The sequence below is a fragment of the Dinoroseobacter sp. S375 genome (genome assembly GCF_049800775.1).
Taxonomy (GTDB): Bacteria; Pseudomonadota; Alphaproteobacteria; order Rhodobacterales; family Rhodobacteraceae; genus Dinoroseobacter.
In genome coordinates this window covers 112,471-168,303 of sequence record NZ_JBNAFR010000008.1, presented here as the reverse complement: position 1 = coordinate 168,303, position 55,833 = coordinate 112,471, and the positions used below count along the sequence as shown (strand labels likewise).

At 65.2% G+C, this 55,833-nt stretch carries 54 protein-coding genes (2 of these 54 cut by a window edge); 30 read left to right on the top strand and 24 right to left on the bottom strand.

Annotated elements, in window-relative coordinates; translation table 11 throughout:
• A protein-coding gene (purC, locus tag ACP150_RS17140) for a phosphoribosylaminoimidazolesuccinocarboxamide synthase (protein WP_424967898.1) crosses the window boundary here: on the bottom strand, positions 1-355 show its beginning. 407 nt of this gene lie to the left of the window's left edge; the window shows 355 of its 762 coding nt (coding positions 1-355); it begins with the start codon at positions 353-355; the stop codon falls past the left edge of the window.
• A 180-nt stretch (positions 356-535) separates the two neighbouring features.
• Between purC and ACP150_RS17135 the strand changes: the two genes are divergently transcribed.
• The 7 genes from ACP150_RS17135 to ACP150_RS17105 all read left to right on the top strand — a co-directional run bounded on the left by ACP150_RS17135 (position 536) and on the right by ACP150_RS17105 (position 6,112).
• Positions 536-850, top strand: a complete 315-nt coding sequence (locus ACP150_RS17135) for a DUF1476 domain-containing protein (protein ID WP_424967897.1) — start codon at positions 536-538, stop codon at positions 848-850.
• Between the two features lie 155 nt (positions 851-1,005).
• Positions 1,006-2,931, top strand: a complete 1,926-nt coding sequence (locus ACP150_RS17130; protein WP_424967896.1) for a phosphatidylglycerol lysyltransferase domain-containing protein — start codon at positions 1,006-1,008, stop codon at positions 2,929-2,931.
• A 115-nt stretch (positions 2,932-3,046) separates the two neighbouring features.
• Positions 3,047-4,069 carry a betaine--homocysteine S-methyltransferase gene (bmt, locus tag ACP150_RS17125; protein ID WP_424967895.1) on the top strand — a complete coding sequence of 341 codons (1,023 nt, stop codon included), beginning with the start codon at positions 3,047-3,049 and terminating at the stop codon, positions 4,067-4,069.
• Between the two features lie 112 nt (positions 4,070-4,181).
• Positions 4,182-4,886, top strand: coding sequence for a corrinoid protein (locus ACP150_RS17120; RefSeq protein ID WP_424967894.1), 705 nt, complete (start codon positions 4,182-4,184; stop codon positions 4,884-4,886).
• Between the two features lie 62 nt (positions 4,887-4,948).
• On the top strand, positions 4,949-5,167 hold the full coding sequence (locus tag ACP150_RS17115; RefSeq protein WP_424967893.1) for a hypothetical protein: 219 nt from the start codon (positions 4,949-4,951) through the stop codon (positions 5,165-5,167).
• On the top strand, positions 5,148-5,483 hold the full coding sequence (locus ACP150_RS17110; protein WP_424967892.1) for a YbjQ family protein: 336 nt from the start codon (positions 5,148-5,150) through the stop codon (positions 5,481-5,483). The genes ACP150_RS17115 and ACP150_RS17110 overlap by 20 nt, the downstream gene beginning before the upstream one ends.
• Entirely contained in the window at positions 5,480-6,112 is a 633-nt protein-coding gene (locus ACP150_RS17105) for a DUF1638 domain-containing protein (protein WP_424967891.1), read from the top strand. The genes ACP150_RS17110 and ACP150_RS17105 overlap by 4 nt, the downstream gene beginning before the upstream one ends.
• Positions 6,113-6,177: 65 nt before the next feature.
• Here the strand turns inward: ACP150_RS17105 and ACP150_RS17100 are convergent, their stop codons facing one another.
• A complete protein-coding gene (locus tag ACP150_RS17100) occupies positions 6,178-6,606 on the bottom strand; it encodes a SufE family protein (RefSeq protein ID WP_424967890.1) in 429 nt (142 codons plus the stop codon).
• Positions 6,607-6,758: 152 nt separating this feature from the next.
• Here ACP150_RS17100 and ACP150_RS17095 point away from each other — a divergent pair, with 152 nt between their 5' ends.
• Positions 6,759-7,193, top strand: coding sequence for a hypothetical protein (locus ACP150_RS17095; RefSeq protein WP_424967889.1), 435 nt, complete (start codon positions 6,759-6,761; stop codon positions 7,191-7,193).
• A 122-nt stretch (positions 7,194-7,315) separates the two neighbouring features.
• On the opposite strand, the gene ACP150_RS17090 is transcribed toward ACP150_RS17095, so the two are convergent.
• The 8 genes from ACP150_RS17090 to ACP150_RS17055 form a co-directional block, all read right to left on the bottom strand.
• Positions 7,316-7,915, bottom strand: a complete 600-nt coding sequence (locus ACP150_RS17090; protein ID WP_424967888.1) for a superoxide dismutase — start codon at positions 7,913-7,915, stop codon at positions 7,316-7,318.
• A 144-nt stretch (positions 7,916-8,059) separates the two neighbouring features.
• Positions 8,060-8,602, bottom strand: a complete 543-nt coding sequence (locus ACP150_RS17085) for a sarcosine oxidase subunit gamma (protein WP_424967887.1) — start codon at positions 8,600-8,602, stop codon at positions 8,060-8,062.
• A complete protein-coding gene (locus ACP150_RS17080) occupies positions 8,595-11,618 on the bottom strand; it encodes a sarcosine oxidase subunit alpha family protein (protein ID WP_424967885.1) in 3,024 nt (1,007 codons plus the stop codon). The genes ACP150_RS17085 and ACP150_RS17080 overlap by 8 nt, the downstream gene beginning before the upstream one ends.
• Positions 11,619-11,688: 70 nt before the next feature.
• A complete protein-coding gene (locus tag ACP150_RS17075) occupies positions 11,689-12,012 on the bottom strand; it encodes a sarcosine oxidase subunit delta (RefSeq protein ID WP_424967884.1) in 324 nt (107 codons plus the stop codon).
• 528 nt (positions 12,013-12,540) lie between these two features.
• Positions 12,541-12,969: a hypothetical protein gene (locus ACP150_RS17070; RefSeq protein WP_424967883.1), complete on the bottom strand. Its 429-nt coding sequence runs from the start codon at positions 12,967-12,969 to the stop codon at positions 12,541-12,543.
• A 90-nt stretch (positions 12,970-13,059) separates the two neighbouring features.
• Complete coding sequence (locus ACP150_RS17065; protein ID WP_424967882.1) at positions 13,060-13,305, bottom strand: hypothetical protein; 246 nt, start codon at positions 13,303-13,305, stop codon at positions 13,060-13,062.
• Positions 13,306-13,597: 292 nt separating this feature from the next.
• Positions 13,598-14,029 carry an HD domain-containing protein gene (locus ACP150_RS17060; RefSeq protein ID WP_424967881.1) on the bottom strand — a complete coding sequence of 144 codons (432 nt, stop codon included), beginning with the start codon at positions 14,027-14,029 and terminating at the stop codon, positions 13,598-13,600.
• Positions 14,029-15,276 (bottom strand): sarcosine oxidase subunit beta family protein, encoded by a 1,248-nt coding sequence (locus tag ACP150_RS17055; protein ID WP_424967880.1) that lies wholly within the window; start codon positions 15,274-15,276, stop codon positions 14,029-14,031. The genes ACP150_RS17060 and ACP150_RS17055 overlap by 1 nt, the downstream gene beginning before the upstream one ends.
• A gap of 521 nt (positions 15,277-15,797) precedes the next feature.
• Here ACP150_RS17055 and ruvX point away from each other — a divergent pair.
• From ruvX to ACP150_RS17030, 5 genes are all read left to right on the top strand, one after another.
• Complete coding sequence (gene ruvX / locus ACP150_RS17050) at positions 15,798-16,283, top strand: Holliday junction resolvase RuvX (protein ID WP_424967917.1); 486 nt, start codon at positions 15,798-15,800, stop codon at positions 16,281-16,283.
• Positions 16,276-16,512 (top strand): DUF1289 domain-containing protein, encoded by a 237-nt coding sequence (locus ACP150_RS17045; RefSeq protein ID WP_424967879.1) that lies wholly within the window; start codon positions 16,276-16,278, stop codon positions 16,510-16,512. The genes ruvX and ACP150_RS17045 overlap by 8 nt, the downstream gene beginning before the upstream one ends.
• Positions 16,513-16,948: 436 nt before the next feature.
• On the top strand, positions 16,949-17,614 hold the full coding sequence (locus ACP150_RS17040) for a hypothetical protein (RefSeq protein WP_424967878.1): 666 nt from the start codon (positions 16,949-16,951) through the stop codon (positions 17,612-17,614).
• 287 nt (positions 17,615-17,901) lie between these two features.
• Complete coding sequence (locus ACP150_RS17035; RefSeq protein WP_424967877.1) at positions 17,902-18,744, top strand: transferrin-binding protein-like solute binding protein; 843 nt, start codon at positions 17,902-17,904, stop codon at positions 18,742-18,744.
• A gap of 739 nt (positions 18,745-19,483) precedes the next feature.
• A complete protein-coding gene (locus ACP150_RS17030) occupies positions 19,484-20,683 on the top strand; it encodes a tetratricopeptide repeat protein (RefSeq protein ID WP_424967876.1) in 1,200 nt (399 codons plus the stop codon).
• 12 nt (positions 20,684-20,695) lie between these two features.
• On the opposite strand, the gene ACP150_RS17025 is transcribed toward ACP150_RS17030, so the two are convergent.
• A complete protein-coding gene (locus ACP150_RS17025) occupies positions 20,696-21,502 on the bottom strand; it encodes a hypothetical protein (RefSeq protein WP_424967875.1) in 807 nt (268 codons plus the stop codon).
• A gap of 55 nt (positions 21,503-21,557) precedes the next feature.
• On the opposite strand from ACP150_RS17025, the gene ACP150_RS17020 reads away from it, so the two are divergent.
• Entirely contained in the window at positions 21,558-22,394 is an 837-nt protein-coding gene (locus ACP150_RS17020) for a glycosyltransferase (protein ID WP_424967874.1), read from the top strand.
• On the opposite strand, the gene dusA is transcribed toward ACP150_RS17020, so the two are convergent.
• Positions 22,391-23,404, bottom strand: a complete 1,014-nt coding sequence (gene dusA, locus ACP150_RS17015; RefSeq protein ID WP_424967873.1) for a tRNA dihydrouridine(20/20a) synthase DusA — start codon at positions 23,402-23,404, stop codon at positions 22,391-22,393. The two genes, ACP150_RS17020 and dusA, sit on opposite strands and share 4 nt — an antisense overlap.
• A 368-nt stretch (positions 23,405-23,772) precedes the next feature.
• Between dusA and ACP150_RS17010 the strand changes: the two genes are divergently transcribed.
• The 4 genes from ACP150_RS17010 (at position 23,773) to ACP150_RS16995 (ending at position 30,472) form a co-directional block, all read left to right on the top strand.
• Positions 23,773-27,960, top strand: coding sequence for a caspase family protein (locus tag ACP150_RS17010; RefSeq protein WP_424967872.1), 4,188 nt, complete (start codon positions 23,773-23,775; stop codon positions 27,958-27,960).
• Between the two features lie 79 nt (positions 27,961-28,039).
• The gene (locus ACP150_RS17005; protein ID WP_424967871.1) at positions 28,040-28,348 is read left to right on the top strand and encodes a hypothetical protein; all 309 of its coding nucleotides are present in this window, start codon (positions 28,040-28,042) and stop codon (positions 28,346-28,348) included.
• Positions 28,341-28,886, top strand: coding sequence for a hypothetical protein (locus tag ACP150_RS17000; protein ID WP_424967870.1), 546 nt, complete (start codon positions 28,341-28,343; stop codon positions 28,884-28,886). Before ACP150_RS17005 ends, ACP150_RS17000 begins: the two co-directional genes overlap by 8 nt.
• Before the next feature lie 1,031 nt (positions 28,887-29,917).
• Positions 29,918-30,472, top strand: coding sequence for a VPLPA-CTERM sorting domain-containing protein (locus ACP150_RS16995; protein WP_424967869.1), 555 nt, complete (start codon positions 29,918-29,920; stop codon positions 30,470-30,472).
• A 479-nt stretch (positions 30,473-30,951) separates the two neighbouring features.
• Here ACP150_RS16995 and ACP150_RS16990 read toward each other — a convergent pair whose 3' ends face one another.
• The 6 genes from ACP150_RS16990 to ACP150_RS16965 are packed head-to-tail and all read right to left on the bottom strand — an operon-like array spanning position 30,952 to position 37,555.
• Positions 30,952-32,445, bottom strand: a complete 1,494-nt coding sequence (locus ACP150_RS16990) for an FGGY-family carbohydrate kinase (protein ID WP_424967867.1) — start codon at positions 32,443-32,445, stop codon at positions 30,952-30,954.
• A gap of 33 nt (positions 32,446-32,478) precedes the next feature.
• A complete protein-coding gene (locus ACP150_RS16985) occupies positions 32,479-33,711 on the bottom strand; it encodes an acetoin dehydrogenase dihydrolipoyllysine-residue acetyltransferase subunit (protein ID WP_424967866.1) in 1,233 nt (410 codons plus the stop codon).
• Positions 33,708-34,691: an alpha-ketoacid dehydrogenase subunit beta gene (locus ACP150_RS16980; protein ID WP_424967865.1), complete on the bottom strand. Its 984-nt coding sequence runs from the start codon at positions 34,689-34,691 to the stop codon at positions 33,708-33,710. The genes ACP150_RS16985 and ACP150_RS16980 overlap by 4 nt, the downstream gene beginning before the upstream one ends.
• A 4-nt stretch (positions 34,692-34,695) precedes the next feature.
• A complete protein-coding gene (locus ACP150_RS16975; protein WP_424967864.1) occupies positions 34,696-35,709 on the bottom strand; it encodes a thiamine pyrophosphate-dependent dehydrogenase E1 component subunit alpha in 1,014 nt (337 codons plus the stop codon).
• Between the two features lie 23 nt (positions 35,710-35,732).
• Entirely contained in the window at positions 35,733-36,581 is an 849-nt protein-coding gene (locus ACP150_RS16970) for a sugar phosphate isomerase/epimerase family protein (protein ID WP_424967863.1), read from the bottom strand.
• Positions 36,581-37,555, bottom strand: a complete 975-nt coding sequence (locus ACP150_RS16965) for a sugar-binding transcriptional regulator (protein WP_424967862.1) — start codon at positions 37,553-37,555, stop codon at positions 36,581-36,583. Before ACP150_RS16965 ends, ACP150_RS16970 begins: the two co-directional genes overlap by 1 nt.
• 224 nt (positions 37,556-37,779) lie before the next feature.
• Between ACP150_RS16965 and ACP150_RS16960 the strand changes: the two genes are divergently transcribed.
• The 8 genes from ACP150_RS16960 (at position 37,780) to ACP150_RS16925 (ending at position 46,023) form a co-directional block, all read left to right on the top strand.
• A complete protein-coding gene (locus ACP150_RS16960; RefSeq protein ID WP_424967861.1) occupies positions 37,780-38,769 on the top strand; it encodes an autoinducer 2 ABC transporter substrate-binding protein in 990 nt (329 codons plus the stop codon).
• 72 nt (positions 38,770-38,841) lie between these two features.
• The gene (locus ACP150_RS16955) at positions 38,842-40,338 is read left to right on the top strand and encodes a sugar ABC transporter ATP-binding protein (protein WP_424967860.1); all 1,497 of its coding nucleotides are present in this window, start codon (positions 38,842-38,844) and stop codon (positions 40,336-40,338) included.
• A complete protein-coding gene (locus ACP150_RS16950; protein WP_424967859.1) occupies positions 40,335-41,336 on the top strand; it encodes an ABC transporter permease in 1,002 nt (333 codons plus the stop codon). Before ACP150_RS16955 ends, ACP150_RS16950 begins: the two co-directional genes overlap by 4 nt.
• A 7-nt stretch (positions 41,337-41,343) precedes the next feature.
• Entirely contained in the window at positions 41,344-42,357 is a 1,014-nt protein-coding gene (locus tag ACP150_RS16945; protein ID WP_424967858.1) for an ABC transporter permease, read from the top strand.
• Between the two features lie 30 nt (positions 42,358-42,387).
• Positions 42,388-43,386 (top strand): dihydroxyacetone kinase subunit DhaK, encoded by a 999-nt coding sequence (locus ACP150_RS16940; RefSeq protein ID WP_424967857.1) that lies wholly within the window; start codon positions 42,388-42,390, stop codon positions 43,384-43,386.
• Positions 43,386-43,994 (top strand): dihydroxyacetone kinase subunit L, encoded by a 609-nt coding sequence (locus ACP150_RS16935; protein ID WP_424967856.1) that lies wholly within the window; start codon positions 43,386-43,388, stop codon positions 43,992-43,994. The genes ACP150_RS16940 and ACP150_RS16935 overlap by 1 nt, the downstream gene beginning before the upstream one ends.
• Positions 43,995-44,182: 188 nt before the next feature.
• Positions 44,183-45,448, top strand: a complete 1,266-nt coding sequence (locus ACP150_RS16930; protein ID WP_424967855.1) for a PQQ-dependent sugar dehydrogenase — start codon at positions 44,183-44,185, stop codon at positions 45,446-45,448.
• Positions 45,445-46,023: a c-type cytochrome gene (locus ACP150_RS16925; RefSeq protein ID WP_424967854.1), complete on the top strand. Its 579-nt coding sequence runs from the start codon at positions 45,445-45,447 to the stop codon at positions 46,021-46,023. Before ACP150_RS16930 ends, ACP150_RS16925 begins: the two co-directional genes overlap by 4 nt.
• Before the next feature lie 40 nt (positions 46,024-46,063).
• On the opposite strand, the gene ACP150_RS16920 is transcribed toward ACP150_RS16925, so the two are convergent.
• The 5 genes from ACP150_RS16920 to mtnK are packed head-to-tail and all read right to left on the bottom strand — an operon-like array spanning position 46,064 to position 51,212.
• Complete coding sequence (locus tag ACP150_RS16920) at positions 46,064-47,143, bottom strand: aldo/keto reductase (protein ID WP_424967853.1); 1,080 nt, start codon at positions 47,141-47,143, stop codon at positions 46,064-46,066.
• Positions 47,144-47,155: 12 nt separating this feature from the next.
• Positions 47,156-47,854, bottom strand: a complete 699-nt coding sequence (locus ACP150_RS16915) for a class II aldolase/adducin family protein (RefSeq protein ID WP_424967852.1) — start codon at positions 47,852-47,854, stop codon at positions 47,156-47,158.
• On the bottom strand, positions 47,851-48,849 hold the full coding sequence (locus tag ACP150_RS16910) for a sugar-binding transcriptional regulator (RefSeq protein WP_424967851.1): 999 nt from the start codon (positions 48,847-48,849) through the stop codon (positions 47,851-47,853). Before ACP150_RS16910 ends, ACP150_RS16915 begins: the two co-directional genes overlap by 4 nt.
• Positions 48,850-48,852: 3 nt before the next feature.
• Positions 48,853-49,956, bottom strand: coding sequence for an S-methyl-5-thioribose-1-phosphate isomerase (gene mtnA / locus ACP150_RS16905; protein ID WP_424967850.1), 1,104 nt, complete (start codon positions 49,954-49,956; stop codon positions 48,853-48,855).
• Positions 49,953-51,212 (bottom strand): S-methyl-5-thioribose kinase, encoded by a 1,260-nt coding sequence (gene mtnK, locus ACP150_RS16900; protein WP_424967849.1) that lies wholly within the window; start codon positions 51,210-51,212, stop codon positions 49,953-49,955. Before mtnK ends, mtnA begins: the two co-directional genes overlap by 4 nt.
• 186 nt (positions 51,213-51,398) lie before the next feature.
• On the opposite strand from mtnK, the gene ACP150_RS16895 reads away from it, so the two are divergent.
• From ACP150_RS16895 to ACP150_RS16880, 4 genes are all read left to right on the top strand, one after another.
• Positions 51,399-52,859: a sugar ABC transporter ATP-binding protein gene (locus ACP150_RS16895; protein ID WP_424967848.1), complete on the top strand. Its 1,461-nt coding sequence runs from the start codon at positions 51,399-51,401 to the stop codon at positions 52,857-52,859.
• The gene (locus ACP150_RS16890) at positions 52,856-53,866 is read left to right on the top strand and encodes an ABC transporter permease (protein WP_424967847.1); all 1,011 of its coding nucleotides are present in this window, start codon (positions 52,856-52,858) and stop codon (positions 53,864-53,866) included. Before ACP150_RS16895 ends, ACP150_RS16890 begins: the two co-directional genes overlap by 4 nt.
• A 26-nt stretch (positions 53,867-53,892) precedes the next feature.
• Positions 53,893-54,933: a substrate-binding domain-containing protein gene (locus ACP150_RS16885; protein WP_424967846.1), complete on the top strand. Its 1,041-nt coding sequence runs from the start codon at positions 53,893-53,895 to the stop codon at positions 54,931-54,933.
• A 74-nt stretch (positions 54,934-55,007) separates the two neighbouring features.
• Complete coding sequence (locus tag ACP150_RS16880; RefSeq protein WP_424967845.1) at positions 55,008-55,451, top strand: RbsD/FucU family protein; 444 nt, start codon at positions 55,008-55,010, stop codon at positions 55,449-55,451.
• A gap of 21 nt (positions 55,452-55,472) precedes the next feature.
• On the opposite strand, the gene ACP150_RS16875 is transcribed toward ACP150_RS16880, so the two are convergent.
• Positions 55,473-55,833: the final stretch of a serine hydrolase domain-containing protein gene (locus ACP150_RS16875; protein ID WP_424967916.1), read on the bottom strand. The gene runs 854 nt beyond the window's last position; the window shows 361 of its 1,215 coding nt (coding positions 855-1,215); its start codon lies beyond the right edge, outside the window; the stop codon is at positions 55,473-55,475.

The following is a 55,833-nucleotide window of genomic DNA, read 5'->3' as shown; positions in this document are numbered from 1 at the left end:
CCACGATGGGACGCGGCAGCGGCGTGCCTTCGGCGATCCCCAGACGCTTGGAGATCGAACCTGCGGCGACATTGCGCACCACCACTTCGAGCGGAATAATTTCCACGGATCGCACGAGTTGTTCGCGCATGTTCAGCCGCTTTAGGAAGTGAGTCGGCACCCCGATCCCGTTCAGACCGGTCATGAAAAACTCGCTCAGACGGTTGTTCAGCACACCTTTGCCGTCGATGGTCGCCTTCTTTTCCGCATTGAAGGCGGTCGCATCGTCTTTGAAGTATTGAACAATCGTGCCCGGCTCCGGACCTTCATAGAGAATCTTGGCCTTGCCTTCGTAGATCTTCTTGCGGCGTGCCATGAACTGTCTCCGGGATAGAAATCGGGGCCCGGTCGTCCAAGCGCTGCGACAGGGTGCGCCCGCTATAGGGCAAGCCTCCCCATGCTGCAAGGCACTGCAATCTCGCGCAAGGGTCTTGCAGCCGCATCAGCAGACCGCCATATCTTTTAAGGCAATGTTTTCAGCGCCAGAGGACCTGAGATGACCACATTCGACGACCGCGAGAACGCATTCGAGGCAAAATACGCCCATGATGCGGAGATGCAGTTCAAAGCCGATGCCCGGCGCAACAAGCTGCTCGGCCTCTGGGCGGCGGAGCTTCTGGGCAAGACCGGCGAGGACGCCACCGCCTATGCCCGCGAGGTGATCAAGTCGGATTTCGAGGAAGCCGGCCATGAGGATGTGTTCCGCAAGGTATCCGGCGATCTCGGCAGCAAGGCCGATGAGGCGACCATCCGCGCCAAGATGGCGGAATTGCTGGTCGAAGCACAGAACCAGGTGATGAACGAAGCCTGATGCGGTCCCGGGGCGACATCGCCCCTGACCCTTGATCCGGGATCTGACGAACGGCCCGCCGCCGCGCGGGCCGGGCCGGTGCAGATCGCGCAGAGCTTAACCGGATCCTAAACCCTCTCCTGCTAGCCCTTCGGGTCTGGAGGCGAGGGAAAAACATGTCCAGACAACCTGTATCGGGGGTGCGGCGGTGGGTGCCGGGCCCAACGCTCAGACACGGCCTGCCTGTCCTTCTGGGCGGGATATGCCTCTATCTGGTGTGGCTGCGCTGTGCGGCCGTGTCGCTTGCCGATCTGCGCATCGCGATTGCGGATTTGCCGGGCATGGCCTGGGTCACGGCCCTGCTTGCCACGCTGGGCAGTTTCTGGGCCGTGGGGCGCTATGACGTGGTGTTACATCGGCATCTGCGCACCGGTCAGGACCCGCAGGAAGCCGCCCATGCCGGGCGCGCGGCCATCGCCATCGGACAAACCATCGGATTCGGCCTGATCACCGGGGCGCTCGTGCGGTGGAAATGGTTTGAGCCGCGCATGTCACTGCTGCGCGCGGGGCAGTTGACGCTGACCGTGACGGTGCTGTTTCTGGCCTGTTGGGGGATCGTCACCCTCTGCGCGCTGGCCATCTCTCCCGTCTTGCCCGGTGCGCCCGGGCTGTGGGGCGCGGCAGCCGCATTGGCGCTGATCGCGTTGCTGGGGGTCAGCCTGTTTCAGCCGGGGATCCGCCGGCTTCCCCTGCGCTGGCCATCGATCCGGGCCATGCTGCGGCTGCTGAGCCTGACGGCGGTGGATACGCTCCTCGCGGCGATCGCACTCTGGGTACTTCTGCCCGAGGGGGCGGGGATCGGCTTTGTGGCCCTCCTGCCGGTCTATCTGCTGGCGCTCGGCGCGGCGCTTCTGTCCGGCACACCCGGCGGGGTCGGACCCTTCGAGGTCACACTGCTCGCCCTGCTGCCCGCCTCGGCGGAGGTCGATCTGCTCGCCGCCTGCATCACCTTTCGCCTCGTGTACTACGCCCTGCCCGCCAGTCTCGCCGGGGTCGCGCTGATCTGGCGCCATGCCACGCCGCTGGCCCCCGAACGGTTCCAGTTCGGCCCCTGCCCCGGACAGCATGCCGCCGCGCAGATCCCCCATGCGGAGGTCCAGCTGCATTCGCAGATCGACAAGACCCTGCTCTGGGTCCCCGAGACGCAAACGGGCTGGATGGTGGCACCGACGCCGCAAGCGCTCGTCGCGCTGTTCGATCCGCTCTGCGCCCGGGCCCGTCCCGAGGCCGCCCTTGACGCGCTCGAGGCTGAGGCCCACCGCGATGGCACGGTGCCGGTCCTCTATAAATGCGACGGTCGGCTGGCCAGCGCGGCCCGGGCCCGGGGATATACCGTGCGTGCCTTGGCGGAGGACGCGGTGATCGACCCGGCGCGGTTCGACCTGAACGCGCGCGGATGTCGGCAATTGCGGCGCAAACTGCGCAAGGTCGCGCAGTCGGATCTCGTCTTTGCCGAAGTGCAGGGCGCGCCCCCCTATGGGGAAATGGCTGCGCTTTCAGCGGATTGGGCCGCGCGCAATGGCGGTGAGCGGGGCTTTTCCATGAGCCGCTTCGAGGACGCGCCGCTCTCGGCGCAGCGGATCTTCACCGCACGCCGGGCGGGCACCCTTCTTGCCTTTGTCACCTTCAACACGACGCGCAAGGGCTGGGCGCTCGATCTGGTGCGCTCGGCCGCCGAGGTGCCGGACGGAACCACCCATCGCCTCGTGCTGGCCGCCATCGAGACGGCGCGCGCGGAAGGCTGCGAGCGGTTCTCGCTCGCCGCGGTCCCGCTCAATGCGCCCCCCAAGGCCCCGACGGAGCTGCTGGCACGGTGGGCGAGCGGCCTTCTCAAACGCGCCAATGCGCCCGGTCTGCGCCAGTTCAAATCCGCCTTCGCCCCCCGCTGGGAGACCCGCTATGTCGCCGCCCCCAGTGTCGCGGGACTGACACTGGCGATGTTCGATGTGGTCCGGCGGATCCGACCCGGTGCGGCGGTCCGCTGCGCCCGGGATGCCGCCGCTCCCGATGTCCCGGCCCCGGTGGGACTTGCGCGGAATTGAACACCATTATGAGAATTATGAAATTGCTTCATAACAAGGGACATGCGAGACACCGGCGTCCCGGGGGCTCCCCCGGTTGCCATCCTCCTCGTTCTGCCTGAAAGGCCCTGTGCCCATGACCACCGATCCGCTGTCCCGATTGATTGCCGAGCGCGGGGTGCTCCTGACCGATGGCGCGACGGGCACGACCCTGTTCAACATGGGCCTGTCCTCTGGCGATGCGCCCGAGCTGTGGAATGTGGACGCGCCCGAGAAGATCACCGCGCTCTATCAGGGGGCCGTGGATGCAGGCAGCGATCTGTTTCTCACCAACAGCTTTGGCGGCAATGCCGCGCGGCTGAAACTCCATGACGCCCAAAGCCGGGTGGCCGAGCTGAACCGGCGGGCCGCCGAGATCGCGCGCGCCGTGGCCGACAAGGCGGATCGAGAGGTGCTGGTCGCAGGCTCCATGGGCCCCACCGGCGAGATCATGGCGCCCATGGGCCCGCTCACCCACGAGCTTGCGGTCGAGATGTTCCATGAGCAGGCCGAGGGGCTGAAGGCCGGTGGCGCGGATATCCTCTGGGTCGAGACGATCTCGGCCCCCGAGGAATACAAGGCCGCCTCCGAAGCCGCCCTTCTGGCGGGCATGCCCTGGTGTGGCACCATGAGCTTCGACACGGCGGGCCGGACCATGATGGGCACGACCTCGGCGGCGATGGCCAAGATGGTCGAGACCCTGGATCACCCGCCCGTGGCCTATGGCGCCAATTGCGGCGTGGGGGCGTCGGATCTGCTGCGCACGGTGCTGGGGTTCAGCGCCGCGGGCAGCGAACGCCCCCTGATCGCCAAGGGCAATGCGGGCATTCCGAAATATGTCGATGGCCATATCCACTATGACGGCACGCCGGAGCTGATGGGCGAATACGCCAAGCTCGCGCGCGCCTCGGGGGCAACGGTCATCGGCGGCTGCTGTGGCACGACCTTCGAACATCTGCGCCATATGCGTGCCGCGCTCGACGAGAGCGGCCCCAACCTGCCGCGTCCTTCGCTCGACGAGATCGCCGAGACCCTGGGCGGTTTCTCATCGGCGGTGGACGGCACCGAGGAAGGCGCCCCCAAACGCCCCGAGCGGGCCCGCCGCCGGCGCCGCGCCTGATCACCTTGCCTTGATTGCGTCGTTGCGCGCGCGCGCGATGTCGCAATTCAAATAGCCTGCCCCGCCGGATCGGGACAGGATTTCTCATCACTTTCTGGCCACCGAGGATCCCATGGCAGACGAAGACGACGACATCATCCTCTCCGAGCTCAACGACGAAGACCTCGTGCTCCAGATGTTTGACGACCTCTATGATGGCCTCAAGGAGGAGATCGAAGAGGGTGTGAACATCCTGCTGGAGCGGGGTTGGGAACCTTACCGCGTGCTGACCGAGGCGCTCGTGGCGGGCATGACCATCGTGGGCAACGATTTCCGCGATGGGATCCTTTTCGTGCCCGAGGTTCTTCTGGCGGCCAATGCCATGAAGGGCGGGATGTCCATCCTCAAGCCGCTTCTGGCCGAGACCGGCGCGCCGCGCATGGGCAAGATGGTGATCGGCACGGTGAAGGGCGATATCCACGATATCGGCAAGAACCTCGTGTCGATGATGATGGAAGGGGCTGGTTTCGAAGTGGTCGATCTGGGCATCAACAACCCGGTCGAGAACTATCTCGAAGCGGCCGAGCGCGAGGAGGCCGATATCGTCGGCATGTCCGCCCTGCTCACCACCACCATGCCCTATATGAAGGTCGTGATCGACGCGATGGTCGAGAAGGGCATCCGCGACGAGTATATCGTGCTCGTGGGCGGTGCGCCCCTGAACGAAGAGTTCGGCAAGGCGATCGGCGCGGATGCCTATTGCCGGGATGCCGCGGTCGCCGTGGAAACCGCCAAGGAGTTCATCGCGCGCAAGCATAACCAGCTTGCGGCGAGCTGAGCCCTTCTTTCCGGGCTGCGCCATCGCCATATCAAAGGGGACAGAACGGACAGGAGGTCCCAATGCCCCTTGATAAATTCGTGCTCCTCATCGTGGTGGTCATGGCCGCAGCAGGGGCCACGATCTTTGTGGCCAGTCTAGGGCTTGCGACGGTCGCAGCCCCCGGGCTCGGTCTCGCCAGCCTTATCCCCATCGGCCTGATCGCATTCGTGATCTGGCGGGTGATCGCCCAGCGGCTCGGCAATGCGGAGGATGACAAATATGATCACCTCGAAAAGTGAGATCCTCGTGGTCACCACCGATGGCCTGCCCGGACGCGAGATCGAGGCGGCCCTGGGTCTCGTGCGTGGCTCCACCGTACGGGCCAAACATATCGGGTCGGACATCGTGGCTGGCCTGCGCAATCTCGTCGGCGGCGAGGTCAAGGAATATGCGAGCCTTTTGGCTGGCGCGCGCGAGCAGGCCTATGACCGGATGATCGAACAGGCCTACGAGCTGGGCGCCGATGCCATCGTCGCCACCCGGATGGAAACCTCGACCATCCAGCAGGCCGCCTCCGAGGTCGTGTTCTACGGCACGGCGGTGCGCCTGAAATGATCCCCGATGACGCGACCCTGACCGAACACGGGATCGCGCCTGCGGGCCCGGGTCAGGTGTTGCTCATCGCCTGTGGCGCGCTGGCCCATGAGATCCTCGCGCTCAAGCGCGCCAATGGCTGGGATCACATGACGCTGAGCTGCCTGCCCGCCAAGCTTCACCTCCATCCCGAGCGGATCCCCGACGCGGTGGAGGATGCGGTCACCGCTGCCCGGGGCGCCTATGACCGGATCTTCGTGGTCTATGCCGATTGCGGCACGGGCGGGCTGTTGCAGGCGCGCTGCGCGCAGCTCGGGGTCGAGATGGTCGCGGGCCCCCATTGCTACAGCTTCTTCGAGGGCAATGACCGCTTCGCCGCTCTGACAGATCAGGACTTCACCGCCTTCTTCCTCACCGATTTCCTCGTGCGCCAGTTCGATGCGTTTGTCTGGCGTCCCATGGGGCTCGACCGGCACCCGGAACTGCGCGACATGTATTTCGGGAACTACACCAAGCTGGTCTATCAGGCCCAGACCGAGGACCCGGCCCTCACCGCCAAAGCCCGCGCCTGCGCCGCGCGGCTCGACCTGCCCTTCGAGCGGCGCTTCACCGGCTATGGCGATCTCGCGCCCGCCCTGGCCCGTGCCTGAGCGCAGCCGCACTTAAGTCCGGAAATATCCCCGCCGGAGGCCTAGATTCCCGCCGATCCGCAGGATCAGGCGGCTTGCGCCTCGGCGGCCAGCTTGCGGATCCGCTCGACCATGGCGCGCACCCCGTTGGAGCGCTGCGCCGAAAGGTGATCATGCAGGCCCAGCCGGGCCAGCTCGGCCGGCGCGTCCACGGCCAGCACCTCGCCCACGGGCAACCCGGAATACAGCGCATGGAGCACCGCGATCAGCCCCCGCACGATCATCGCATCACTCTCGCCCTGAAAGTCGAACACGGCGCCGGACCCGGCCCCCTCGATCTGCGGCAGGAGCCAGACTTGGCTCGCACAGCCATCCACCTTGGTCGCGGGCACCCGAAACGCCTCATCCAGCGGGGGCATCGCCTTGCCCATGTCGATCACATGGCGATAGCGATCTTCCCAATCCTCGAGAAACTCGAAGGTTTCGGCGATGTCTTCAAAAGCTTCGGTGGCCATGGAATCCTCGTCAGTCGCGTGTGGTCTTCACCTAGGAGCCCGCGCTCAGCCCGTCCAGCGAAAATGCCCCGGTTCCGGCAGGGGGACAGGGTTTTCAACGCGCTGTCGATCCGATAGGCAGAGAGGATCGGATCAAGGGAAGGACACTCCACGTGCGGTCGATTGTTTTGTTGGGGGGCATGGCGCTTGCGCTGTCCGGGTGTGCCGAGCTGTTTTCCAACGAGCCCGAGATCGAGCGGCTGGAGCCCGCGCCCGAAGTCTTTGTCGTCGACCAGCGCCAATCCGTGCGCACCGTGACCTCGGTGCGCCGCGACCGCCTGCCCGGCGGGATCGTGGTGACGGCGGTGGGACGGCCGGATGTGCAGGGCTACTGGGATGCCGAGCTTGTGCCCCTGACCGAGGATGGCCCGGTCAATGGCGAGCTGAGCTTTGAATTCCGCGTGGCCGAGCCGGTCCTGCCGACCCCGCCCGGCAGCGAGCGCTCGCGCGAGATCGTGGCCGCCCGCTTCATCAGCGATATCCAGCTGCAGGGTGTAAACCGGGTCGTGGTGAACGCCAATTCGAACTCGCGCAGCGTCCGCCCCTGAGCCAGCCCCGCGCAGACGCCCTCCGCCCCTGAGACCCGCCGCGCGGGATCACCCCGACCCCTCTGAAACGCAAAACGCCCCGGTCCGACCGGGGCGCTGCAGGATCGTTTTTCGGTCGAGGCTCAGAGGCGCGACGCGACGTTTTCCCAGTTCACCAGGCTGTCGAGGAAGTTCGACAGGTAGGCCGGACGCTTGTTGCGGAAGTCGATATAGTAGGAATGCTCCCACACATCGCAGCCCAGCAGCGCGGTCTGACCAAAGCAGAGCGGGTTCACGCCATTCTCGGTCTTGGTCACGGCCAGCGAGCCGTCGGCATTCTTCACGAGCCAAGCCCAGCCGGAACCGAACTGGCCCGCGCCCGCAGCGGAGAACTGCGACTTGAACTCATCGACCGAGCCAAAGCTCTCGGTGATCGCCTTTTCCAGCTCGCCGGGCATGCCCGCATCGCCCGGGCCCATCATTTCCCAGAACTGGTTGTGGTTCCACAACTGGCTGATGTTGTTGAAGATCCCGTTCTGCGCCACGGCGTCCTTGGCATAGGTGCCGGTGATGATCTCTTCGAGGGTCTTGCCCTCCCACTCGGTGCCGGCGATCAGCTTGTTGCCGTTATCCACATAGGCCTTGTGGTGCAGGTCATGGTGGTATTCGAGCGTCTCAGCGGACATGCCTTTGGACGCGAGCGCGTCATGAGCATAGGGAAGATCGGGAAGTTCAAAAGCCATGGCGGCCCCTCTCGCACGTTGGGTCAGTGTAGGAGGTATAAGAGGCCTTCGCTCCGCAAGGTCAAGGGCTCGAAGCGGATCGAGGGGGGATTTACGCCCCCCGCCCCGTCCCGTCTCTGTCCCTGTCCGGGCTGCCTCGCGCGGTTACTCCGCAAAGAGCCGCAGCGCTCCTCCCGGTGCGGCCGAGACCGCCAGCAGATCCTCGACATATTGCGCAACCGAGCGAAAGCAGATCAGCCGCACCCGGTCCGGTGCCGGCATCCAGAGGGCCGTGGCCACCTGGGCGAGCCGTGTGCGGCGCATCTCGCCCATCCCGAACCGCTCGGGCGCCATGGGGGCCGGGGTGAGCTTGGCCAGGCATTCGCGCGCCCCGGGCCCCGAGACCTCGTAGACCCGGCGCGCATCCGAGACATCGACACAGGTGGCAAAGGCATCCCCGAAGCCCTCCGTCAGCGCCGTGACCCGCGCCCCAACCTCGGCGCGCGGACAAAAGAGCATCGCCTCATCCGGCGACATCCAGGCAAGGGCAAGCTCGGCGGCCTGAGTGATCTGGCGCGGTGCCGGGGCGGCGAGCCCAAGAGCATGCTCGAAGACGGCGGTGGTCTCCGCCGCGCCCAGATCCGCGCGGATGGTGATCATCCCCAGCCCGGTGACCTCGGCGATCTGCGGTGCGTATGGCTCAGACATTCTGCTTCTCCCCCGCCTTGTCATAAAAGACCGGATCGACGATCCGTGCCTTGACCTGCCGCTGCCCAAGCAGCCCGACCTCGACAATCTCGCCCATCCGGTCCGGCCCGTGCAGGACCAGCCCCATGGCGATGCCCCGTTTCAGGGTGGGCGAGCGATAGGTCGAGGTGATCCGCCCGATCGTCACCCGCTGGCCATTGGCGTTGTCCCCCTCGCCCAACACATAGGCCCCGTCCGGCAGCACCGAGGCATCGAGCGTCTCGAGCCCCACGAGCTTCCACCGGTTCGGATCGGCCATGTGACTGCGGCTCTGGGCGCGCTTGCCGAGGAAGTCGTCCTTCTTTTTCGAGATCGCCCAGTCGAGGCCCAGATCCTGCGGGATCACGGTGCCATCGGTCTCGTCCCCGATGATGATGAAGCCCTTCTCGGCGCGCAGCACATGCAGCGCCTCGGTCCCGTAGGGTGTCATGCCCATGGGCGCGCCGATGTCGAGGATCTTGTCCCAGAGCGTCCGGCCCTGATCGGCGGGCACGGCAATTTCGTAGCTGAGCTCCCCCGAGAAGCTGATCCGGTAGACCCGCACCGGATGCCCGGCCAGGGTGCCATCGGCCCAACTCATGAAGGGCAGCGTCTCGGCCGAGACATCCATGCCGCCGAGCGCCGTCAGGACTTGCCGTGCTTGCGGGCCGACAACGGCGATCTGGGCGAATTGCTCGGTCAGATTGACCACATGGACCCTGAGGCCCCACCACTCGGTCTGCAGCCATTCCTCCATGTGCTGGTGGATATGATCGGCCCCGCCCGTGGTGGTGTGGCAGAGGAAGCTCTGGTCGTCTAACCGGGCCACGACGCCGTCATCCATCAGGAAGCCGTTATCGTTGCACATCAGCCCGTAGCGGCAGCGCCCGGGTTTCAGGCTGCTCATCATATTGGTGTATAGCCGGTCGAGAAAGACCCCGGCATCGGGCCCGCGCACCAGCAGCTTGCCCAGCGTCGAGGCGTCGAGCAGCCCGACCCCGTTGCGCGTGGCCAACACCTCACGGGCGACGGCGTCTTGCGTGGTTTCACTGGGCTGGAGATAGCAATAGGGCCGCCGCCACTGGCCCACAGGCTCCCACTCCGCGCCGTTGGCATCGTGCCAGGCATGCATGGGTGTGCGGCGCAGGGGCTGGAACAGCTCGGCCCGCGCCTCGCCCGCGATCGCCCCCATGGAGAGCGGGGTATAGGGCGGGCGGAAGGTCGTGGTGCCGACTTGCGGGATCTCGGCATCGAGCGCCCCGGCGAGCACGGCGAGGCCGTTGATATTGCTGAGCTTGCCCTGATCCGTGGCCATGCCGAGCGTGGTGTAGCGTTTGGTATGTTCAACGCTTTCGAAACCTTCGCGGGCGGCGAGTTGCACATCCGAGACCTTCACATCGTTCTGGTAGTCGAGCCACATCTTGCCGCGTTTCTCGATGCTCGCCCCCTGGGGCATGAGCCAGACCGGGGCGATGGCCTGTTCCTTGGGGGCGCTGACCTCGGGCACCGGGTGCGGGCGCGCGGAGGACATGTCCTCCGCGCCGACGCGCCGGGCGGCCAGAGCGCCGGCCTCGGTGGCGTCGGTCAGGACTGCGGCCAGATGGCTGATGCCCGACGCCGCCCCTGCAGGGAGCACGAAAGGCAGACCATCGGCGCCCGTGGGCGCCTTGGCCGGGTCGGGCTTGAAGCAGAGCCGCTCCGTGTCCCAGGTGAGCTTGCCGCCGCAATGGGACCAGAGATGCACCACCGGCGACCAGCCACCGGACATGGCCACGCAGTCGCAGGGGATGGTGTCGAGCGCTGCGCCCTCGCCCGCCTGCAAGCAGGTCGTCACCCCGGTGACCCGGGCCTTTCCTAGCGTCGCGGCGATCCCGGTGCCGCAATGGATCGCAACCCCGCGGGCGCGCACGGCCTCCGGCAAGGGGCCCGTCGCGGTCTCGCGCGCGTCGAGCACAGCCGGCACCGAGAGCCCGGCATCGAGCAGGGTCAGCGCCGTGCGGTACGCGTCGTCATTATTGGTGACGATCACCGTGCGGTCCCCGGGGCTCACCCCCTGATTGACGGCGTAGTCGCGCACAGCCGAGGCCAGCATGACACCGGGCAAGTCATTGCCTGCAAAGGACAAGGGCCGCTCGATCGCACCGGTTGCGGTGATGATCTGCCGGGCCCGGATCCGCCAGAGCCGGTGGCGCGGGGCCTCCGGATCCGGGGCGTGATCGGTGATCCGCTCATAGGCCAGCACGTAGCCGTGATCGTAGACCCCGGCCCCCATGCAGCGATTGCGCAGGGTGACATTCGGGGCCTGACGCAGGGTCTCCAGCGCCTTGGCGACCCAGGCCTCGGGCGTCTCGCCCGCCAGCGTTCCGCCATCCACGGGCGCGCGCCCGCCCCAATGGGCATTCTGTTCGATCAGCGTCACCTGCGCCCCGGTAGCAGCGGCGTTGAGCGCGGCCTGCAGCCCCGCGACCCCGCCGCCGATGATCAGGATATCCGTGTGCCAGTAGAGATGTTCATAGCGATCCGCGTCGCGCTCTGTCGGGGCGGGACCGAGGCCTGCGGACTTGCGGATCACCGGTTCGAAGAGATGTTTCCAGAGGGGCCGGGGGTGGATGAAGGTCTTGTAGTAGAACCCGGCGGGCAGGTAGCGCGACAGCTTGCTGTTGATCGCGCCCACATCGAATTCAAGGCTGGGCCAATGGTTCTGGCTGCGGGCCTCCAGCCCGGCGAAAAGCTCGGTCGTGGTTGCGCGCTGATTGGGCTCAAGCGAAGCGCTTTTTCCCAATGTCATCAGGGCGTTGGGCTCTTCAGCTCCGGAGGCGACGACGCCGCGGGGGCGGTGGTATTTGAACGAGCGCCCCATGAGCATCTGGCCGGCCCCGAGCAGGGCGGAGGCCAGCGTGTCACCGGCATAGCCGCGCAGGCGCTTGCCGTTGAAGGAAAATTCCAGCGGGGTGCTGCGGTCGATCAGGCGACCGCCCTTGGCGAGACGGGTGCTCATGATGCGGATCCTGCGCCGGTTGGGAGGGGCGGGTTTTGAGTATTTTTGGAACAATGAAGACGGGGAGTGGTCACGAATTCGGGCTCCAGTCGGGGCGGCGGGCGCGGATGGCGTCGAGGATTTCCTGTGGTGGTTCAAAGACTTGCGCGGAATAGGTGCCGAACACCTCGAGGGTCACGGTGCAGCGGGCCGCGTGGAACCACTTGCCGCAGCCATAGGCGTGACGCCAGCGTTCGAAATGCACGCCCTTGGGGTTCTTGCGGTGAAAGAGATAGGCCTCCACCGCGGCGTCATCAGCCTCGGGTCCGGCGCGGGAGATATGCGCCTGCCCGCCCGGGGAAAGCTCGGTTTCCTCGACAGTCAGGCCGCAATTGGGGCAGGTCAGAAGGAGCATGGAACCTCCGGAAAACGGGTCGGACAGGGCGTCGGCACAGTGTCGGCCCCCTGTCGGACAAGTGTCGGGCAAGTGTCGGGCACCGGCGCGCGCTGGGGTAAGGGTCTGTTCACGGTCGGCGGCGGGCTCAGGCGGGGCATGGCGCGTCCTTTCGGGCGGAAGGCGGCAGGGCGAGGCAGGCGGCAAGGCGGCCCGGATGGCGCGCCGGCCTGGGCCCGTTCGGGTCGCAGACACAGGGCGCTGCCCTCTCGGCGCGGCTGTCCTGCCAGATGCGCGCGCCGGAGGCGCGGATGCGGGATGCCATAGCGTCGAACTCCTCGGCGGCACTGCCGAAAGCGAAATGGGGCGCGTCGCGGCATGGGACGGCCGCAGAATCGCGGGAGCGGCGGAGCCAGCGCGTGCCTGCGCTGAAACAGGTCCCGCCCGGCCAGAGACGATCTCGCTGCAGGTCCAGCCGATCGCGGGAAAGCGCGACCGCGTCGTCGCGCCCTGCCCTGGCCAGCATGATATGGGCCCCCTCCCGAAGGCTCATGACATCGCCTCGATCGCCAGATCGCCAAAACCCCATTGCAGGGTCGCCACGGACAGGAGCGCGGTGTTGCCGGAGTTGATCGCTTCGGCCTTGCGGCGCAGCCGGGTGAAGGCGGATTCCTCATCGAGAAAATCGAGCGTGTAGCCCTCATTCGGCAGGTCTTCGGGACGGGTGCCCGAGGCGATGGCCTCGAAGCGCAATCCGTATTCATGGAGCATGGCCTCGACCGCGCGCTGGCGGGTCAGCTCAATCTGGGTCAGGCGGTCGGTGAAAAAGAGGATGGCGGCGGCAACGCCGAGCGCGCCGAAGCGCTGGAAGATCTCGGGGTGCCCGGAGGCGAGGCTGATCGTAGTGCCAAGGATATAGAGCGCGAGGCCGATCACGGCGACGGCGCGTGGCAGGCGCGTGCGCAGATGGGCGATCATGGCCGCCCCCCTGCGTGCTGGCGGGGTCTGGCGGCGAGCGGCGCATCCCCGAAGGAATGCGCCGCCTGTGATGGTGCGTGTGACGGTCGGTTACTGCGGTGCGACGGGCGATTGTCCCGGCATGTCGGGCGCAATCGGGGCATCCGGCACAGCGGCGGGCGCAGGCGTGCCATCGGGTCCGATGGCCGGGCCCGGCTCGCTGCCTGCGAAGAAGAGGATGCTGAAGATGAGCAGCAAGACGATGCCCAGCACCCAGAATATGGCCTTGCTGCCGCCGCCGGGCGCGCGCCCGACCGCGTGACGTGCAGATGTGGTTCGGTTTTCGTAGTCTGACATGAACTGTCCTCCACTATGAGGGGACAGATCTGGGGGACCCGGCGCGCCCAGACAACCGAGGTGGCAAAGGCCGCCCGGTTTGAGCCAATGCTCGCGGAATGGGCGGATAGGGATCGGCCATGCTTCGCCAATGGCGCGACATTTGCGGGCACCGCCGGGATGTTTCGCGCAAGTCGGTGGCGCGATGCATGGCCCGCAGCGCGCCGGGCCCTGCCAGACAGGCCACCACGCGACGCTGGCTGGTCAGCCTGCGCCCGCCGCAAAGGGCGCGGGATCAGAGGCCGGGTCGCGATCACGATGCCTCCGCGCCCAGCAGCGCCAGCGCCTTGCCATACTTGATCTTGAGGCGTGCCTGCATGTCGGGCGGGAGCTTTTCCATCCGGGATGGCGCGGAGTTGTCGGTGATATCCGCGATCTTCACCCGACGCGCCAAGGGGTTCCTGGCGACCCGGGCGATGTAATCCTCGAGCGGTTCATTGGCGCGCTTTGTCAGGGCCATGACGGCGTCGGCAATCTCGGGCGGGAAGTCGGACCGGATGTCTGCCTCGGTCAGGTCCGTATCCTCCACCGTATCATGGAGGAGCGCCACGGCGCGGGCCGCGTCACCCTCAACCATCGCCGCGACCCGCACCAGATGGGTGGCGTAGACCTCGCCGGATTTGTCCACATGGCCCTCATGGGCGCGAAAGGCGGTTGCGAAGGCGTTGCCGAGAAGATCGCTCATCAATGTGCCACCCCTGCTGCGACGCTCTCGTCGATGAAGCGGCCCTCGGCGAAGCGGTTGAGGCCGAACTCGGCGGCGAGGGGTCCGGGCTCTCCGTGCGCGATCATCTCGGCGGTGGCCCAGCCGGAGCCGGGGATCGCCTTGAACCCGCCAGTGCCCCAGCCGCAATTGATGAAGCACCCGCCGAGCGGCGTTTTCGAGATGATCGGGGAGCGGTCGCCGGTCATGTCCACGATCCCGCCCCATTGGCGCAGCATTTTCAGCCGCGAGAGCATGGGGAAGGTTTCGATCAGGGCGCGGACGGTTTCCTCGATATGCTGGAAGGAGCCGCGCTGGGTGTAGTTGTTATACCCGTCCGCGCCGCCGCCGATCACCATCTCGCCCTTGTCGGACTGGCTCATATAGCCGTGGACGGTGTTGGCCATGACGACCACATCCATGCAGGGTTTGATCGGCTCGGAGACGAGCGCCTGCAGGGCGACGGATTCCACCGGCAGGCGGAAGCCGCCCATCTCGGCCAGCACGCCGGAATGGCCCGCCACGACGATGCCGAGCTTGGAACAGCCGATCTCGCCGCGCGAGGTTTCGACCCCGGTGACCCGCCCGCCCTCGGAGCGGATGGCGGTGACCTCGGTCTGTTGCAGGATATGCATGCCCATATCCGAGCAGGCCCGGGCATAGCCCCAGGCCACCGCGTCATGGCGCGCCGTGCCGCCCCGGGGCTGCCAGAGGGCCCCCAGCACCGGGTAGCGCGGGCCGGTGATGTCGATGATCGGGCAGAGCTTTTTCACCCGCTCGGGGCCGACGAACTCGGTGGCGACCCCTTGCAGTTCGTTGGCCTGGGCGGTGCGCAGGTAGCCGCGGACCTCGTGATGGGTCTGGGCGAGCATGAGCACGCCGCGGGGGGAGAACATGACGTTGTAGTTGAGGTCCTGGGAGAGGGTCTCGTAGAGGCTGCGGGCCTTTTCGTAGATCGCGGCCGAGGGGTCCTGCAGGTAGTTCGAGCGGATGATGGTGGTGTTCCGGCCCGTGTTCCCGCCCCCGAGCCAGCCCTTCTCGATCACGGCGACATTGGTGATGCCGTGGTTTTTGCCCAGATGGTAGGCGGTGGCCAGCCCGTGCCCCCCTGCCCCGACGATCACCGCGTCATAGCGCGCGCGCGGCTCGGGAGAGGCCCAGGCGCGCTCCCACCCCTGGTGATACCGGGCGGCTTCGCGGGCGATGGCAAAGGCGGAATAGCGTTTCATGCGGGCTCCTTGGTCGTGCCATTAGTGGCAAGTGTTGCCCGGTTTGCCAAAACCAAATCCGCCGTATTGCGTCGGTTTGCGACATCGCTGCGGGTCCGGTCGGGATTGGGGTCGCGCTGCGGGGGGTCGGGCGGGGGTCGCGGGACCGACCGGTTGGCGGCAATCCGGCTCGCTAGCGCGCCGGATGACGGAGCGGGGGCGCCGATGTGGAAGCGCTTTTCTCTTTGTCCTTGGCGGAGATGGCGCTGGCCGACGATTTTATCCGCTCTGCGGGGACCACCGCGCCGGGACCTGTGAGGGTGCTGAAACTGGGACGTCTCGCGGGGGCGTCAGCGCAGAGCTCGGCGCAGGAGCGTCCCCAGTGTTCCATCGCGGTTCAGCGTCACGACCGGGCAACGCCCTTGATTGCTCTGTCGCGTTTACCGGGCTTCGGACGGTCGGGATGTACCGTCCATTGGCCCCGACCGGGGTTCAGGGCTTTCGTTTGGCGGGCCCTCGGGATAAGGGGCGGTATGAGCGATCTGATCTTCGATGATTTGGCGGCGTTTCGGGCCGTGCTGCCCAAGGGGCGGCCCCTTCTGGGGCTCGATCTCGGGACGGTCACGATTGGCGTGGCGCTGTCGGACCGGCTGTGGTCCGTGGCGACCCCGGTCGAGACGATCAAGCGCAAGAAATTCGGGCTCGATGCGGACAAGCTTGAGGCCATCATCGCCGACCGCGAGGTGGGCGGCCTCGTGCTCGGCCTGCCGCGCAACATGGATGGCACCGAGGGCCCGCGCGCCCAGTCCACCCGCGCCTTCGCCCGCAATTTCGCGGCGCGCTGCGCCCTGCCCATCGGGTTCTGGGACGAGCGGCTGTCCACCGTGGCCGCCGAGCGCGCCCTGCTGGAGGCGGACACCTCGCGGGCCAAGCGCGCGGATGTGATCGACCACGTGGCCGCGAGCTTTATCTTGCAAGGGGTGCTCGACCGGTTCGGGCACATGACCAATGAGGACGCCCATGAGTGACGAGGTCTGGAAACGCGCCGAGATCGAAAGCCCCTGTGTGAAGATCTGCGTCATTCATCCCGAGAGCCGCCTGTGCACGGGCTGTCTGCGCACGATCGACGAGATCGGGGGCTGGTCACGGATGAGCCGTGCGGAACGGCGCGCCATCATGGACACGCTCGAAGACCGCCGCCCCCAGCTCGCCAAGCGCCGCGGCGGACGCGCGGCCCGTCTGGCACCAAAGCTCTAGCCCCCGCCCATGTGAGCGCGCGCGCCCGGACAATCCGGGCCAGGGCCCGGGATTGTGCCTGCGTCACCGCGCCAGAGTGCCCGTCCCTGCGACAGATCGCGAAATCTGATCGATCTCAACATCTTGGCGGAGGCGCCGTGCTAGGCTTGGGGGACGACTCGCGCCTTCGTCGCGCCCCTGCAACGCCTCACGCCCGAAAGGACGCCCGAGGCCATCCAGCTTCCTCCGCAGCGCAGCCCTGTGCTGTTTCCTCAGCTCACTCGCCGCCTACAGTAGCAGCTGGGGATCAGGCTTCACCTCCTTCGAGGACCTTCCGGAGAATGGCAGCGTCGAGATCGACGGACAGGAGGTTACCGCGCGGTTCCTTACAGCCGATGGCGATGACTTTTCATTCGAGATCACTGAAGTTTCGGGCACACAGCCAAGCAAGCTGACCGTGACCACCGAGGACGGAGAGATCGTTGAACTGGGATTGGCCGTGATCGATGGGAATGCCGTCTTCATTCCGTTTGACCCATCCGAGTTTGTGCAGCCTCGACCCGACATCATCCAAGCATTCCGTGCCCTCGAAGGAGATGAACTGCAGGGTGCCTTGGCGCTCGTCATCGAAGCCGATCGGCCCTTTGAGCACCAGGCATTCGGAGTTTGGGGTGTTGGTGTATTCGACGATGCGGGTGCCTTCAGCGCCGGATCCTTTGGCGCCAAAACGCGAGCAGCCAGGCTGCCCTCTGGTTTAACAGCACGGTACGCCGATCGCACCCTCAGTTTCGTGGTTCTTGCCAATGGCAGTTTGCTCTCGCTGGAGTCAGACCTTGGACTGGAAACCGATTTCTCGACGGTAACCCTCGAAAGCTCCGGCACCCGCGATTATACAGGCGAGCCCAGTATCCCCTCCGAGCCAAGGGCGCAGTATGACTTTTCCGGAACCGGGACCGTGTCGGGGTCGGGGTTTACAGCGGATGTGGCCGGCGACGTGTTGTCGGGTCAGGCCAGCGCGTTCCACGGCCCGAACGCAGAGGAGATTGGCGGCACCTATCGGCTGACCGGACCGACCGGGTCGACCTTAATCGGGGCATTCGGCGCGCTTGGCGACGGGCCCTGATCGGCGAGACCGCGTCGAGATGTTTGACGGCAGTCCGGATGGGGTCGTGACATCTCTGTTTCCCGGGGTTTTGCGCCCGCATTTTTTCTTCGCCGTTTGGAAAAGGCGGTGCTGCGACAATTCGCAAAACCTCCGCAATATCAATTGCGGCAGCGGATCGTTAAACTACGCGTGGGGTAAATGCGGACTGGCCAAATGCGGCAATGAGCTGAGTCGGGGCCGCGGTACAAGGTGTTAGAGATAGAGAAATGGTTCAGGAAATAACGCGAATTGCAGCACTCTGCGCCTTGGGCGTCTCTTTGTCTGCCTGCGGTGGTGGCGGCGGCGGTGGCGGGAGCCCTGCCACGCCCTTCACGTCGATCTCCGACCTGCCCGAGACCGGCACGGTGGAGGCACAAGGGATCGCAACCACCGCAACCATCCGATTGAACCCCAACACAGGGGATTTCGCGATGTCCAACATCTCGGGCACCGAGGCCAGCACCCTGCGGTTGCGGCGCGAAAACGGCGAGGTGGTCGGGCTTGTCCTGACAGCACCCGAATCGAGTGCCGCCATCGATGTGCGGGACGGCGGCGACATCACCCGCAGTGGCGCGGTGGTCTTTTTTGACTCCGATGCCCGGCTCGAGGACGCCATTCTCGTGCTCGAAACCGGACAGGCATTCGAGCATCAGACCCTGGGCGTTTGGCTGTCTAGCCCCGAGTTGAACATCGGCACGATCGGGGCCGGTGCCTATGGCGCGCAGACACCGGCAGCCGGGATTCCTCGCAATCAAACAGCGACTTACGCAGGCGAATCCCTGGGCCGTGCCGTTGACGCCGATGGTCTTTTGTACCTGACGACCTCAGGGATCGAGATCCGGACGGACTTCCAGACGACCTCCCTCTCCAGCACGGGCACGATCGGCTTCGAAGACGGATCCGGAGCGCTGAACGACCTGCCGGAGTTTGATTTCAGTGGCGGCGGGCCCGTCACCGGATCGGGGTTCACCGCCGTGGTGTCCGGTCCGGCGACCCTCGGCGTGGCGGATGGCCGCTTTCATGGGCCGAACGCCGAGGAAGTCGGCGGAACCTACAGCCTGACTGGCGCGAATGGCGTCAGCCATATCGGTGCCTTCGGCGCGAATTGACCGGATCGCGCCGCCGCCCGGTGACCGGCGTTTGCCTTTGGCGCGCGCAAGTCGCCACCCTGCTGCGGCGACCGGGAGGAGCCTTGTGATCGCGCGTCTTTTGCGCCCTGTAGACACGCGTTTCTTCGTCTGTCGGGATCTCTTCCCGAGTGGCATGGCTGCCTACTCATAAAAATGACCTCGAAAAGGATCCATCCAGATTGACAATTAAGCCGGTTGAAACACCCCCGCCTGCAAACTGGTAAAACTGAAGTCGATTGGTTTCAAAAAATGGACAGGCCTTTGAACGCTGCAGGTGAGCAGACCAAATGACCAAATGGACCAGGGCGGACAGAGAACCGGCACGGCCCCTCTTGTCGCGACCGGGGGCAAGCGCCGCCCCTGCGACACGGCCCGGGAAGGCTGCTTTACCCAGAGTTGTCCGGGCCGCACGGAGCGGGATATGGGCCTTGCTCCGCCCCCGAACCTGGCCTTCGGCTGGCGCAGCAGACGGATCCCGACACGGGCAGGACCGGCTTGGACCAGACTACCCGCGTGGGCGTCTAAACGGGCATCAGCCTCCGGGTGCGGGATGTCAGCCCGCGGTGGCGCAGCCGTGAGGGGTTGGCAGCCCCCTCCCCCGGCCACGCAAGCTGGGCTCCGCGGATGGCGGGTCTCGATCTGGCGGCGCCTGCGGGCCGCTCTGCGCGGAACCGGGCCCGCCGCGATGCTAATCCTCCTGCTATGCGGAATCGCCCCGATGCAACTGGCGGCCCAGTCGCCGCAGACCAGCCCCTCCCAAGCCACGGCCCACACGATGGAGGCCCAGTTTCTGCGCGGTCTCGCGGCGCTCAATGCCGGGCGTCCGAGCGAGGCGATCCCGATCTTTCTGTCCCTGCTCGCGGCGGATCCGGGCCTCGTGCGGGTCCGGCTGGAACTGGCGCGCGCCTATTACGACGCCGAGTTGTGGAGCCGCGCCAGACAGGAATTCTTCACGGTGCTCTCCGGGGACCTGCCCGAGATCGTCCGGTTTCGGGTCCTGTCCTTCATCCGCGCAATCGATGCGCGGCGGGGCTTTGACTGGGATCTCTCCATCGCCTTGACTACGGTCGGAGAGACGCGGAATTTCGACACCGATGTGGTTGATGCGACACTGGGTTTCGGTGTGATCCCGGTGACCCTCGACCGCGACACCGAAAGCGATCTGGGCCTGCGGGTCACCGGATCGATGGCCTATCGGCAGGCGCTGGACAGCACGCTGATCCCCGGGACCGAAACCGTGGCCTTCGTTGGGGGCAATCTCGACCTCAAGGACGGACCCGCGGCGCGGTTCGATGACACGATCCTTGGTGTCGATGCCGGGCTGAGGTTTCTTGGGGCGCAGACATCGGTTGCCCTTAGCGCCTTCGGGAGCACCCGCTATTTTGCCCATGAGAAGGTCGAGGATCGCTATGGTGCGCGGCTCGTCTTCGAGCGGCGCAGCCTACTGGGCGGATCGGTCTTCGGCTCGGCTTCGCTGGCGCAGCTCGAAAGCGCGCGCTCCGCCGATCTCAGCGGGATGGTCCTGACGAGCGAGCTCGGTTTTCGCCGCGCGCTTGGCGGGCGCGCCAGCATCGGGGCCGCCATCCGCTACGAGGACAATCGCGTCAGGAACAACAACGGCGATTACGCGGACAGCCAGATCCGCCTCTTCGGCAGTCTGGACGCGGATTTCGGCCTCACCCTGAGCCCGACGCTCTATGCCCGGGTCCGCAATTTCCACAATCAGGCGCCGGGCTTCCTGCAGGATCGCGACGAGCGGGCGATCGGGGTCGTGTTGACCGTGCAGAAGAGCGATATCTTCTTCGGTGACGGGTTTTCGCCGTTCGCGCGGGTCAGCTATGAGCGCGGGACATCGGATATCGACGCGTTCAGCTATACCGAGACGGAGTTTCTGCTGGGACTGGAGCGACGCTTCTAGCGCGAAGCCGCCCTAGGGATCCGCTAACCAGGCTTCGGCCCCGCCGGGCAGATCCGGGCGGAAATAGGCGATGGCGCGGCCCGCCGGGTCCGCCTGCGCCCCGTCTTGCCAGGGGGCGACACCATGCAGGGTCAGCCGGTGCAGCAGGATCGCAGAGCCCGGCGGCGCGTGCACCGGCACGCGCCTGCAGCGCGCAAAGACCTCGCGGCGGGCCGCTGCGTAGACCTCAGTCACATCGCGGGTCCGCCACTCTGCCGGAGGCAGGGTGGCCATGGCGCGCCGCAGCGCGGGGCGCAACACATGGTGGCTCCCCTCCCAGACCACCAGCGGGCTGGCGCCGGGATCAGCCTCGGTCAAGGGATAGCCGAGCACGAAAGCCGCCGGTTCCGCGGAGAAGCGCCGCCGCTCCGGCCCCACGGGCAAGAGCCCGTCCAGATGGGCCGCGTCCCGGCGCAGGCGGAACCCATGCGCGGCCTCGCTCTCTGCCGGGTCGCGCCCGGGATAGCCCGGATAGGTCACCGAGATCTGGGCCCGATCGAGCGGCAGCGCCCCCGCGAGGCGCTGCGCGACGTCCAGCGCCCGCCCGGCAAGGGGCGGCCCGTCACCCAGCCGCCCCGCCCCGTCATTGGGCAGAAGGTTCACCCCGGCAAACCAGGTCCCGCCATGGCGCAACCACGCCGCGCGCAGCGCCGGATCCGCGGCGAGGGACAGAGCCCGGGGCCGGATATGCGCCAACCAGTCGGCGACCGCCGGCTCCGGCGGAAACACCTGCCACCCGCGGGCGGCCAAGACCGCCCCATCCCTATCCTCGTCTGCCATCCCCGCTCCTGCCTTCGCGGTTGCGCGGGACCCTTCCCGCCTCTAACACGGGCCCATGTCCGCAGAGCCCCCAGAAGCGCCGATCCCCGTCTCGCTGTTTTGGTATCAGACCGATATCCCACCGCAAGTGCAGCGCTGCATCGCCAGTTGGGACGCCTATCCGGGACTGGCCGCGCGCCCATATACACTGGCAGAGGCGCGCACCTTTCTCGATCAGGAAAGCGGGCCGGAAACACGGCAACATTTCGAGAGCTGCGCCACCTTCGCCATGGCCTCGGATGTTTTGCGGATGCATCTGCTCCGGGTCCATGGCGGGCTTTACATGGATGCCAACTGGGCGCAGATCGCGCCAGTGCGACCGATGCTCGACGCGGTGCGAGCCAAGGGACAAACCGGGTTGATCGCGGATATCACTGCCCTGAGCGCGACGTTCAACGATCCGTTCACCGATGCCGCGCTCGAGATGGGCTGCGAGATGCTGCTGAACGGCTTCATCTACATGGCCACGCCGGACGACCCCTTCCTCACGATCTGCGCCGAGATAAACGGCCGCAATATCGCGGCGCGACAGTGTGAACAGATCGCCTTCGCCGCCGGCAGCGGGGTGATGAGCATGGTCCTCATGCTGCGGAATTTCGACAGCCGGGCCGCCTATCTCGACGCGCTGGCCGCCCTCGGGCGACACCGGTACTTCGACAAGGACATCCGGTCTTCGCTGGAGGCCGTGGCCGAGGCCACCGAGGCCCATGATCACACAGAGCTTCGGGCGCGGTTTGCGCGGATTGCCACCACGCCCGGGCCGGAGCTGAAGGCCTATATCTCGCGCGATGGGCTCGGTCAGACCCACAAGGACCATTGGACCCGGCACAAGGGCAGTTTCTATCGCAACTAGCCGGCCTTGCGATGCGGGTCCGCGATCTGGGCAAGGGCCGCGTCGAGCACCTCGAGCCCTGCGCCGCTGCGATGCCCCTGCTCGGACAGGATCCGTCGCCAGCCCCGCGCCCCGGGACGCCCGGCAAACGCGCCGAGCATGTGCCGGGTGACCTGCGCAAGCTTCCCCCCCGCCGCCAGATGGGCGGCGATATAGGGGCGCATGGCCGCGACGGCCGCCTCGGCGCTGACATCCGGGCCCGGGCGCCCAAAGATCCGACGATCAGCCCCGCCGAGGATCCGCGCCGGTTCGTGATAGGCCGCCCGCCCGATCATCACCCCGTCCAGCCCATCGGCCAGATGCGCCTCGGCCTGATCCAGATCGGTGACCCCGCCATTGATCGACAGGTGCATCCCGGGAAACGCCGCCTTCATGGCATGAACGAGCGGGTAGTTCAGGGGCGGAATATCGCGGTTCTCCTTGGGACTGAGCCCCTGCAGCCAGGCCTTGCGCGCATGGATCGTAACCCGCGACACACCCGCGGCCGAGATCCGCGTCAGGAAGTCCGGCAGCACGGTCTCGGGATCCTGATCATCCACGCCGATCCGGCATTTCACCGTGATCTCGGGCCCGTCGCTGGCCGCGATCATCGCCGCCACACACTCGGCCACCAGCGCCGGACGCTCCATCAGGATTGCGCCAAAGCAGCCCGACTGCACACGGTCCGACGGGCAGCCCACATTGAGGTTGATCTCCGCATAGCCGAACCCGCATGCGATCCGCACCGCCTCGGCCAGCTCGGCCGGATCCGAGCCGCCCAGCTGCAGGGCCAGAGGATGCTCGGCGGCGGTATACTCCAGCAGATGCGTCGCATCCCCCCGCACCAGTGCAGGCGCGGTCACCATCTCGGTATAGAGCAGCACCTCGCGCGAGAACTGCCGGTGAAACATCCGGCAGTGGCGGTCGGTCCAGTCCATCATGGGGGCGCAAGACATACGCCAAGGTACGATATTCTGCGATTTTCTTTCCATTGCTGCCGTTTAGCGCAGAGCGGACGATCGCGCCAGAGCATCATTCCAGTCCGTTTCCGGCTCATCTGCACCTGTTTTTGGTCAAATTACAACAAATGTTGCGCCTGAATCGCGATGTTGTAGCGCGGCCCACCCCTCTCTGTTCTTCTATCGGTGTTAAGTTCGAATCCGTGTGCGCTCGATTGCCACTTTTCGCTGCGCCACTCGTGCACTCACAAAATGCGGGCAAAGTGCAAACTCGCTGCGGACTGCACGAAGATCACGTTCAGATAGGCATCTATTTCGGCCTCCACCAAAAAGGCTGACCTTCAAGCTTTTGAACTTGGTTTTGTGTTCGAATACCCGAGGCCTTCGATGACCTAAGCTCAATGGAAAAGCTTCTTCGATGTTACGTATTGCGCCGTAGCAAGATGCTGCTAGCGTCGAGTGGAGCCAGTTGGGGAACAGTCATGCGGTGGCTTTTTGTAATTTTGATTGCCTGTTCGTTCGGCGAGCAGGCTGCAGCGCAAGCGGTGGATCGGTGGTCCTACAGGGATGGCATTGCAACAATCTGCGGTAGTGGCGGTGCGCCGTGCCTCGAATTCATATGCACTGACGCTGGCGGTCTGCAGATGGAGACACAGCACCAAGCGTGGCGATCGATGCCTGCTGCGTTGCAAATGACCATGGGGCGCAGCGGAAGCTTCACTCTGACCCGATCCTCCGCATCCGATGCTTTGATCGTGGGACTGAACGACCCCGTCGGACGCGAGATCGTGTCGGCCATGCGTCAAGGCAGCGAGATGATGATCGGGGACGGCCGCCGCGGCTATCTCTTCAGTCTTCGCGGTAGTTCGGATGCATTGTCACAGTTGGATGGCCATTGCCGGATGCAAGCGTTTCGCACAGCAGGCGGCACCGCTTCCCCGGGCTCGGCTTCACTGCCGCCCGACCCCTTCAACGGGCGTTACCAGCGCTTCACGGACGAGGCGACGATGACGTTCCCCGATCCGGGCGATCCGTTCGACGTATTCCGACGTTACAACGACACCGATGTCCCCGGGTTCGACCTGCGATCGGGTCTCACCGATCCGTTGCTCGCGGGGATCTCGGAGCGGCAATGTGCGGCCCTGTGCCAGCTGACCGAGGATTGCACAATTTACACCTGGAACGGCCGCGACGGGAACATCTGCTTTTTGAAGTCGGGTGCCAACGGCGCCACCCGGTACCGTGGTGCCGTGTCCGGAGAACTGACGGAGGCGGTCAGACGCTTGCCTCCCCCACCGACGCGCGGCCCAGGTCCCATGGTGGACGAGTCCGTTGCCTGGCGGCCTGATGATACGCCCGAAACGCACGCTGCCCGCGTTCGTGCCGCCGCCGCGCCTCTGGGCCGGACCTGCGAGGCGGAGCGCGCAGATCTGCAACAGCTGGCTGAAAGGATCACCCTGGATGCCGGGACCGGTCTTGGCCGTGTCGGCCAGCCCATCGTTTTCAGTTACCGGGGCAATGATCTGATCGAACGTATCCCGGTCTGGGTGATGGCCGAGACGCCCGCCCCGGTCCGGTTCAAAGGTGAAGGCTTCTTCGCACTTGGCCCCGAGGCTCCCACCCCATTCGGGATCAAGGCCGGGCGGGGACAGAGCCGTGCGATGGTAGCGCTGTGGGCCCGCGGTGCCGGACATGCAGGCAAGATCGACATGATGCCTCTTCTGGCCGGTCCGACCCCGGTACGCCTATCCGTCGTCGCCTATCTGCGCGCCTGTCAGGAGGAGGTAGTGCTCAAGCAGGTGGACCGCGTGGTCGAGGTCACACCCGCTCCGCCCCGCTTGGTCGTCGGCACTCCCGCCAGCCGGGCGGACTTCACCCACACCATCAATGTCCCCAAGTTCGACCGTAGGATCGAGCTCAACGAGACGCGGTTCCGGATCACCGCAAGGGACGGGACGGAGATAGTCGAACGGGCTGGGGAGGACCTTGACCTCTCCTCAACGCTACGCTTTGTCGCCGTGAACCATGATGGTGAGCGTGAGGTGGTGGATATCGTCGACGGCCAAACGGTCGCACGCGCCCCTGCTTGGCAGACGGCTTGGGCGCCTGGCGATAGCTGGTTTCTCACGACGACCTCGCCTTATGGCGGAATGCATGTTCGAAGCCCGTTCGATAACAAGGTCGCCTTGGACGTCGGGATGACCGGCCCATCGTGCTGCGGCGCATTTGATGTATCGGACTTGCCTGATCGCACTGTCTTTGGGGACATCCGTATCGACCTCGAAAACGCTGTCCTGTCTATTGTCGGCCACGAAGTCGGAAGATCATTCCCAATGCAGGCCCCAAATTACCAAGGAGATGCTACCACCGAGAGTGGTTTAGGTCCGATGCAGCGAGGGGGACGCCGTGACTCCACGGCCATGCTCGACTTCATTACATTGAGCTCGATTGGGACAATATCTTCTATTTCTCCGTCCCGACGTCATCCGCTTAGAAACATCGAACGCGGCATTCAGTCTGGCGACCGATTTATTGGCGAGGGTGAAGAAAGACGTACCGCTACAATCTCGGACGTATTGGCAATTCGGTCCGGGGGTCGATTTGAATGGTCAAAGGTCGTCGCAAATCACGCGCAAAGCAAACAAATCCTGAGTACAGAACACTTTGGCAGGTTAGGGATGGCGTTTTCCGAGCAAACCGCGCCGTTGTTGAACTTGGATAACGAAACTTCCAGTTACCTATCAGCAGCTGTGCCGATTGAGAGGTCGTCAGCCATACGTTCTGCATTGGCAGTTGACTTTCGAAAATTTGGTATTCCGCTCATATGGGATATGGCAGAAGAAGAGTATGCAACCGAAAGTTGTTCTCATGTTGATTTTAGCGAGTTTTATGTCAATCAGAGGCAAAGCAATCGGGGCATTGTCTTGCCTGCGGCAATCTCAGGCGCTCAGAAATTCGAACGCGAAAATGAGGCACCGGTTTGGATTATTAGCTATACGTGCGAGTTTGGCGGGACATTTGGAGGGCTCGGCATGGTCGGCACGCTCCTGTTAATTGATTTGAGAAAAGCTCATCCGGCCAATGTTCTTGACATGATTGTTTATAGTAGCGAGCAAATTGCTGGGACATATTTGAATGACTGGCAATTTCATTCAACACCGTTCCGTGGTTATCTATCTGGAAACTACCTTACGCTTTTCTCAAGCCGTGTAGCTGGGATCATTGTGATCAACTTGGATGACAAGAGACCAGCCTTCGAGAAACGCAACCTTCCCTCCGGTGGACTTCTGCAAGACGCGTACCTGACCGAGGATTACCGCCACGTCGTGCAGGTCAACTCTGACGGCGGGCTGCACGTGCACCGTATTTCAGATGGCGAGACGGTGCTGCACGGCCGGATCGTGGAGGACGAGATCGCGGTCTGGACCGACGACTTCCATTTCGACGTCACCGCCGAGGCGGCGGCCGCCATTGACCTGCGCTTTCCCGGCCTGGACGGACAGTTCAGCCTGGATCGATTTGCCACCACCCGCCGTGTCCCGGGTTTGGCCTCTATGGCGCTGGCGGGCGAGGTGCCGCGCGCCCCTGCCCCACCAGTTCCCCCGATGCTCGAGGCAAAGATCGAGGCCGCGGGTGACAAGGTGCGGATATCCACGGCCTTGGACCCCAGGTATCCGGCAGAGGTAATCGAGGTCTATCAGGATGGTGTGCTGACCGACACAATCCCGGCCTCGGAGGCTGACCATCTCCTGTCCATCCCCCGGCTCCAGGGGGCACGGTGGGCGGCCGTCGTGGCGCGTGCTGCAGACGGGACCGCATCACGAGAGGTAACGGCCGATCTGGGCCCAGACGCGCGCGGCCGGGGACGGACAGCGGCACTATTGGTGGGCGTCGACGTTTACGAAGACCCCCGCCTTACAGACCTGAACTACGCAAAGGTCGATGTCGGCACTCTGATGCAGACGATGATGGCACCCCAAGTGGGGGCGGACGTGCCTGAATTGCTCGTGGATGCCGGTGCAACACCTGCGGCAATCCTATCGAAGCTCCAGGATACTGTCTCCGGACTAGGCCCCCAGGATCACGGCGTGCTGTTCTTCGCGGGCCATGGGCTGACAGGGCCGGACGGGGCGTTCTACTTCGCCACAGCCGGTACGGACCCGGACGATCCCGCTGGCACCGCGCTGGTTTGGTCCGAGGTCGCCGAGATCCTGGCAGATACGCAGGCGCGGATCACCATCCTATTGGACGCCTGCCATGCGGGGGCGGCTAACAGCGGAGTCTTCGCCTCCAACGACGATGCGGTCGCGGGGCTGTCTGCGATCCCGGCCAACGTCACCATCCTGGCCGCATCGAAGGGTCGCGAGGTCAGCACGGAGTCCGATGCGGTGGGCGGCGGCCTGTTTACCGCTGCCCTGTCCGAGGTGCTGGTTACCGAACGAGCTACGCACGACACGAATGGCAATGGACGGATTGAGACCACGGAGTTGTGGCGCGGCGTGCGCGATAGGGTGCGCGCGCTGTCGAATGGCGAACAGACGCCGTGGCTGACACGGACGCGAATGGTGGGGGATTATGCGCTCTTCTAAATTGATGCTCTCTTTGGCCTTGGCAGCAGTCACCGGTCCCGCTGAGGCGCAATGCGTTCTATGCGATACGGTGGTCGAAATGACCGAAGCGCATGCCGCCTGCTACCGGGCGAACTTCGACGACTTGATGGTCGCTTTGGAAAAGTCCCCGACCGGGTTCCACACAGTCAACTTGGCCGGGTGTGACGGAATGAGTAACGACGGAACGCGGGATTTTTCAGGGATGGGAACGATCGACGCGCCGGGCTCATCCGCGTCCCGGGTGAAGTCAGTCTACATTCTCGACCGATCCTCGGCCCGCTGCCTGCGGGACCTGATCGAAGCGCATGACGGCCCGTTCGATCCCAGAACGGTCTTTCGCCTGTCGGAGGCTTGCCCGGGTGGATGACGAGCCGCGCTTCTTGCGGATCAGCGTCGTCGCGTGGGACGGCATAGCTGGTCTTTGTGCCGTGATCGGTGTGACAGCATTGATCATCACGGGGTGGTTGGGTTTCCGCGAGTTGGACGCTCGGGCAGAGGCGGCTCGCGCGCAGGCGACGCTTGGCCTGCTCGACGTGTGGGAGACGCGGGGCTTCCGCCAGGCCCATGACGAATTGGCTGCCACCGTCGCCGCCGAGATTGCCGGGATGCCCGAGGACGCGCGCATCGCCGCGCGCACGGGCGGCGCTTATGCCGAGCGCTTTTACGAAATCGTTGCGACCGCGGTGCTGGAAGACCCGCGCGCCCGCAAACAATTCAACGATACTGTCTACTTCTTTGAACGCGCTCATCTCTGCGTTGAAGCCGACCTATGCGCCCGCGAGGAAACCGCTGCCTTTTTCGACAGCCTCAAAGAGGGTTTCGCCAAGACGTTCGCGGCGGAACTTGCACGACGGCGTGAGACCGATCCGGATTATGCGGAGGCATTGCAGGACTTTGCCATGTGAGAATAGAACGTTTCTGGTCGCGTAAGCTCGGCGCAGACGGTGCGTTCTCCCAGATCAGCCCGGTGGAACGGTCCGACCGTTGCGACGGAGGCCCACTGGTGTATTGGAACGCATCAGACGGCGAGTCACGGACTACAGAGGAAACCGTGCCGAAACCGACGCCATTACGGAGCCCGTCATTCATGCGCGGTGACCTGCTCCCCTTGGAGTCCGCTAATTTAGGTTAGCTCTGTTCAGTGTTTGGTCCTCTTCTGACCGTTTGTGATACTCCCGCGGGGTGAGGCCGTCGAGGATCGAGGGATACGGTGGCGAAAGAGTTCGCATGCCTGAGTAGTGTAGCGGGCCGGCAAACCGGCGTGGAGATTTACAACATTTTTTACAACATGCACCACAAGGCCCTGGCAAAGCCTTCAGAACAAGAAAGAAAATTTCGAACTACCTGTTCCATCCATCATGGGGGCGACGGAAAGACGCGCGTGGTGGTCGAGCTTGCTAGCCATGGCCCGCCTTACCAAGTCTGGGCGAACAGGTCGATACATGCGCTGCCATGGAATGACCTCTTTGAGCCCAAACTGTTTAGTGCTGCAACCGGTTCTAAGGGAGGTGATGCGCAGAAAGGGGGTTTTTGCAAGTTTGCAAAGTCGTTTCAGCCTTCGGAGTGTGCATGGCCAATGTAGAGCACTCTCTGGAAGATCGGTTTCAAACCCAAATCCAGAATTGACTCGTTTCGCACGAATGCTCCGGCGCTCCTTTCGCGTACTTCGATTTCTCTCGGATCGTTAACGGTAACACTTGAGCACGAGGATTGTTCAGCGTCTCGCTGTCCGGAGGGCCCGTTCCACATACACTTGGCGCTTAACACCCCAAAATTCCTATGCTTTTGACGCAAGTTGCCTTTTAGTGAGACAAGGGGATTGATCCTTGATAGCGTTACCGTGTGTCAACGGACGCGTTACTAAACCTAAATGTGCGAAATTCCGAACAATAGCTGTTAGTCTCGATTGTGTGCGGGACGTGAAGGAACTCTCAATATGTCCAAAAATGTTACGTTCATTGCCGCGTTGACCCTCGCTGCGTTCACATCCGCGCCTTTGGCGGCGGCTACCCTTACCGGAGAGACCGTCGGGATTGACTATATATTCGGTGCCGATGAGAACGCTGTTCTTGGTACTGCTGGCAATGGTGAATTTGTCGTCGGAACGGGTCAAGAGACAAACTTCTTTAGCTTAACCAATGTTGACGTAGGTGCAAATCAAGTAACGATCAGTCACCCGATTGGTGTATTCTGGGTTGATAGCGAACCCTTTAACGGCATACGCATCTCAGATGCACTTGGCGCTTTTGGCGACTTTCTGTCAGTTTCTCTAGCTTCGTCCGACTATGCTGCGCCAGTTCTCAGTTTTGATGCAGACAATTTGTATTTGAATTTTGCCGGTAGCGGAGCCGGCGTTGCAGGCGATCAGGTTGTTATTGACTTCACCGTAAGTGACGTGACCCCTGTTCCATTGCCAGCAGGTGGCCTTCTCCTTTTGTCGGGCCTCGGAGCCATAGCGGTCTTCAAGCGCCGGAAGAAAAGCGCCGCATAGGGCTGGGCCCTAAAGACCACCCCGGAACCAGACGTTCCAGCGCGTACGTTACTGCCCAAGGGGTGTCGGTAGGTTCCGATGCCCCTTTTGTTCGGAAGGTAAACCAATTGAAGTAGACATTGCCCCAGGAGTGGAGAAGCTCCGCGATGTCCGCGCTACAGTTCTTAAGCAGCGCGTGCCTTAGGTCCGCTACGGGATGGCTGCGGTCTTTGACCTGAAACAGGCGAAACTCCGCAAAGCTGCTGCTCTCTGAAAAATCAATTTCCTTTTCAAAGACTTGCCTGACCAAACAGACCTCTCTGATATAGCAAGTTACTCACACTGGGAAAATTCGCTCACTGATCCTGTCCATCCTCGGTGCCGCCGAGCGGACGCGCGCGGGAGGCACGCCGCGCAAGCTCTCTCGAGGGCGCTCCAACGCATGCACCTGCCTCGTCCGCTAGTTGGCCCTACGAGCGCGACGTAGGCCGTGGGCCGGCCTAGCGGGCAAGCGCGTCTTTCAGGGCTGGATAGAGCGCGTGGTAGCGGTCGTAGATCTCGTCATAGGCCGCAACCGCCTGGGGGTTCGGCTCGATCACGCGGCCCGGTTTGACCATGGCCGCGATCCCCTCATCGATGCTCGCGAAATAACCCGCCCCGTGGGCCGCGAGGATCGCTGAGCCGAGCGTCGGCCCGTCGGTGGAGGCCGGGATGCGCACGGGGATCCCGGCGGTATCCGCGTGGATCTGCATGAAGAGCTCGGAGTTTGTCGCCCCGCCCCCGGCCACCATCTCGCTGCCCTGATAGCCGCCCTTGGCAAAGGCTTCGAGGATCGCGCGGGTGCCCATGGAGATGCCCTCCATGATCGCGCGGAACACATGGTGGGGTTCATGGGCCAGGGTCAGCCCGGTGATCGCCCCGCGCGAGAGCGCATCCGTATAGGGCGTGCGGTTGCCCTGGAAGTGGTCCTGCACCACCAGACCCTCGGCCCCGGGCGGCAGGGCGGCGGCCTTGCGGTTCATCTCGTCGAAATCAAACTCACCGCCGACGAAGCGGCGCAGCCAGTTGATCACCGAGCCGGTAGAGGTCTGCCCCCCTTCGATGATGTAGCGGTCCGGATAGACAATATCCGCGTAAGCCCCCCACATGCCCGGCGCGTGAAACGGGGTCTCGGTGACGCCGAATTGCAGATGCGAGGAGCCGGTGATCAGGCAGAGTTGCCCGGGCTGTGCCACGCCGAGGCCGATCATCCCGATCAGCGCATCCGCGCCGCCCTGCACCAGTTTGGTCCGGGTGGTGAGCCCCAGCGCCTCGGCGGCGGCGGGGGTCAGCGGGCCCACGACCTCGCCCGGGGCGGCCACGCGCTCGGGCCATTTCTCGACCAGATCATCCATGCCGAGCGCGCTCACGAGGCTCGATGCCCAGCCGCCCTCGCGATTGGCATAGTGCCAGCGCAGGCCGACATTGTTCAGCGAGGCGCAGCGCTGCCCGGTCAGGCGCAGGGTGAGGTAGTCCTGATACTCGCAGATGGTCGCGGCGGCGTCATAGATCTCGGGCTCGTTGCGCTTGAGCCAGAGCGCCTTGGGGATCATCCATTCCGCCGAGACCGGCCCGGCCCCGTCCGAGTTCAGGCGCAGGCGCGGATCGCCGGTGGCGAGCACCGCCTCGGCCTCCTTGTCGGCGCGCACGTCCATCCACATGAGCGCAGGCCGCAGGGGCGCACCGGAGGCATCCAGCGCCACCACCGTGCAGCAGGTGGTCGCATAGGCCATCGCCTCGACCTGATCGCCGGAGATCCCGGCCTCGGCCAGGCTGGCGCGGGTGGCCACGCAGAGACTGGTCCACCAGTCCTCGGGGTTCTGCTCGGCCCGGGCGCCGGGTGAAAAGGTCGTCTCATAGGGCTCCGCATGGGAGCCGACGCAGGTGCCGTTCAGGTCATAGATGCGGACGCGCAGGCTTTCGGTGCCGCCATCGGCGGTCAAGACATAGGCCATACTCCCCTCCTCCCTTGGGTCGTCACTGGTGTCTCAGGATGCCGCGAGTATGGCGGCGACATCTGCGGTCGCGTCCCAATGCGGCATGTGCCCGGTCTCTACCATGTGGCAGGCGACATGGGGCGGCAAGTGAAAGGCGTGCGCGCGCGGGATGATGCGGTCGGCGAGCCCGAAGATCGCGGTGACGGGCATCTGCCCGGCCAGCGCGCGCAAGGGGCCCAGCGTGTCGATCCGCTGCGTATCGCCGCGCGCCATGGAGGTGGCGAGCCCGGACAGGCGCTGCCCGCGCAACTCCTGCGCCATGGCCGTCAGCGCGGCACTGTCCAGGGCGGCGGCCTTGGGACCGAGGAGCCGCATGAGATGGGCCAACTCGCCGGGACCGGGGGCCGCGGCCATGCTGGTCAGGAACCCGCCATGGATCTCCAACCCGCAGCCCGCCGGGGCCAGCAGGGTCAGTCGGGCCACCTGTCCGGGCTGGCGGCGGGCGGCTTCGGCAACCACATAGGCCCCCAGCGAATGGCCCAGCAGATGCACGGGTGCAGGCTGGCGGGCGAGGTCATCGGCCAGCCAGTCCACGAGATCTGCGACCGCCCCTGCCTCGACCGGGTTGCGGCCATGGCCCGGCAGGTCCGGCGCCGAGGAGCTGAGGCCGGCGCGCTGCAACTCTGCCCGCAGGGCCGCCCAGTTGGCCCCAAGCCCTGCATAACCATGAACGCAATAGACCGGTGCGGTTGCCCCGGCCTGCCGCGCGACGCGTTGGGCGGCGGGAGCGCCCGCGCCCGGGATCAGGGCGCGCACATCGCCCGCCTCGATCCGGCCGCGCCGTCCGGTGCCCGGGATCTGGTCAAGGTCGAGACCGCCCTCGCGCGCAAGGCGCCGGGCCAGCGGCGTGGCCCGCAGGCGCGCGGTGCCCGGGGCCGGCCCGGACGGCGGCGGCGTGTCAGGGGCCGGGGTCTGAGGCGCGGGCGCCGCCTCTGCCTCTGCCGGGTCCTCCCCATTGATCCCGTCCCAGGGATCCGCCGTCTCGATCTCGGCAATCGGCGTGCCGACCGAGACCACATCGCCCGGGGCCACGAGGGTTGCGAGCAAGGTGCCGTTCCCCAGCGCGGGGTATTCCACCATCGTCTTGTCGGTCTCGACCTCCAGCAGCGGATCGCCCCGCTTGAAGCTCTGGCCCGGGGCGACCAGCCATTCGGCGACCGTCGCCTCCTCCATCGTCTCGCCGAGGCGCGGCATGGGCAGGGCCAGCCTCGTGAACTCGCTCATCGAACCATCTTTCGCGCGGTCTCGACGATCAGCTCGGGCGTGGGAACAGAGTTCTGTTCCAACAGGGGCGAAACCGAGATCGGGATGTCCTCGCCTGCCACGCGGATCACGGGCTCTTCAAGGAAATCAAAGCATTCCTCCGTGATGCGCGCGACCAGTTCCGCCGCCACACCGCAGGTCATCACCCCTTCGGAAACGACCATGGCGCGGCCAGCCGCCTCGACCAGCGGGCGGATCGTGTCGAAATCCAGCGGGTTGAGCGTGCGCAGGTCAACGACGTTTGCCGCGATGCCGTGCTGGCTCAGCAAGGTCTCGGCGGCAGCCAGCGCATGATGGACCTGGCGCGAATAGGTGACGATCACCAGATCGCCGCCCGCGCGCAGGACCTGCGCCTGTCCCCAGGGGGCGGTCTCCTCCTCGGGGTCGAGCGCGCCCTTCATCGTGTAGAGACCCTTGTGTTCGATGAAGACCACCGGGTCGGGCTGCTGCAGGGATTGCCGCAAGAGGTGATAGGCATCGGCCACTGTCGCGGGCATGGCCAACCGCAGGCCCGGTGTGTGCATCACATACGCCTCGAGGCTCTGGCTATGCTGCGCCCCCGCCGAGCGCCCGGTTCCGCCCTGGGTGCGCAGGACCATGGGCACGCCGATCTGGCCGCCGAACATGTAGCGAATCTTGGCCGCCTGATTGGCGAGTTGATCCATCGTCATGCCGATGAAATCCACATACATCAGCTCGGCCACCGGGCGCAGGCCAGTCATCGCGGCCCCCACGGCGGTGCCGACAATCGCCGCCTCGGAGATCGGGGTGTCGATCACCCGGTCCGCGCCGAAGCTCTTGATCAGGTCCTTGGTCACGCCATAGGCGCCCCCATAGCGGCCCACTTCCTCGCCCATCAGGATCACGCTTTCATCGGCCTCCATCGCCTCGGAGAGAGCCAGCCGGAGGGCATCGCGATAGGTCGTCTCGATCTGCGCCATGGGACTACTCCTGCGCCAGAATGCGGTCGAGGCGGGTGCGCACGGGCTCCGGCTCGGGCTGCGAGGGGTCATAGACATCGCGGAACATGGAGGCCATCTGCGGCTCCTTCCCGGCGATGGCATAGTCAATCGAACCGTCCATCTCGGCGGCGATCCGGTCATCCAGCGCGTCGAGCTCGGTTTCGGTCATCTGACCTGTCGCGATCAGCTTTTCGCGGGCCTGCTGGACCGGGTCTTTCTGACGGCCCATCTCTTCCTCGGCGGCATCGCGATAGGGGGACTTGTCCTTGCGGGCATGGCCGTAGAACCGGTAGCAATCCACCGCGAGAAAGGCGGGCTTGCCCGCCCGCGCCCCGGCCATGAGCTCGGCGGCGGCCTCGGCCACATCTTCGACCGCGAGCCCGTCCACCGTCCGCGCCGCGAGGCCAAAGGCCTCGGCCCGCTCATGCAGGCGCGGATTGGCCGTGGCCTGATCGATCCGCGTGCCCATGCCGTATTGATTGTTGATGCAGACGAACATCACCGGCAGGGACCAGAGCGCGGCCATGTTCATGCTCTCGTACAGGATCCCCTGCCCGGTCGCGCCATCGCCGAAAAACGCGACCGAGACCTTGCCGCTTTTCTGTTGGCGTGCCGCGAGCCCCGCGCCAACCACGGCCGGGATGCCACCGCCGACAATGGCGTTCGCGCCGAGATGGCCGAGCCCCATATCGGCGATATGCATAGAGCCGCCCTTGCCCCGGCAATAGCCGCTCTCCTTGCCCGCAATCTCGGCCATCATCCCGTTGGGATCGGCCCCGCGCGCGAGGAAAATCCCGTGCCCCCGGTGGTGGGTGGTGAAGGTATCCCCCTCTTCCATGGCAGCGCACACGCCCACGGCGGTGCTTTCCTCGCCGATCGACAGATGCAGCATGGAGCCCGCGGACTGGCCGCGCACGAACAGCTCGCCCACGCGCTCTTCGAAGCTGCGCACCCGGCGCATCTCGGCATAGAGCTCTGGCAGCGTTGAGTTTTTCATGTCTGTCCTTTTCCCGGATCGCGTCAGATCAGCCCGTATTGCCGCGCCTTGTTGCGCAGGAAGGGCAAGCCGTTTTCCATGACCTCGGCCTCGCCCGAGGCCACGGGCCGCCAGACCGAGAGGCCAAAGGCGATCTCGGGGGGCATGTCGATGAAGCTTTCCATGGCGAGCCCACCCTTGAAGCCGACCGCGCGCAGGGCGGAATAGATCTCGTCCCAGGCGATGGTCCCGGCCCCGGGCGTGCCCCGGTCGGATTCCGATAGATGGATGTAGCGCAGGTGCTCGCGGGCATCGATGATGCCCTGGGCGATGCCCTTTTCCTCGATATTCATGTGGTAGGTGTCGAGATGGACGAACATGTTCTCGGCTCCGATCCGCTCGATCATCTCGACCGCCTGCCAGCCGGTGTTGAGCAGATGGGTCTCGTAGCGGTTCACCGGCTCGATCCCGAAAAGCAGCCCGAGGGATTTCGCATGGGCCGCCGCCCGGGTCAGCGCGTCGGCCACATTGTCGAGCTCGGCGGTGGTCGGCGGCTTGCCGGTCCGCTCGCCGATCCCACCATAGACGACCCCCGACAGCGCCTCGGAGCCCATGGCCGCCGCCTTGTCCAGCGCCTGGGTCAGGAACGCGACCGCGCCGTCCGGGTTGTGCGAGGCCCAGACCGCCTGCGGCAGGCCCAATGAGCAGACCGAGCGCATCTCGGCCGCCTCAAGCACCTGACGGCTGTGCTCGGCATCCACGCTGGGCGGGTCGAGCAAGGCGATCTCGAGAAAATCCATGCCATAGGACTGGGCCTTGGCCACCGCCTTTTCGCAGCCCGCCCGATCCCAGGACATGGTCCACATGCTGGTATGCACCCCGAAGCCTTCCATCACGCCTCCCCCTTTTCGCTTGCCGCGACGAGGCCCTTGGCCAGCCGCTCATCCACCAGAAGCTTTTTCACGAAGCCCGCCCGCAGCACCGCGATGGTGGCGGCGAGCTTGCCGAGACCGGCGGCGAGCAGCACGGTCTCCATACCAGCCATATCCGCGGGCTGGACACAGGGCGTGCAGCGGTTGAGCTCGATATCGGCCACCGTGCCATCGGCCTTGTAGAACACCCCGCAGCAATCCCCGACCACATCCGCATCGCGCAATTGCTGGATCTGCGCGGCGCTGAAGATGTCACTGTCAAAGAGGATCGCGCCCTCGCGGCATTCGCCGACGCTCATCAGCGCGTGGTCGGCCTTGCGCGCCACGTCCATGGCCTCGCGCACGAGGCGTTGGGACATGATCCCGGCGCAGGCCTCGGCGCTGTCGGTGACAAAGGGCGCGGGCATCAGGATGGCGCGCCCGCCGGTCTGGGCCGCGAGCCGCACGCAGACATCGCCGGGCGCCGTATGGGAGGCATAGGTGACCGAGCCCATGAGCGACACGAAGGTCAGCCCGGAATTGCGCACGCCGGTCAGGTTATCGGCCATCGACGACAGGGTCCGTCCCCAGCCGAGCCCGACCGTGGCCTGCCGGTCCGAGCCCGCGATCCGGGCGAGATAGCCGCTGGCCAGAATGGCGACGGCGTTGCGTGCGAGCGCCTCATCCTCGGTCTCGGCACCGATGGGTGCGACCTGCACCTCTTGCAGACCAAAGGCCGCGACCAGCCGATCCGCCAGCTCCAGCGTCCGCGAGGTGCGATGTTCGACCGCGATTCGAACCAATCCCTGCGCCCGTGCATCCGCCAGCATCCGCAGCACCTTGAAGCGCGAGATCCCGAGCCGTTTGCTGACCTCCTGCTGGCTGAGATTGCCAACGTAATAAAGCCACGCGGCTTGGGCGATGTCGTTATCCGCCTGACGTTTCTGCATCAACATGGGCGTTCCGGGGCCTCCCCGCGAGCTGCGACAAAATGGCTTGACCGAGGGTTTCGTGCTTATATAGTCACAAACGTGCAGTCAATGCACAAGTGTGATCCAAGCGCCCCGAGACATATGCCCGAGCATAGGCAGGCGTTTGATAAGTCACAGGTTTTTTTGCGCCGACGGGTCCCCCGCCGGACGGGAGAAGAACCCGCATCCGCGGGCTTAGGGAGGAAGAGATGAAGACCAAGATTACATTGCTGGCCAGTGCCGCATGCGCTTCGGCAGCCCTCATGGGGACACAGGTGGCCGCGGATGGTCATTCCAAGGACATTGCCACCGTGGTCAAGATCGCGGGCATCCAGTGGTTCAACCGGATGGAGGAAGGCGTCAAGAAATTCGCCGACGAATCCGGCATGAACGCCTTCCAGGTCGGGCCCGCCCAGGCCGACCCGCAGCAACAGGTCGCGCTGATCGAGGACATGATCGCCCAAGGCGTGGATGCGCTCGCGGTGGTTCCGATGTCGCCCGAGGCGCTGGAGCCCGTTCTGGGTCGCGCCATGGAAGCCGGCATTGCCGTGATCACGCACGAGGCCGCCGCCCAGCAGAACACGACCTATGACCTCGAAGCCTTCGTGAACGAGGATTTCGGCGCCAACCTGATGGAACAGCTCGCAACCTGCATGGGTGGCGAAGGGGAATATGCCGTCTTTGTCGGCTCGCTCACCTCGCAGACCCATAACCAGTGGGTCGATGGCGCGATTGCCCATCAGGAGGCGAATTATCCGAAAATGACCCTGGTCGGCGACAAGAACGAGACCTTCGACGACGCCGAGCAGGCCTATACCAAGGCCCAGGAAGTGCTGCGCGCCTTCCCGAACATCAAGGGCATGCAGGGCTCGGCCTCTACGGATGTGGCGGGCATCGGACGCTCCATCGAAGAGCGCGGGATGGAGGATGCGACCTGCGTCTTCGGCACCTCCCTGCCCTCGATCGCGGGCCAGTATCTGGAAACCGGCGCCGTGGATGGCATCGGCTTCTGGGATCCGGCCGTGGCTGGTGAGGCCATGAACAAGCTTGCCGTCATGGTGATGAATGGCGAGACGGTCACCGATGGCATGGATCTGGGCCTGCCGGGCTACGAGAACATCTCGCTCGACGGCAAGGTCATCTATGGCCAGGCCTGGGTGAATGTGGATGCGGGGAACATGGCGGACTACCCGTTCTGATCACTCCCGAGACGGGGCGGCCTTCGGGCCGCCCTGGCTTTTCAAGACATCCCTGATTGAAGTTGGCTGTTCATGTCCCCGACACGTGACACCGCGTATATTGACCTGCGCGCGATAACGAAACGCTACGCGGGGGTCACCGCGCTCGATTCCGTTGATTTTACCGTCCAACCCGGCGAAGCGGTCTGTCTGGCCGGCGAGAACGGATCCGGCAAATCGACCCTCATCAAGATCATCTCGGGCGTGGAGCCCGCCACCGAAGGCATGGTGCGCATCGCCGGCGAGGATCAGCCGGACCTGAACCCGCGGATCTCGGCGGCGGCGGGCGTGATGGTGATCTTTCAGGACTTCTCGCTCTTTCCGAACCTCAACGTGGCCGAGAACATCGCCTTTGCCACGCAACTGTCGACCCATGAGCGGTTCTTCAACCCGCGCGCCAGCCGCGAGATCGCCCGCAAGGCACTGGACCGGATCGGAGTCGAGATCGACCTCGACGCCCGGGTCGAGACCCTGCCCGTGGCGCAAAAACAGCTTGTCGCGATTTGTCGGGCGCTGGCCTCGCAGGCGCAACTGATCATCATGGACGAGCCGACCACCGCCCTGACCGAGAAGGAGGTGCGCCGCCTGCAGGGCATCATCCGGATGCTGAAGGACGAAGGCGTCGCCGTGATCTTTGTCAGCCACAAGCTGGCCGAAGTGCTGGAGGTGTCGGAGAAGGTCGTCGTGCTGCGCAACGGCAAGAAGGTGGCCGAGGGGCCCGCCTCGGATTTCGACACGCAATCGCTGGCCTATCACATGACCGGCCGCGACGTGCCCGAGGTGCCGCCCAGCGACCATGCCGCCGGGGCCGAGGCCCTGATGGAGGTACGCGGGTTGCGCAAGGAAGGCTCTTTCGAGGATATCAATTTCGAACTGCGCGCGGGCGAGGTTCTGGGCATCACCGGCCTTCTGGGCAGTGGGCGCACCTCGGTGGCCAAGGCGCTGTTCGGGCTGGTCGCGCCGGATGCGGGCACGATCACCGTCGACAATGCGGCCGTGCCCACGGGCGATCCGCAGGCGGCCTCCATGGCGCGGATCGGCTATGTGCCCGAGGACCGGCTGACGGAGGGGCTGTTCCTGAGCCAGTCGATCCTGCGCAATGTCGCCATCGGGCGGCTTGATGCCCATGTGAACAACGGTTTTCTGAATATGCGCAGCCTCGTGGACGAGGCTTCGGGCTGGCTCAAGCGGCTCAAGGTGAAGGCCCCGGATGTAACCGCACCGGTGCAGTCCCTGTCGGGTGGCAACCAGCAGCGCGTTGCGCTGGCGCGCTGGCTGTCGCGCGCGCCCCGGGTGCTGGTGCTGAACGGGCCGAGCGTGGGGGTGGATGTGGGCTCCAAGGCCGATATCCACGACATCATCCGCGATCTGGCCAGTCAGGGGATCGGGATCATCGTGATCTCGGATGACCTGCCGGAGCTGCTGGCCACCTGTCACCGTATCATCGTGATGCGCGACGGCCGGATCATCGACGCCCTGGACGGTCGCGTGGCCACCGAGGACGATCTGACACGCAGGTTGGCGTCATGAGCGACCTTCTCCCCAAGGATTTCTGGACCCGGAACGAGACCCTCGTCGCCGGGGTCATCGCCCTTTTCTGCATCATCGCGACCCTGTCGGATCCGCGCTTTTTCACCATCACCACGGTCTCGGACCTGCTGCGCGCCTCGATTGTCATCGGCATCCTCGCCGTGGGCGCGATGCTGGTGCTGGTCTCGGGCGGCATTGATGTGAGCTTCACGGCCATCGCGGTCTTTGCGATGTACGCATCCTCTGTGGTGTTCCTCGCGATCTGGCCCGAGGCGCCCTGGCCGTTGATCTTCGTGGTTTCGATCCTGTTCGGGGCCTTATTGGGCGCGATAAACGGGTTTTTCATCGCCTTTCTGGGCCTGCCCACGCTGATCGTGACCCTGGGCACCCTGTCGATCTTTCGCGGCTTCCTGCTGACCTTCGTGGGTTCGCAGCGGATCTCGGCCCTGCCCCCCTCCATGCGGGATTTCTCGCGCGGGGTGCTGGCGCGGGGCACCACGGAGGCCGGGAACTTCTACTCGATCCCCTGGTCGGTACTGGCCCTTCTGGCGGTGATCGTGCTGACCTGGTTCATCCTGCAAAAGACCATGCTGGGCCGGTCGATCTATGCCATTGGCGGCTCGGTCGAGAGCGCGCGGCGGATCGGCATCAACGTGAAATGGACGCAGTTCTTCGTCTATGTCTATGTCGGCGCGCTCGCGGGACTTGCGGGGATCATCCATGGCTCGGTCGGGCGCATGGCGGACCCGTTCTCGCTGGTGGGGCTGGAGCTGTCGGTGATCGCCGCCGTGGTTCTCGGAGGTGCGCGGCTGATCGGGGGCTACGGCACGCTGACGGGGACGCTGCTGGGCGTGGCGTTGATCGTGATCGTCCAGAACAGCCTGATTGTCATCGGCATTCCGACCACATGGCAATCGGTCACCATTGGTCTTCTGATCCTCTTGGGCACGGGCGTTCCCGCCTATCGCGCCAAGCGGGCCGCGGCACGGGCGGGGTAAGGATTTCATGAGCAAGCAAGCCTCCACTTCGACCTTCACCGCCGCGCCGGAATTCCGGCTACTGGTGATCGCGGTCTTCGTCTTCGGGCTGATGGCGGTGCTGTCGCCGGACCGGTTCCTGTCGTCGCAGAACCTGACCTCCATGGCGTTCCAGTTCCCGGAATTCGCCATCCTCGCATTGGCGATGACGCTGGCGATGATGACCGGCGGGATAGACCTGTCGGTGGTGGGGATCGCGAACCTCTCGGCGGTGATCGCGGCGTTGATCCTCACGCAATTCACCAGCCCCGAGATGGCCGCCGGGCAATCGGCGATCTGGCTGGCCATCGCGATCACGGCGGCGCTCTGTATCGGCGCCATTGCGGGGCTCGCCAATGGCTGCCTTGTGGCGTTTTTCGGCCTGCCCCCGATCCTCGCGACCCTGGGCTCGGGCCTCGTTTTCACGGGCTTTGCCATCGCCATGACCGGCGGTAGTGCTGTGATGGGCTTTCCGGGCACCGTGGCGCTGATCGGCAATGCGCAGGTCATGGGCGTGCCGGTGCCACTCATCCTCTTCGCGCTACTGGCGGTAATCCTGCACCTCATCCTGACGCGCACGGCCTTTGGCCTGCGGGTGACCATGTACGGGGCCAACCCGCTGGCGGCAATATATGCGGCGATCGACATCAACCGGATGCTCCTGAAGGTCTATGTGATCGCTGGGATGTTCGCCTCGATCGCCGGGCTGATCATCATGAGCCGGGCGAACTCGGCCAAGGCGGATTATGGCTCGTCCTACCTGCTGCTGGCGGTGCTGATCGCGGTGCTGGGCGGGGTGAACCCCTATGGCGGCTATGGAAGGGTGATCGGCGTGGTGCTCGCGGTGCTGTCCATGCAGTTCCTGTCGAGCGGGCTCAACATGCTGCAGGTCTCGAACTTCGCGCGCGAGCTGATCTGGGGCGCGCTTCTGATCCTCGTGATGGTGATCAACACCAACGCCCTGGCCACCCTGCGCAACAGCTTCGCCAAGGCTCCAAAATAAGCGAGACAGTCTGACCGGGAGGAGGACGACATGAAAAAGCTACTCAACCGACCCGAGGATTACGTGGACGAGATGCTGGCGGGCCTGACCGCTGCGCATCCGGAGTATTACCGGCTCCATGGCGAGAGCGGCAAGGTCGTCGCCCGCGCCACCCCCGGCAAGGCGGGCAAGGTCGGGATCGTGACCGGCGGCGGCTCGGGGCATCTGCCGGTCTTCACGGGCTATGTGGGCACCGGGCTTCTGGATGCCTGCGCGATTGGCGATGTCTTCGCCTCCCCCTCGGCCGAACAGATGGCTGATGCGATCCGGGCCGCCGATACCGGGGCGGGTGTGCTGCGGCTTTACGGGAATTACGGCGGCGACGTGATGAATTTCGACATGGCCGGGGAGCTGGTGGAGTTCGACGATATCGACTGCACGACGGTCCTCTTGGCCGATGACGTGGCCTCGGCCCCGCCCGAAGAGCGCGAGAAACGGCGCGGTGTGGCCGGCATGGTCTATGCGTTCAAGATGGCCGGGGCCGCCGCCGAGGCCGGGCAGGATCTGGCCGCGGTGACCGCCGTGGCCCAGAAGGCTGCCGATGCCTGCCGGTCCGTGGGCGCGGCCCTGTCGCCCTGCACGGTGCCGCAAGCGGGCAAGCCCACCTTCGAGATCGCCGAGGACGAGATGGAGATGGGCATGGGCATCCATGGCGAGCCCGGGGTCTGGCGCGGCAAGCTGCGCAGCGCCGACGAGGTCGCCTCCGAGATGATGGACCGCCTGCTGGCGGACATGCCGCTGGCCGAGGGGGACCGGGTCTCGATCATGGTCAACTCGCTCGGCGCGACCCCGCCCGAAGAGCTCTATATCCTCTACCGGATCGTCAAGGCGCGGCTCGACGCGGTGGGGGCCACCGTCGTGATGCCGCTCGTTGGGCGCTATGCCACCTCCATGGAGATGGCCGGGGTGTCCTTTACGCTCTGCAAGCTCGATGACGCGCTCGAGGCCCTGCTCACCGCGCCCTGTGACTGCGCGTTCTGGAGGGTGTGATGGCGATCACCCGCGAGACGCTTCTGGCGGCCATCGACCGGATCACCGCCGCGATGGAGCGGGATTTCGACATGCTTAACAGCGCCGATGGGGCGCTCGGGGATGGCGATCTGGGCGTGACCATGACCCGAGGGATGCGGGCGATCTCTGAGCGCAAGGAGGCGCTGCCCGAGGATCTGGGCATGGCGCTGCTGAGCTGTGCCAAGGCCTTCACGGAATCCTCCGGCTCCTCCTATGGCACGCTGATGGCCACGGGGCTGATGAGTGCGGCCAAGGCCCTGCGCGGCCAGACCGAGATCGCGCCCGAGGCCATGGCCGATCTGATCGCGGGCGCGCGCGACAAGATGCAGGAGCGTGGCAAGGCCGAACTTGGGGGCAAGACCGTGCTCGACAGCCTCGATGCGCTGGCCAAGGCCCTCGCCGAGGCCGCGCCGGGGGCGCGCGCGGCCGCTGCGTCCCGCGCCGTGGATGAGGCCCTCGACGCGTTTCGCGACAAACCCGCCACGGTCGGGCGGGCGCGGATCTTTGGCGAGAAGAGCATCGGGATGGACGATCCGGGGATGCTGGCCATGCACTCGGTGGTCAAGGCGGCGGTGGCCGTCGAATGAGCCCGCCGCCCTGCTCCATTCAGGTGTCTAAGCATTTGCCATACAACGCAAGATTGTAAAATTATCTAGACAGGAGGAACGCCCAAGACTGTTGACAGATTCCCTTACGTAAAGCGATCATGACCCCTCATGGAGCACGACCGACACACAGATCTCGGCGGGCTTTGATGAGACATTGGGAGGAAAATATGACTTACAAATCCTGTATTGCCGGGCTGCTGCTCGGAACCATGCTGACTGGCCCGACCCTGGCCCAGGACAACATGGAAAAACTCAGCAACATGCAGAAGACCGACGCGACCTTCACCTTCATCGATCAGGAAGGAGAACGCGCCACTGCGCTGACCAACATTCTGGAGCATATCAACGTGCCCGACGGGTTCGAGGTGAGCCTCTATGCCGTGGTGCCGGATGCACGTTCCATGTCCATGGCCCCGCAGGGCACGGTGCTTTTTGCCGGAACACGCAAGGACAAGGTCTGGGCGATCGTAGACCGCGACCGGGACCGGGTGGCCGATGAGGTCAAGGACTTCGCCCCCTCGGTGACCTTCGACATCCCGAACGGCCCCTGCTTCTCGCCGGACGGGTTCCTCTATATCGCCGAGCGCAACCGCATCCTCGTCTTCCCGGCGGCGGAGTTCTTCTTCGAGAGCCCGGATATCGCTGTCGGTACGGTCGTCGCTCAGGGCGAGCTGATCCCCGAGGAGGAAGAGAGCTTCAACCACTCGGCGCGGGTCTGCGATATCGGCCCGGATGGCAAGCTCTATGTCTCGCTTGGCCAGCCGCATAACGTGCAGCCCGTGGACAAGATCGAGCTCTATGACGAGATCGGCATCGGCGGGATCATCCGCATGAACACCGACGGGTCCGAGCGCGAGGTCTATACCCGCGGCGTGCGCAACTCCGTGGGGCAAGATTTCAACCCGGCCACGGGCGAGCTGTGGTGGACCGACAACCAGGTCGACGGCATGGGTGATGACATCCCGCCGGGCGAGCTGAACCGGCAGACCGAGGCGGGCCAGCATTTCGGCTTCCCCTGGACCAACAGCCGGGTCGAGATCATTTCGGAAAGCGATGCGCCCCGCCCCGAGGGCGTGAGCTTTGTCGAGCCGCAGCTTGAACTGACCGCCCATGCGGCGGATCTGGGCATGCGGTTCTACCATGACAGCAGCTATCCCGAGCAATATCACGGCGGCATCTTCTGGGCCCAGCATGGGTCCTGGAACCGGACCGAGCCCGTGGGCGCCCGGGTGATGTTCACGGCGCTGGATCCGGAAACCGGCGATGCGGTCGGGGCCGAGGTCTTTGCCGATGGCTGGCTCAATGAAGAGACCGGCGAGTATCGCGGACGTCCCATGGATATCGAGTTCCTGCCCGATGGCTCCATGCTGATCTCCGACGACTTCGCAGGCGCGATCTGGCGCATCGCCTATGTGGGCATGGCCGCTCAATGAGGCTTGTCGCCATCACTCTTCTCGGCGGGCTGATGCTCGCCGGGGGGACCCCGGTCTTCGCGGGCGACCCCGCCGCGGGCCGCAAGATTGCCAATATGTGCCGGACCTGTCACGGGGTGGATGGCTATGCGGCGATCCCGATCGCCCCACATATCGGCGGCGAGCCCAAGGAATATCTCGAAGCGCAGCTCATGGCCTTCAAGACCGGGGCGCGCGCCCATGAGATGATGAGCGTGGTGGCCTCCGGGCTTTCGGCGCAGCAGATTTCGGACGTGTCGGCCTGGTATGCGAACCACCGGGTCGTGGCCACCCTGCCCGAGGGGGTGAGCGCCGAACAGGCCCCGGCGGCCTGCGTGTCCTGCCATGGGGCGGATGGGATCTCGGTCCTGCTCGATGCGCCCAATCTGGCCGGCGAGGTGAACATCTATATCGATACGCAGCTCAAGGCCTTTCGCAGCGGCAAACGCCAGCATGAGATCATGACCGAGATTTCGGCGGATCTCAGCAATGAGGAAATCCGGGCCCTGGCGGAGTGGTACGCCAACATCACCTTGGACATCCAGCCCGCCGAATGACCCAAGGGGCCGGCCCTGACCAGGGCCTCCCCCCACCGCCTCAGATCAGACCGTCTTCGCCGCCATAATGGCGGTCCGGGTAATCCGCATGGAGCGCCTGATCCGCCGGGCTGAACCGGGGCCGCGCGAAGTTATGCTGGTGCCAATAGGGATAAAGCAGCGGCAGACGGCTCACATCGTTCAGCCGGGTCAGCTCCTCCTCCGACAGCACCAGATCCACCGCCCGGAAGTTCCGCTCGAACTGGTCCGCCATGCGTCCGCCCACCACGAGCGAGGCCACCGCCGGACGGGTCAGCAGCCAGGCAAGTGCGACCTGCGCGGCCTCGACGCCATGGGCCTCGCCGATCTCGGTCAGGGCATCGACAATCGTCCAGAGCCGTTCCATGTCGCGGATCGGCGGCTCGTCCCAGCCCTGCGCCTGCCGCGAGCCTTCGGCGAGCCCCGCGCCGCGCTGGTGCTTGCCCGACAAGAGCCCGGCAGCCAGGGGCGACCAGACCTGAACGCCGAGCCCTTGATCCACCGAGAGCGGTAGAAGCTCGTACTCCGCCTCCCGCGCTTCGAGCGTGTAGTGGATCTGCTGGGCGACAAAACGGCTGGCATGGCTGGGTGCTGCGGCGAGGGATTTCATCACCTGCCAGCCCGAATAGTTCGAGCACCCGGCATAGCGCACCTTGCCCTGCTGGATCAGCGTGTCGAGGGCGGCAAGTTTTTCCTCGACCGGGGTGAGGCCATCCCATTCATGCATGTAATAGAGGTCGATATGGTCCCGGCGCAGCCGCTTGAGCGAGCGCTCGCATTCCCGGATCAGGTGCCAGCGCGAGACCCCCTCGTCATTGGGCCCAGCGCCCATGGGCATCCGCGCTTTGGAGGTGACGAGCACGTCGTCATCGCGCCCGTTGAGGATCTCGCCAAGGATCTCTTCTGACAGGCCCGTGGAATACATGTTCGCGGTGTCGAACATGTTCACACCGTGATCGAGACAGGTGTCGACCAGCTTGCGCGCCTCGGGCACGCCCTGACTGGCGGTGCGCCCGAAGGCCCCCTGCCCGCCAAAGGTGAAGGTTCCCATGGTGATGACCGAGATCTTGAGCCCCGTCCGTCCGAGCATGCGGTATTGCATGGCGCGCCTCCCCTAGCTTGCCGTCTCTGTGTCATTGCTTGGCCCGTAACTCTGAAAGGCCACGAGCACTTCGGCGATCTCGGCCTCGCTCAGTAGTTGGGCCGCGCCGCCGATGCTGCTGAAGAGATAGGTCCGCGCGAGGGTTTCGAGCTCTTCGAGGCGCCAGCGGGCCTTCTCGATGGTCTCGCCCAGCACGGTCGCCCCATGATTGGCCATGAGGCAGGCGTGGCGATCGGCCATGATCTCGGCCATGTTCGCGCAGAGCTCCGGGCTGCCGAACAGCGCGTAATCCGCCAGCGGCACGTCATGGCCGCCAAAGGCCGCGATCATGTAGTGGCAGGGCGGGATCGCCCGGCGCTGCACCGCAAGCACGCTGCAATAGGGCGGATGGGCATGCAGGACCACGGGCATATCCGGACGGGCCTGGTGCATCCCCTGATGAAAAGGCCATTCCGAGGACGGTTTCGGCCCGGAGGCCGGAGGCAGATCCGCCAGCGGGATCGTCACCATCGCCTCGGGCGTCAGCTCTTCATAGGGCACACCCGAGGGGGTGATGAGGATGCCTTCCGCGATTCGGGCCGAGATATTGCCCGAGGTCCCCTGATTGAGGTGGCGGGCATTCATCCACAGGCAGGCATCGATCAGCGCCTGACGGGTCTCGGTCGTATCAGGCAGCGGGGCGGCGGGTGGTGGGGCGGGCGTCGGGCTCATGGGGTTCTCTCCAACAGGTCTTGGGCGATCCGGGTGCTGGTGGCGAGATGGGTGACAAAGCCACCGCGCAGGGCGGCGCGGGCCGGTTCTGCCCGGCCTGGGCCAGCCGCCACCAGCAGGGCCATGTCCTTGCCGCGCATCTGGTCGAGCGTGACGCCGATCATCCGCTCCTCGACCTCGGTCACCATGGGCGCGCCCGCCTGATCGATCAGCCGTCCGCAGATCACGCCCGTGGCGCCCTTGGAGCGGTAGCCCGCAATCGCCTCGGCACTCAGGATCCCGCTGCGCACCACATGGGCATCGCCATCACAGGTCCCGCAGGCCAGCACGGTCTTGTTGCAGCCCGCCAGCGCCTCGAGCTGGGACCGGACCACGGGCTCGTCGCACAGCGCATCGCGCAGGGCCTTGTTCGACAGGATCAGGGGCACATGCAGGTTGATGCACTGCCCCCCCAACCGCTGGGCCAGCATCGCCGTGCAGGTCTCGGCGGCAAAGCCAAGCGCGGCCGGGCGCGAGCCCAGAAGCTGGATCACCGTCAGATCGGGGATCGGATGGGGCGGCACCTTCTGCGCCATCTGATAGACCGTCGCCCCCCAAGAGACGCCCAGCCGGTCGCCGGGCTCCAGCAGGCGCGGCAGCCAATCGGCAGCGGCCTGGGTAACCCGGGCCGCGCCTTCGGGCTCGGCAGGGTCATCGGGAATGACCAACGCTTCGGCCAGACCGTAGACCGCGCAAAGCTCGGCGGCGAGCCTGTGGCCCCGAAACACGTCGCTGTCCAGATGCAGCCGCACCCAGCCCCGCGCTCGCGCCTCGTTGAGGTAGTTCACGACCGAGGCACGGCTGATCCGCATCCGCTCGGCGATCTCGGTCTGGTTCAGACCGTCATGGTAATAAAGCCAGGCCGCCTCGATGAAGGGCGCATCGTCCCGCGGCGCGAGCCGGGCGGGATCCGCCGCGCCGCGCGCCTTTGCCGGTGGAAGGGCCTGGGCCGGCACGCGTTACTGCGCCGCCTGCGCGAAATCCGGAAACAGCCCGGCCAGCCCGGACGCCGATGCCTCGCAGACCCCGCGCTCGGTGATCAGCCCGGTCACCAGCCGGTTCGGCGTCACGTCAAAGGCCGGGTTCCCGCCTGGCGTGCTATCGGGCGTGACCTGCACCGCGCCAATCGCGCCCGCCTCGGTCCGGCCCTGAATATGGGTGATCTCGCGGCTGTCTCGCTCTTCGATGGGGATCTCGGCCACGCCATCGGTGACGGTCCAATCGATGGTTGGCGATGGCAGCGCCACATAGAAGGGCACGTCATTGTCCCGCGCTGCGAGCGCCTTGAGATAGGTGCCGATCTTGTTGCAGACATCGCCCTGCCGGGTCGTGCGATCGGTGCCGGTGATCACCATGTCCACCATGCCGTGCTGCATCAGATGCCCGCCCGCATTGTCGGTGATATAGGTGTGCGGCACCCCATGCTTGCCCAGCTCCCACGAGGTCAGCGCGCCCTGATTGCGCGGACGGGTTTCGTCCACCCAGACCTGCAGCGCGATCCCCGCATCATGGGCGTGATACATCGGGCTCGTGGCCGTGCCCCAATCCACCGTCGCCAGCCAGCCCGCATTGCAATGGGTCAGCAGGCGCACAGGCTCTCCGACGGGCTTTTTCGCCGCGATCTCGCGGATCAGGGCGAGACCATGCTCGCCGATCTGGCGGTTTATTTCGACATCCTCATCCGCGATCTCATGGGCCAGCGTGAGCGCCGCCACCGCCCGGTCGCCCTCGGCCAGAGGCCGCAGGGCAGCGCGGCACCGATCCAGCGCCCAACGCAGGTTGATCGCCGTGGGCCGGGTTTTCTCGAGGAAGGTCCAGGCCGCATCCATATTCCCGTCCGAGGGATCCTCGGCCATGGCCAGCGCCATGCCATAGGCCGCCGTCGCCCCGATCAGCGGCGCGCCCCGCACCCGCATCTGGAAAATCGCATCCGCGTAATCCTGCATGCTGGCCACCGGGACCACGCGGAATTCATGGGGCAGCCAGCGCTGGTCGATGATCTCCAGAACGCCCTTCTCGGCGTTCCACCACAGGGATCGGTAATGCGTGCCGTCGATCTTCATAGAACGTCCTTTCCATTGAATTCCCGCGCCATGGCGCAGACCTCGGCGGCTGTCAGCCCCCCATCGGCAGCGTGGATCAACGCCGCCCCCATCGTCAGGTTGCGCGCCTCCAGTGGGGCGCGGATCGCCGGGTCGGCGATCTCTTCGAAATCGGCGTTATGCGCCAGGGACAGGCAGCGTCGGTGCATCTCGATCCCGCAGACCGCCCATGCGTCGCGCCAGATCCCCGCCAGCACCTCGGCGCAGGCAGGACCACTGTCATGGCCCTGATCCTCAAACAACGTCCGGGGATAGAGGATCCCCGTGCGCTCGGTCTGCCACAGGTGCCGGAACTCGGTCTCGAAAGTGGCGCAGGTCTCGTCGATCAAGCCGAGGATCCAGGCCTGATACGTCTCAAGCTCCGGGCCGCGATGGGCGGGTTGGCTGAAATAGGCCATCAGGAAATTCGCGCAGAGCATGCCGATATCGAAGCCCAGCGGCCCGTATTGGACGAATTCCGGATCGATGACACGGCTGTCGTTTTCGGTCGACATGATCGAGCCGGAATGCAGATCCCCATGGACCATGGTTTCGGCATTGGAGACGAAGCGCTGCAGCGCGCGCTGCGCCTTGATCTTGAGCGCCACATCCCCGCGCAGAGAGGCCACCACCGGGCCCAGCCCCTCAGTGTGGTTGTTCATCTCGGCCTCGAAATACGGATCGGTGAAGACCAGCGCCTCGGTGATCGCCGGGATCTCGACATTGCCCGCAAAGAGCGCCGCATCCGCCTTTTTATCGCCGCTGGCCATGGACAGCTCGGAGCCGCGAAACGCCGTGCGCGCGCAGAACCGGCCGAGAAAACCCGCGAGCCCCGCCACATGCTCGCCCGCGATCAGCTTGCGCCGCAGGATGACATGGGGGGCGAGAAACTCCATCACGATCAGCGCCTGCGCCTCGTCGAAGTGATAGATCTCGGGCACGGATCCGGGGTCGCGCGCAGCCTGACGGGTCAGAGCGTGATGTTCGTAGAAAGCGCGGTAGAGCGGCAGGGGCCAGCTGTCGCCCACAAGACGCACGTAAGGAAGCGCCTGTTTCACAATGGCTTTTCCCGCAGGCCCCGAGACGATGAAGACGAGGTTCAGGTTCCCGTCGCCCACTTCCTCGACCTGCCACGCGCTGGCCTCTGGCCCCACTTTGGCCGCCAGAACCGCGATCCCTGCAAGGCGGTCCGGCAGTGTTTCCACCGTCAATGCCTCATACGCCGCGCCTGTCGTCATCAGCGCCCTCCCTGTCCGCTCTCATGCCGTCGCTCTTCTGCGTAGCTTTCAATTTATACTTATGTCAATTCGTTTGACAAATGTATTTCTCCGCGCCTACCGTGACCGACACCAAGGGGGAGGAAACGGGTGGCGGTTGACGCGCTCAACGTAATCGGTTTGCAAAAATCGTTCGGCAGGAACCATGTGATCCGGGGGATCGACCTGTCCTTGCGGGCGGGGTCGGTGACCGTGCTCATGGGGGCGAACGGGGCGGGCAAATCGACCCTGGTGAAGATCATCTGCGGCCATCACGCGGCGGATGGCGGGACCATGACGCTGGCGGGCGCGGGGTTCGCGCCCTCGGATGCAGCGGATGCGATCAGCCAGGGAGTCGTGACAGTGCACCAGTCCATCGATGACGGCGTGATCCCGGATCTGGACGTGGCCAACAACCTAATGCTCGACCGCCTCGTGGAGCGTGGACACGGGCTGTTTGTACGTGAAAAACGGCTGCGCGCCGAGGCGGCCAAGGTCGCCGCCGCCATGGGGATCGAGGTCAATCTGAAAGCGCGGGTCTCGGACCTGTCGGTGGCGGATCGCCAGATGATTGCCATCGCCCGCGCCATGGCCCGCGCCCCCAAGGTGCTGATCCTCGACGAGCCGACCTCGTCGCTCTCGGCGACCGAGGCGGACCGGCTCTTTGCGCTGATCGACCGGCTGCGGGATCAGGGGGTGGCGATCCTCTACATCTCGCACCGCATGTCCGATATCCGCCGCCTTGCGGACCGGATCATCGTCATGCGCGACGGTGCGATCTCCGGCAGTTTCGAGACCGCTCCGCTCGATTACGAGGCCGCCGTGACGGCCATGCTCGGCCACCGGATGACCGAGGTCGATGTAGAACTCGCCCCCGGCACGAGCCCCATCCTCCGGCTCTCGGATCTGCGGCTCGCGCCGGGCGGAGCCCCCGTCACGCTCGAGGCGCGGGATGGCGAGGTGGTTGCCCTTGTCGGCCTTCTGGGCAGCGGCAAGAGCAGGCTGGCCGAAATCCTGTTCGGCATCTGCCAGCCCCCGGGCGGCGAGATGCAGATCGCCGGTGCGCCCTACCGCCCCGGATCTGTCGAAGACGCGATTGCCCAAGGCGTGTTCATGTCCCCCAAGGATCGCGGCACCAATGCGGTGATCCCGGATTTCGACATTGCCGACAACATGACCCTGCCCTTCCTGCGCAGCCTCAGCGCGGGCGCGTTTCTCAGCGCCGGGCGCCAGCGCGCGCGGGCGCAGGAGATGGTCGAAGAGCTGGGCATCGTCTGCCAATCCTTGCGCGACGGGATCGGCACGCTCTCGGGCGGAAACCAGCAGAAGGTGATGATCGCCCGCTGGCTCTTGCAGCCAGCCCGCGTGCTCTTGCTCGACGAGCCGTTCCAAGGCGTCGATATCGGCGCGCGCCGGGATATCGGCCGCCATATCCGCGCCACCGCCAAGGGTCGGGCCACGCTCGTCTTTCTCGCCGAGATCGACGAGGCGCTGGAGATCGCCGACCGGATCGTCGTCCTCCATGAACGCGAGGTGGTCGGCGAACATGTGAACCAGAATATCGACCTCGCGGCGCTCGTCTCGAACATCTCCGGCGCCGCAGTCCCAGCGACAGGCCCCATGTCATGACAGACCGACTTCTCGATTTCGCCATCCGATACGGCTTTCTCATCCTGCTGGTGGGGCTGATCGTCTATTTCAGCGCCGCGGCACCGGGGTTCTTTGGCCCACTTTCGGCGGCTTTCGTGCTGCAATCGGTGGCGATCACCGGCATCCTTGCACTGGGGGTGACCTGCACGCTGGTGGTGGGCGGGTTCGATTTGTCCATCGGGGCCGTGGCGACCTCGGCGCTGATGCTGTCGGCCTATTCCATGGTGATCCTCGAGCATCCGACGATTGTCGCCGTGGCGCTCTGCCTCGGGATGGGGGCGCTGGTCGGGTTGATCAACGGGCTGCTGATCGTGAAATTCCGGGTGCCGGACCTGCTCGCGACGCTGGGCATGATGTTCCTGCTGATCGGGCTGCAACGCATCCCGACCCAGGGCAATTCGATTGCCACGGGGATGAGCCTCGGCGATGGCCAATTTGCCGAGGGCACTTTCTCGGCGGCGTTTCTGTGGCTCGGGCGGCATCGGTTCGATCTGTTCATCGAGCGGCTGCTGCCCATGCCCGTGGTTGTGTTCCTCGGGATCGCGGTGCTGATCTGGCTATTCCTCGGCTTCACCCGGCACGGGCGGCTGATGTATGCCATCGGATCGAACGCGCGGGCCGCCGGGCTCGTGGGCACGCCGGTCAACCGCTACAAGATCGCCGCCTACATGATTTCGGGCGTGACCGCGTCCATCGGCGGGATTCTTCTGGCCGCTCGGCTCGGACGCGGGGACATCGCCAGCGGCAATAACCTGCTGCTCGACAGCGTGGCCGCCGCCCTGATCGGCTTTGCCGTGCTCGGCGCGGCCCGGCCCAATGCATTCGGCACGGCCATCGGCGCGCTCTTCGTGGGGATCCTGCTACAGGGCATGACCATGATGAATGCGCCCTACTACACCCAGGATTTCGTGAAGGGCGCGGTGCTGGTTGCCGCACTTGTCTTCACATTCTACCTGTCCTCGCGCCGCACGGGCGCAGGACACTGACCATCAGCGATAGGGAGGATATCATCATGCTGAGACGTCACTTCATGGCCCTGACGGGCGCGGCGAGCCTCGCCCTCGGCGCGGGCGCTGCCACGGCGCAAACGGCCCCGGCGCCGCTCGACAATCCCGGGGACGTCACCATCGCGCTGGTGCGCTACCTGTCCACGGGCGACTTCTTTCAGGCCTATCTCTCGGGTGTCGAGAAGCAGGCGGCCGCCCTTGGCGTAAACCTGCGCGTGCTCGACAGCCGGCAGGATGCGGCGCTGCAGGCGGATATGGTGGATCAGGCGATTGCCCTTGGCGTGGACGGGATCGTGATCCAGCACGGGCTGACCGAGTCCATGCGCGAGGCCGCCCAGCGGGCCGTGGATGCGGGCATCAAGGTCGTGGCCTTCGATGTGAACGTGGAAAACGAGGCGATCCCGCAGATCGAGCAATCGGATTACCTGCTGGGCAAGCTCGCCCTGGAGCAGGCGATTGCCGATAATGGCGACGCGTTCGACGCTGGCTATGTCTACGTGCCCGGCATCGCCCCGCTCGACCGGCGCCACGTGGCATGGGAAGAGGTCAAGGCCGCCAATCTCGGCATCTCGGAGGCCGCGCGGATCGGCACGCTCGACAACCCGATTGCCAATTCCAATGCCAATCAGGCCCGCGCGGCCCTGCAGGCAAACCCCAAGATCTCGGTCTTTTTCGCGCCCTATAACGAGTTCGCCAAGGGGGTGAAGATCGCCACGGACGAGCTTGGCCTGAGCGGGGATATGAGCATCTATTCCGCCGATATCTCGACCGCTGACATCGCGCTGATGCGCGAGCCGGGCAGCGCGTGGAAGGCCACCGTCGCCACCAACCCCGCCGTGGTCGGCGAGGTCTCGGTCCGGGCACTGGCACTGATGTTGGCGGGCGAGAACCCAGGGGCCTCGGTGATCGTGCCGCCGACCCTGATCACGCAAACCTTCCTGAACGACGAGAACATCCGCAACATGGAGGATCTCGGCGCGAAGATGCCGCAATTCCAGCACGCCGATGTGGCCATGGCAGACTGGATGCCCCTGCCCGCGCGCTGACCATCGACCATCCCCCGGGCCCGGATCCGCCACGCGCGGGACCGGGCTCACCCTTTTCCTGACCGGAGCCCGCCATGCTGATCGGAATTGACCCCCGCACCACGCCCGAACTGATCTCGACCCTCGCCCGGATGGGTCATGGCGACGAGATCGTCATCGCTGACCGCAATTACCCGGCCACATGGTCGGCGGCGGGCTGCATCGAACCCGATGTGATCCAGTATCCGGGCCATGACGCGCTGGAGGTTGCGGATCTGATCACGCAGCTCATGCCGCTGGACAATTTCCACAGCCATTCCGCCCTGCGGATGCAGATCGACGATCAGCCCGACACCCTGTCCGAGGCCCATAAGGCGGTCTGGGACCTGCTGCGTCCGCGCCTGCCTGAGGGCGGCCTGCTGGAAAGCATCGAGCGACAGGCCTTCTATGACCGCGCCGGGGGCAGTTTCGCCGTGGTGCAATGCAGCGAGGACCGGCCCTTTGGCTGCTTCATCCTGCGCAAGGGCGTGATCTTCTAGGCGCTCCGTGCGCAGGCGGGCTCAGCGCGCCATCAGATACTCGGCCACAGCCTGATAGGCCGGCAGCGATGTGGGGTCGATGAACCCGTTCTGCGCCAGCGGGTAGGAGGCGAGCCGCACCAGCACCATTTGCGCTGTCGGATCCACGTAGATCGTCTGCCCGTGCACCCCGCGCGCCGCATAAGCACCGTGCGCGTTGTGGAACACCCACCACTGACTGGTATAGCTGCCGCCCTCAAGCGCCGCGAAACCGCTGAACTTCGCGCGATCCCCCCCGGCGGCGATCCGGTCCACCACCTCGGACGCAAAGAGCTGCGCATCGCCCACCCGCCCCCGGTCGAGCATCAGCTGCCCGAGCCGCCCGAGATCCCGCAGCCCCGCC

What these genes read in the sequence shown, in the direction of transcription:
- ACP150_RS17130 (WP_424967896.1), top strand. Translation starts at nt 1,006, where the DNA reads ATGTCCAGACAACCTGTATCGGGGGTGCGGCGGTGGGTGCCGGGCCCA.
- ACP150_RS16980 (WP_424967865.1), bottom strand. Translation starts at nt 34,691, where the DNA reads ATGGCGCAGATCGAGACGACCTATCGCGATGCCCTCCGGCTGGCTCTC.
- ACP150_RS17045 (WP_424967879.1), top strand. Translation starts at nt 16,276, where the DNA reads ATGAGTGACGAGGTCTGGAAACGCGCCGAGATCGAAAGCCCCTGTGTG.
- mtnA (WP_424967850.1), bottom strand. Translation starts at nt 49,956, where the DNA reads ATGAAGATCGACGGCACGCATTACCGATCCCTGTGGTGGAACGCCGAG.
- ACP150_RS17075 (WP_424967884.1), bottom strand. Translation starts at nt 12,012, where the DNA reads ATGCTCCTTCTGACCTGCCCCAATTGCGGCCTGACTGTCGAGGAAACC.
- ACP150_RS17010 (WP_424967872.1), top strand. Translation starts at nt 23,773, where the DNA reads ATGGAAAAGCTTCTTCGATGTTACGTATTGCGCCGTAGCAAGATGCTG.
- ACP150_RS17065 (WP_424967882.1), bottom strand. Translation starts at nt 13,305, where the DNA reads ATGTCAGACTACGAAAACCGAACCACATCTGCACGTCACGCGGTCGGG.
- dusA (WP_424967873.1), bottom strand. Translation starts at nt 23,404, where the DNA reads ATGGAAAGAAAATCGCAGAATATCGTACCTTGGCGTATGTCTTGCGCC.
- ACP150_RS16955 (WP_424967860.1), top strand. Translation starts at nt 38,842, where the DNA reads ATGTCCCCGACACGTGACACCGCGTATATTGACCTGCGCGCGATAACG.
- ACP150_RS17090 (WP_424967888.1), bottom strand. Translation starts at nt 7,915, where the DNA reads ATGGCTTTTGAACTTCCCGATCTTCCCTATGCTCATGACGCGCTCGCG.
- mtnK (WP_424967849.1), bottom strand. Translation starts at nt 51,212, where the DNA reads ATGACGACAGGCGCGGCGTATGAGGCATTGACGGTGGAAACACTGCCG.
- ACP150_RS16990 (WP_424967867.1), bottom strand. Translation starts at nt 32,445, where the DNA reads ATGGCCTATGTCTTGACCGCCGATGGCGGCACCGAAAGCCTGCGCGTC.
- ACP150_RS17080 (WP_424967885.1), bottom strand. Translation starts at nt 11,618, where the DNA reads ATGAGCACCCGTCTCGCCAAGGGCGGTCGCCTGATCGACCGCAGCACC.
- ACP150_RS16940 (WP_424967857.1), top strand. Translation starts at nt 42,388, where the DNA reads ATGAAAAAGCTACTCAACCGACCCGAGGATTACGTGGACGAGATGCTG.
- ACP150_RS16920 (WP_424967853.1), bottom strand. Translation starts at nt 47,143, where the DNA reads ATGCAATACCGCATGCTCGGACGGACGGGGCTCAAGATCTCGGTCATC.
- ACP150_RS17020 (WP_424967874.1), top strand. Translation starts at nt 21,558, where the DNA reads ATGTCCGCAGAGCCCCCAGAAGCGCCGATCCCCGTCTCGCTGTTTTGG.
- bmt (WP_424967895.1), top strand. Translation starts at nt 3,047, where the DNA reads ATGACCACCGATCCGCTGTCCCGATTGATTGCCGAGCGCGGGGTGCTC.
- ACP150_RS17005 (WP_424967871.1), top strand. Translation starts at nt 28,040, where the DNA reads ATGACCGAAGCGCATGCCGCCTGCTACCGGGCGAACTTCGACGACTTG.
- ACP150_RS16915 (WP_424967852.1), bottom strand. Translation starts at nt 47,854, where the DNA reads ATGAGCCCGACGCCCGCCCCACCACCCGCCGCCCCGCTGCCTGATACG.
- ACP150_RS16880 (WP_424967845.1), top strand. Translation starts at nt 55,008, where the DNA reads ATGCTGATCGGAATTGACCCCCGCACCACGCCCGAACTGATCTCGACC.
- ACP150_RS17120 (WP_424967894.1), top strand. Translation starts at nt 4,182, where the DNA reads ATGGCAGACGAAGACGACGACATCATCCTCTCCGAGCTCAACGACGAA.
- ACP150_RS16960 (WP_424967861.1), top strand. Translation starts at nt 37,780, where the DNA reads ATGAAGACCAAGATTACATTGCTGGCCAGTGCCGCATGCGCTTCGGCA.
- ACP150_RS16935 (WP_424967856.1), top strand. Translation starts at nt 43,386, where the DNA reads ATGGCGATCACCCGCGAGACGCTTCTGGCGGCCATCGACCGGATCACC.
- ACP150_RS16925 (WP_424967854.1), top strand. Translation starts at nt 45,445, where the DNA reads ATGAGGCTTGTCGCCATCACTCTTCTCGGCGGGCTGATGCTCGCCGGG.
- ACP150_RS16945 (WP_424967858.1), top strand. Translation starts at nt 41,344, where the DNA reads ATGAGCAAGCAAGCCTCCACTTCGACCTTCACCGCCGCGCCGGAATTC.
- ACP150_RS17085 (WP_424967887.1), bottom strand. Translation starts at nt 8,602, where the DNA reads ATGTCTGAGCCATACGCACCGCAGATCGCCGAGGTCACCGGGCTGGGG.
- ACP150_RS17115 (WP_424967893.1), top strand. Translation starts at nt 4,949, where the DNA reads ATGCCCCTTGATAAATTCGTGCTCCTCATCGTGGTGGTCATGGCCGCA.
- ACP150_RS17110 (WP_424967892.1), top strand. Translation starts at nt 5,148, where the DNA reads ATGATCACCTCGAAAAGTGAGATCCTCGTGGTCACCACCGATGGCCTG.
- ACP150_RS16995 (WP_424967869.1), top strand. Translation starts at nt 29,918, where the DNA reads ATGTCCAAAAATGTTACGTTCATTGCCGCGTTGACCCTCGCTGCGTTC.
- ACP150_RS17030 (WP_424967876.1), top strand. Translation starts at nt 19,484, where the DNA reads ATGCAACTGGCGGCCCAGTCGCCGCAGACCAGCCCCTCCCAAGCCACG.
- ACP150_RS16985 (WP_424967866.1), bottom strand. Translation starts at nt 33,711, where the DNA reads ATGAGCGAGTTCACGAGGCTGGCCCTGCCCATGCCGCGCCTCGGCGAG.
- ACP150_RS17100 (WP_424967890.1), bottom strand. Translation starts at nt 6,606, where the DNA reads ATGGCCACCGAAGCTTTTGAAGACATCGCCGAAACCTTCGAGTTTCTC.
- ACP150_RS17055 (WP_424967880.1), bottom strand. Translation starts at nt 15,276, where the DNA reads ATGAAACGCTATTCCGCCTTTGCCATCGCCCGCGAAGCCGCCCGGTAT.
- ACP150_RS17070 (WP_424967883.1), bottom strand. Translation starts at nt 12,969, where the DNA reads ATGATCGCCCATCTGCGCACGCGCCTGCCACGCGCCGTCGCCGTGATC.
- ACP150_RS16950 (WP_424967859.1), top strand. Translation starts at nt 40,335, where the DNA reads ATGAGCGACCTTCTCCCCAAGGATTTCTGGACCCGGAACGAGACCCTC.
- ACP150_RS16975 (WP_424967864.1), bottom strand. Translation starts at nt 35,709, where the DNA reads ATGAAAAACTCAACGCTGCCAGAGCTCTATGCCGAGATGCGCCGGGTG.
- ACP150_RS16965 (WP_424967862.1), bottom strand. Translation starts at nt 37,555, where the DNA reads ATGTTGATGCAGAAACGTCAGGCGGATAACGACATCGCCCAAGCCGCG.
- ACP150_RS16890 (WP_424967847.1), top strand. Translation starts at nt 52,856, where the DNA reads ATGACAGACCGACTTCTCGATTTCGCCATCCGATACGGCTTTCTCATC.
- ACP150_RS16970 (WP_424967863.1), bottom strand. Translation starts at nt 36,581, where the DNA reads ATGGAAGGCTTCGGGGTGCATACCAGCATGTGGACCATGTCCTGGGAT.
- ACP150_RS17060 (WP_424967881.1), bottom strand. Translation starts at nt 14,029, where the DNA reads ATGAGCGATCTTCTCGGCAACGCCTTCGCAACCGCCTTTCGCGCCCAT.
- ACP150_RS17025 (WP_424967875.1), bottom strand. Translation starts at nt 21,502, where the DNA reads ATGGCAGACGAGGATAGGGATGGGGCGGTCTTGGCCGCCCGCGGGTGG.
- ACP150_RS16930 (WP_424967855.1), top strand. Translation starts at nt 44,183, where the DNA reads ATGACTTACAAATCCTGTATTGCCGGGCTGCTGCTCGGAACCATGCTG.
- ACP150_RS17105 (WP_424967891.1), top strand. Translation starts at nt 5,480, where the DNA reads ATGATCCCCGATGACGCGACCCTGACCGAACACGGGATCGCGCCTGCG.
- ACP150_RS16885 (WP_424967846.1), top strand. Translation starts at nt 53,893, where the DNA reads ATGCTGAGACGTCACTTCATGGCCCTGACGGGCGCGGCGAGCCTCGCC.
- ACP150_RS17135 (WP_424967897.1), top strand. Translation starts at nt 536, where the DNA reads ATGACCACATTCGACGACCGCGAGAACGCATTCGAGGCAAAATACGCC.